The organism is Candidatus Thiodiazotropha sp. AKAK2 (genome assembly GCF_058244685.1).
This window is the reverse complement of the sequence record NZ_JBSYOP010000029.1, coordinates 57,672-115,342: the sequence shown is the minus strand read 5'-3', so window position 1 is coordinate 115,342 and position 57,671 is coordinate 57,672. Positions and strand designations below refer to the sequence as shown.

Annotated in this window: 49 protein-coding genes (2 of these 49 cut by a window edge); 17 read left to right on the top strand and 32 right to left on the bottom strand. The window is 53.6% G+C overall.

Annotated features, from left to right (window positions below; all coding sequences use genetic code 11):
- The 3 genes from AC4IE8_RS12990 to bufA1 form a co-directional block, all read left to right on the top strand.
- Positions 1-463 carry the 3' portion of a DUF8082 domain-containing protein gene (locus tag AC4IE8_RS12990; protein ID WP_068991320.1) on the top strand. It extends 149 nt beyond the left edge of the window, so the window shows 463 of its 612 coding nt (coding positions 150-612); its start codon lies beyond the left edge, outside the window; the stop codon is at positions 461-463.
- Positions 464-695: 232 nt separating this feature from the next.
- Positions 696-1,028, top strand: coding sequence for a hypothetical protein (locus tag AC4IE8_RS12985; RefSeq protein WP_068991319.1), 333 nt, complete (start codon positions 696-698; stop codon positions 1,026-1,028).
- An 81-nt stretch (positions 1,029-1,109) separates the two neighbouring features.
- Entirely contained in the window at positions 1,110-1,280 is a 171-nt protein-coding gene (gene bufA1, locus AC4IE8_RS12980; RefSeq protein WP_490791194.1) for a BufA1 family periplasmic bufferin-type metallophore, read from the top strand.
- Between the two features lie 78 nt (positions 1,281-1,358).
- Here bufA1 and AC4IE8_RS12975 read toward each other — a convergent pair whose 3' ends face one another.
- Complete coding sequence (locus AC4IE8_RS12975; protein ID WP_068991315.1) at positions 1,359-1,976, bottom strand: TetR/AcrR family transcriptional regulator; 618 nt, start codon at positions 1,974-1,976, stop codon at positions 1,359-1,361.
- Positions 1,977-2,220: 244 nt separating this feature from the next.
- Here AC4IE8_RS12975 and AC4IE8_RS12970 point away from each other — a divergent pair, with 244 nt between their 5' ends.
- Positions 2,221-3,315 (top strand): class I SAM-dependent methyltransferase, encoded by a 1,095-nt coding sequence (locus tag AC4IE8_RS12970; RefSeq protein WP_490791193.1) that lies wholly within the window; start codon positions 2,221-2,223, stop codon positions 3,313-3,315.
- 23 nt (positions 3,316-3,338) lie between these two features.
- On the opposite strand, the gene dnaE is transcribed toward AC4IE8_RS12970, so the two are convergent.
- Positions 3,339-6,914, bottom strand: coding sequence for a DNA polymerase III subunit alpha (gene dnaE, locus AC4IE8_RS12965; protein WP_083226050.1), 3,576 nt, complete (start codon positions 6,912-6,914; stop codon positions 3,339-3,341).
- Positions 6,915-7,180: 266 nt separating this feature from the next.
- Positions 7,181-8,800: a sensor domain-containing diguanylate cyclase gene (locus AC4IE8_RS12960; RefSeq protein WP_068991306.1), complete on the bottom strand. Its 1,620-nt coding sequence runs from the start codon at positions 8,798-8,800 to the stop codon at positions 7,181-7,183.
- Between the two features lie 491 nt (positions 8,801-9,291).
- On the opposite strand from AC4IE8_RS12960, the gene AC4IE8_RS12955 reads away from it, so the two are divergent.
- Together AC4IE8_RS12955 and AC4IE8_RS12950 are read left to right on the top strand one after the other, a co-directional pair.
- Positions 9,292-9,735 carry a hypothetical protein gene (locus tag AC4IE8_RS12955; RefSeq protein ID WP_068991302.1) on the top strand — a complete coding sequence of 148 codons (444 nt, stop codon included), beginning with the start codon at positions 9,292-9,294 and terminating at the stop codon, positions 9,733-9,735.
- Between the two features lies 1 nt (position 9,736).
- A complete protein-coding gene (locus tag AC4IE8_RS12950) occupies positions 9,737-10,270 on the top strand; it encodes a hypothetical protein (protein WP_068991298.1) in 534 nt (177 codons plus the stop codon).
- Between the two features lie 82 nt (positions 10,271-10,352).
- On the opposite strand, the gene AC4IE8_RS12945 is transcribed toward AC4IE8_RS12950, so the two are convergent.
- The 17 genes from AC4IE8_RS12945 to rpsB form a co-directional block, all read right to left on the bottom strand.
- The gene (locus AC4IE8_RS12945) at positions 10,353-11,972 is read right to left on the bottom strand and encodes a glutamate synthase-related protein (RefSeq protein ID WP_068991295.1); all 1,620 of its coding nucleotides are present in this window, start codon (positions 11,970-11,972) and stop codon (positions 10,353-10,355) included.
- 499 nt (positions 11,973-12,471) lie between these two features.
- Positions 12,472-13,062, bottom strand: a complete 591-nt coding sequence (gene rnhB, locus AC4IE8_RS12940) for a ribonuclease HII (protein ID WP_068991292.1) — start codon at positions 13,060-13,062, stop codon at positions 12,472-12,474.
- A 32-nt stretch (positions 13,063-13,094) separates the two neighbouring features.
- Positions 13,095-14,669, bottom strand: a complete 1,575-nt coding sequence (locus tag AC4IE8_RS12935; protein ID WP_490791192.1) for an acyl-CoA ligase (AMP-forming), exosortase A system-associated — start codon at positions 14,667-14,669, stop codon at positions 13,095-13,097.
- 150 nt (positions 14,670-14,819) lie between these two features.
- Positions 14,820-15,989: a lipid-A-disaccharide synthase gene (gene lpxB, locus AC4IE8_RS12930; RefSeq protein ID WP_490791191.1), complete on the bottom strand. Its 1,170-nt coding sequence runs from the start codon at positions 15,987-15,989 to the stop codon at positions 14,820-14,822.
- Positions 15,990-16,022: 33 nt separating this feature from the next.
- Complete coding sequence (gene lpxA / locus AC4IE8_RS12925) at positions 16,023-16,817, bottom strand: acyl-ACP--UDP-N-acetylglucosamine O-acyltransferase (RefSeq protein ID WP_490791190.1); 795 nt, start codon at positions 16,815-16,817, stop codon at positions 16,023-16,025.
- The gene (gene fabZ, locus AC4IE8_RS12920) at positions 16,790-17,230 is read right to left on the bottom strand and encodes a 3-hydroxyacyl-ACP dehydratase FabZ (protein WP_068991819.1); all 441 of its coding nucleotides are present in this window, start codon (positions 17,228-17,230) and stop codon (positions 16,790-16,792) included. The genes lpxA and fabZ overlap by 28 nt, the downstream gene beginning before the upstream one ends.
- A gap of 34 nt (positions 17,231-17,264) precedes the next feature.
- Positions 17,265-18,302, bottom strand: coding sequence for a UDP-3-O-(3-hydroxymyristoyl)glucosamine N-acyltransferase (gene lpxD, locus AC4IE8_RS12915; RefSeq protein ID WP_068991274.1), 1,038 nt, complete (start codon positions 18,300-18,302; stop codon positions 17,265-17,267).
- A 15-nt stretch (positions 18,303-18,317) separates the two neighbouring features.
- Complete coding sequence (locus tag AC4IE8_RS12910; protein WP_083226048.1) at positions 18,318-18,833, bottom strand: OmpH family outer membrane protein; 516 nt, start codon at positions 18,831-18,833, stop codon at positions 18,318-18,320.
- A gap of 21 nt (positions 18,834-18,854) precedes the next feature.
- The gene (bamA, locus tag AC4IE8_RS12905; RefSeq protein WP_068991271.1) at positions 18,855-21,146 is read right to left on the bottom strand and encodes an outer membrane protein assembly factor BamA; all 2,292 of its coding nucleotides are present in this window, start codon (positions 21,144-21,146) and stop codon (positions 18,855-18,857) included.
- 147 nt (positions 21,147-21,293) lie between these two features.
- On the bottom strand, positions 21,294-22,664 hold the full coding sequence (gene rseP, locus AC4IE8_RS12900) for a sigma E protease regulator RseP (RefSeq protein WP_490791189.1): 1,371 nt from the start codon (positions 22,662-22,664) through the stop codon (positions 21,294-21,296).
- Between the two features lie 9 nt (positions 22,665-22,673).
- Complete coding sequence (gene ispC, locus AC4IE8_RS12895) at positions 22,674-23,870, bottom strand: 1-deoxy-D-xylulose-5-phosphate reductoisomerase (RefSeq protein WP_068991265.1); 1,197 nt, start codon at positions 23,868-23,870, stop codon at positions 22,674-22,676.
- The gene (locus AC4IE8_RS12890) at positions 23,870-24,688 is read right to left on the bottom strand and encodes a phosphatidate cytidylyltransferase (RefSeq protein ID WP_068991262.1); all 819 of its coding nucleotides are present in this window, start codon (positions 24,686-24,688) and stop codon (positions 23,870-23,872) included. The genes ispC and AC4IE8_RS12890 overlap by 1 nt, the downstream gene beginning before the upstream one ends.
- Before the next feature lie 10 nt (positions 24,689-24,698).
- Positions 24,699-25,460 carry an undecaprenyl pyrophosphate synthase gene (uppS, locus tag AC4IE8_RS12885; RefSeq protein WP_068991809.1) on the bottom strand — a complete coding sequence of 254 codons (762 nt, stop codon included), beginning with the start codon at positions 25,458-25,460 and terminating at the stop codon, positions 24,699-24,701.
- Positions 25,461-25,500: 40 nt separating this feature from the next.
- Complete coding sequence (frr, locus tag AC4IE8_RS12880; protein ID WP_068991258.1) at positions 25,501-26,058, bottom strand: ribosome recycling factor; 558 nt, start codon at positions 26,056-26,058, stop codon at positions 25,501-25,503.
- Positions 26,059-26,060: 2 nt separating this feature from the next.
- Positions 26,061-26,783, bottom strand: coding sequence for a UMP kinase (gene pyrH, locus AC4IE8_RS12875; protein WP_068991806.1), 723 nt, complete (start codon positions 26,781-26,783; stop codon positions 26,061-26,063).
- A 121-nt stretch (positions 26,784-26,904) separates the two neighbouring features.
- On the bottom strand, positions 26,905-27,792 hold the full coding sequence (gene tsf / locus AC4IE8_RS12870; RefSeq protein ID WP_068991255.1) for a translation elongation factor Ts: 888 nt from the start codon (positions 27,790-27,792) through the stop codon (positions 26,905-26,907).
- A gap of 90 nt (positions 27,793-27,882) precedes the next feature.
- Positions 27,883-28,617 carry a 30S ribosomal protein S2 gene (gene rpsB, locus AC4IE8_RS12865; protein WP_490791221.1) on the bottom strand — a complete coding sequence of 245 codons (735 nt, stop codon included), beginning with the start codon at positions 28,615-28,617 and terminating at the stop codon, positions 27,883-27,885.
- A 474-nt stretch (positions 28,618-29,091) separates the two neighbouring features.
- Here rpsB and map point away from each other — a divergent pair, with 474 nt between their 5' ends.
- From map to cysZ, 4 genes are all read left to right on the top strand, one after another.
- Positions 29,092-29,868, top strand: a complete 777-nt coding sequence (gene map / locus AC4IE8_RS12860; RefSeq protein WP_068991248.1) for a type I methionyl aminopeptidase — start codon at positions 29,092-29,094, stop codon at positions 29,866-29,868.
- Positions 29,869-30,076: 208 nt separating this feature from the next.
- On the top strand, positions 30,077-32,731 hold the full coding sequence (gene glnD, locus AC4IE8_RS12855) for a [protein-PII] uridylyltransferase (protein WP_490791188.1): 2,655 nt from the start codon (positions 30,077-30,079) through the stop codon (positions 32,729-32,731).
- 232 nt (positions 32,732-32,963) lie between these two features.
- Positions 32,964-33,338 carry a hypothetical protein gene (locus AC4IE8_RS12850; RefSeq protein ID WP_490791187.1) on the top strand — a complete coding sequence of 125 codons (375 nt, stop codon included), beginning with the start codon at positions 32,964-32,966 and terminating at the stop codon, positions 33,336-33,338.
- Between the two features lie 479 nt (positions 33,339-33,817).
- Positions 33,818-34,561 carry a sulfate transporter CysZ gene (gene cysZ / locus AC4IE8_RS12845; protein WP_490791186.1) on the top strand — a complete coding sequence of 248 codons (744 nt, stop codon included), beginning with the start codon at positions 33,818-33,820 and terminating at the stop codon, positions 34,559-34,561.
- Positions 34,562-34,592: 31 nt separating this feature from the next.
- Here the strand turns inward: cysZ and AC4IE8_RS12840 are convergent, their stop codons facing one another.
- Both AC4IE8_RS12840 and AC4IE8_RS12835 read right to left on the bottom strand, forming a co-directional pair.
- The gene (locus tag AC4IE8_RS12840) at positions 34,593-35,750 is read right to left on the bottom strand and encodes a pyridoxal phosphate-dependent aminotransferase (protein WP_490791185.1); all 1,158 of its coding nucleotides are present in this window, start codon (positions 35,748-35,750) and stop codon (positions 34,593-34,595) included.
- Complete coding sequence (locus tag AC4IE8_RS12835; protein WP_490791184.1) at positions 35,747-36,520, bottom strand: HAD family hydrolase; 774 nt, start codon at positions 36,518-36,520, stop codon at positions 35,747-35,749. Before AC4IE8_RS12835 ends, AC4IE8_RS12840 begins: the two co-directional genes overlap by 4 nt.
- A gap of 480 nt (positions 36,521-37,000) precedes the next feature.
- On the opposite strand from AC4IE8_RS12835, the gene dksA reads away from it, so the two are divergent.
- Positions 37,001-37,441, top strand: a complete 441-nt coding sequence (gene dksA / locus AC4IE8_RS12830) for an RNA polymerase-binding protein DksA (protein WP_068991230.1) — start codon at positions 37,001-37,003, stop codon at positions 37,439-37,441.
- 68 nt (positions 37,442-37,509) lie between these two features.
- Positions 37,510-38,403, top strand: a complete 894-nt coding sequence (gene gluQRS / locus AC4IE8_RS12825) for a tRNA glutamyl-Q(34) synthetase GluQRS (RefSeq protein WP_490791183.1) — start codon at positions 37,510-37,512, stop codon at positions 38,401-38,403.
- A gap of 128 nt (positions 38,404-38,531) precedes the next feature.
- On the opposite strand, the gene yjgA is transcribed toward gluQRS, so the two are convergent.
- Both yjgA and recJ read right to left on the bottom strand, forming a co-directional pair.
- The gene (gene yjgA, locus AC4IE8_RS12820) at positions 38,532-39,035 is read right to left on the bottom strand and encodes a ribosome biogenesis factor YjgA (protein WP_490791220.1); all 504 of its coding nucleotides are present in this window, start codon (positions 39,033-39,035) and stop codon (positions 38,532-38,534) included.
- Positions 39,017-40,750 (bottom strand): single-stranded-DNA-specific exonuclease RecJ, encoded by a 1,734-nt coding sequence (gene recJ / locus AC4IE8_RS12815; protein ID WP_068991223.1) that lies wholly within the window; start codon positions 40,748-40,750, stop codon positions 39,017-39,019. Before recJ ends, yjgA begins: the two co-directional genes overlap by 19 nt.
- A gap of 318 nt (positions 40,751-41,068) precedes the next feature.
- Here recJ and AC4IE8_RS12810 point away from each other — a divergent pair, with 318 nt between their 5' ends.
- Positions 41,069-42,811, top strand: coding sequence for a BatD family protein (locus AC4IE8_RS12810; RefSeq protein ID WP_490791182.1), 1,743 nt, complete (start codon positions 41,069-41,071; stop codon positions 42,809-42,811).
- Positions 42,812-42,863: 52 nt separating this feature from the next.
- Here AC4IE8_RS12810 and AC4IE8_RS12805 read toward each other — a convergent pair whose 3' ends face one another.
- Positions 42,864-43,196 (bottom strand): SET domain-containing protein, encoded by a 333-nt coding sequence (locus AC4IE8_RS12805; protein WP_068991220.1) that lies wholly within the window; start codon positions 43,194-43,196, stop codon positions 42,864-42,866.
- The gene (locus tag AC4IE8_RS12800) at positions 43,183-43,428 is read right to left on the bottom strand and encodes a hypothetical protein (RefSeq protein ID WP_068991217.1); all 246 of its coding nucleotides are present in this window, start codon (positions 43,426-43,428) and stop codon (positions 43,183-43,185) included. Before AC4IE8_RS12800 ends, AC4IE8_RS12805 begins: the two co-directional genes overlap by 14 nt.
- Positions 43,429-43,571: 143 nt before the next feature.
- Here AC4IE8_RS12800 and AC4IE8_RS12795 point away from each other — a divergent pair, with 143 nt between their 5' ends.
- Positions 43,572-44,201: a thiol:disulfide interchange protein DsbA/DsbL gene (locus tag AC4IE8_RS12795; RefSeq protein WP_083226043.1), complete on the top strand. Its 630-nt coding sequence runs from the start codon at positions 43,572-43,574 to the stop codon at positions 44,199-44,201.
- A 159-nt stretch (positions 44,202-44,360) separates the two neighbouring features.
- Here AC4IE8_RS12795 and AC4IE8_RS12790 read toward each other — a convergent pair whose 3' ends face one another.
- The 3 genes from AC4IE8_RS12790 to AC4IE8_RS12780 all read right to left on the bottom strand — a co-directional run bounded on the left by AC4IE8_RS12790 (position 44,361) and on the right by AC4IE8_RS12780 (position 49,505).
- The gene (locus AC4IE8_RS12790) at positions 44,361-46,958 is read right to left on the bottom strand and encodes an autotransporter family protein (RefSeq protein WP_490791181.1); all 2,598 of its coding nucleotides are present in this window, start codon (positions 46,956-46,958) and stop codon (positions 44,361-44,363) included.
- 360 nt (positions 46,959-47,318) lie between these two features.
- Positions 47,319-48,764, bottom strand: coding sequence for a protein adenylyltransferase SelO (locus tag AC4IE8_RS12785; protein WP_490791180.1), 1,446 nt, complete (start codon positions 48,762-48,764; stop codon positions 47,319-47,321).
- A 75-nt stretch (positions 48,765-48,839) separates the two neighbouring features.
- Positions 48,840-49,505 carry a glutathione S-transferase family protein gene (locus tag AC4IE8_RS12780; RefSeq protein ID WP_490791179.1) on the bottom strand — a complete coding sequence of 222 codons (666 nt, stop codon included), beginning with the start codon at positions 49,503-49,505 and terminating at the stop codon, positions 48,840-48,842.
- A 658-nt stretch (positions 49,506-50,163) separates the two neighbouring features.
- On the opposite strand from AC4IE8_RS12780, the gene AC4IE8_RS12775 reads away from it, so the two are divergent.
- Entirely contained in the window at positions 50,164-51,999 is a 1,836-nt protein-coding gene (locus AC4IE8_RS12775; protein WP_490791178.1) for a cyclic-di-GMP receptor FimW-related protein, read from the top strand.
- Between the two features lie 10 nt (positions 52,000-52,009).
- Here the strand turns inward: AC4IE8_RS12775 and AC4IE8_RS12770 are convergent, their stop codons facing one another.
- Together AC4IE8_RS12770 and AC4IE8_RS12765 are read right to left on the bottom strand one after the other, a co-directional pair.
- On the bottom strand, positions 52,010-52,444 hold the full coding sequence (locus AC4IE8_RS12770; protein WP_068991201.1) for a tetratricopeptide repeat protein: 435 nt from the start codon (positions 52,442-52,444) through the stop codon (positions 52,010-52,012).
- Positions 52,445-52,478: 34 nt separating this feature from the next.
- Positions 52,479-52,940: a PaaI family thioesterase gene (locus AC4IE8_RS12765; RefSeq protein WP_068991198.1), complete on the bottom strand. Its 462-nt coding sequence runs from the start codon at positions 52,938-52,940 to the stop codon at positions 52,479-52,481.
- A 196-nt stretch (positions 52,941-53,136) separates the two neighbouring features.
- Between AC4IE8_RS12765 and glcF the strand changes: the two genes are divergently transcribed.
- On the top strand, positions 53,137-54,399 hold the full coding sequence (gene glcF / locus AC4IE8_RS12760) for a glycolate oxidase subunit GlcF (RefSeq protein WP_068991195.1): 1,263 nt from the start codon (positions 53,137-53,139) through the stop codon (positions 54,397-54,399).
- A gap of 387 nt (positions 54,400-54,786) precedes the next feature.
- Positions 54,787-56,757, top strand: a complete 1,971-nt coding sequence (locus AC4IE8_RS12755) for a transglycosylase SLT domain-containing protein (protein ID WP_068991192.1) — start codon at positions 54,787-54,789, stop codon at positions 56,755-56,757.
- Here AC4IE8_RS12755 and AC4IE8_RS12750 read toward each other — a convergent pair.
- Positions 56,746-57,671, bottom strand: partial view of a nucleotidyl cyclase domain-containing protein gene (locus AC4IE8_RS12750; protein WP_068991189.1) — the end only. Its footprint extends 1,489 nt past the window's final position; 926 of the gene's 2,415 nt are visible here — the last part of the coding sequence; its start codon lies beyond the right edge, outside the window; it ends in the stop codon at positions 56,746-56,748. The genes AC4IE8_RS12755 and AC4IE8_RS12750 overlap by 12 nt on opposite strands.

Genomic DNA, 57,671 nt, shown 5'->3' with positions numbered 1-57,671 from the left:
AGCCTTTGGTGAACATCGGGGCGCAGAGGCCATTGAGGCGATTCGTTTGATCGACAGTGGCAGGATGAGTTTCAACCCTTCACTTAAACTGACCATAGGCAAACAGACGCTACCAACCACACCCGAAATACTGAAACTGATCAATACACGGAGCCACGAAAGGAAAAGCCGGCCTAAAGGCACCAATCACAAGTCAACAAACTCAAAACCCATAAACAATCAATCTAGCTTGGGCAGAGTATTCAATAAAAATGAAGTATGTGAGATTGTTGTCAAAGAATCGACCGAGTTCGTCGGCCCGATAGCCAGAATTGTCTGTGATGAATATATGAAATCCCAACCCACACAAATCAGCCTCAATAGTGTGCATAAGCTAATTGATAACATGGTGCTGGATATCGACGACGAAGCGAAAGGCAATCTGTTTAAGGGCCGCGTCAACGCACTATTGCAACTGGATTGATTGCACAATCCCCTCCCCTGACAAATCGGGAAGCCACCTCTCCTGTTGATACTCCCTCTGACCTTCCCAATGGCGCTTACTGATCAATACGGCTATTGATGCAGATGCGCATACTTCACACATTCAAATGGCAATAGTTACTCATCTTAATAAACAGCCAGGTGTAATCTATCGGTCACCCATGTAGTTCTTGCTAACGGTTTTTCGCTTCTTAAGCTCCGGGGGAGTCAAAATGAAAGCTAGCTACATAACCTTTATCCCCATCGTGATCAGTCTGATCACAGTCTCAAACTGCCAGGCTGTCTCTGCTGAATTCGATCCCGATGACTGGCAGATGCGGCGACTCATGTCACCTTCTGAGAGTGAAGTTCGAGCGGAGTCTGCAGGACAGGTAATGATCTACGATGGATTGACGGACAAACAGATCTCCTCTGCACTGGATCGGCATTTCAATCGAATTGATGCAATGATGTTCACCAGTGTGATCATCACCGACAGTGCGGGCTTACCGAAACAGGACCCGCTGACTGGCGAGATTCTCATCGAACAGGATGGATGTGACTGAATCAGTCTGGCCTTACAGAGAGCCTGGTACTCCAGCAATAGCGTCAAACAAGGTGCGAAGTGTGACGTTTGGTTGTTCCGATTGAATACCAAGTGGCACTTTTCACACCCCTCGAGTAACTCACGTTTGCAGACAGGGTCGGGTACCAGCTGTGCCAGCTCCTCCACTACCAATGCGCAGCGCAATGTCTGGATGCTGGTGTTGAGGGGAACTTGTGAAAAGATCGTCGGTGGCAGCCTGGCGGAAACATAATCCATGGATGTTATCCCGCTGGATGGACTGCGGTTATACCGACGCTATCCATGATGGCAACCAATCTCTCTCGTCAGACTACGCGTCTGCCCGATAGAGTAGCTCCAGGTAATTTCTACACTGAATCAGCTGCTCGGATGCAAGCTTAGGTTCATTCATCACTTTTGACAGCACAAAAGCACCTTCAAAAGTGGTCAGCAAATGATCGGCAACCTGAGTATGCGTGACCGGTAGCTGGGGTGTGTAAAGCTCATTGACCGCATCAAGTTTATGGCTTAACTGGTCCCGCCAGAAGTGCATCATCTCCTCGATTCTGCCCATCACACCTTTTGAGATGGCGCCGCTCTGATAACAGTAGGCCGCATACAGGCAACCGGGAAACGGATCCTCAAGCTGCTCCGTCATTTCGATAAACAGGCCGATGAAGATCAGTAGCTGCTGCAGTGGATCCCGGGCCAACTGTTCAGCCTTTGCCATATAGTCATGAAAGTGGTGCTGATCCTGATCGGCATAACGTTCGATCAGGGCCGCCGCCAGATCATGCTTGGTTTTAAAATGGTAGAAAAAGGTCCCTTTGGTCACCCCGGCCTCATCGATGACTTTATCTACCGAGGTACCGGTGAGTCCAACATTGAGCACCATCTGTTGGGCTACATCCATAATCTTGTTGCGGGTAATCGTACCGTCACGGGGCATAGTTGGCTCCAAGTCTAAACGCGTTTCCCGGTTTTTATCTGTTGATTTTATACCACAGGTCAGAAACCCGGCCCAATTGTAGCTCAAGCGGCAGGCCACCCATCAATCAAATCATATTATTTCTTTTATATTCATTGGTTTACAGTCATATAAATTAATTTCCATAGCTGTATTGTCTGCTTAAAATCCTTTCACCTAGGCTAGGGTTACCGCACACAGAATTCAAACCACCGGAGGAATCAAAATGTGTAATGCCTGTATACCCATGCCCACCCAGGGCAAAAGCGTCGAGGCCTTTGCCGACCAAATGATGGATATGCTGAATCAGGGCGCGCTCTCCCTGATGGTCTCGATCGGTCATCGTACCGGCCTGTTCGATGCCTTGGCAGAACTCCCGGCGACCACGCTGTCCCAACTCGTCAATCATACCGGCCTCAATCAACGCTATGTCAAAGAGTGGCTTGCCGCCATGGTATCGGGAGGCATCCTGGATTACGATCCACAACAGCAGCACTACAGCCTGCCTGACAGTCATGCCGCCCTGCTGACCCGCTCTGCCTCTCCCGACAATATGGCGGTATTCGCCCAGTATATCGGCTTGATGGGCCAGGTTGAGGATAAAGTGATCGACTGTTTTCGCCTTGGCGGCGGAGTTGGCTATGAACACTACCCACGCTTTCATGAAGTGATGGCGGACGACAGTGGCCAGACGGTATTGGCGGCCCTGGACGAACATATCCTGCCGCTGATCGAACCACTGATCCCATCACTCGAATCGGGTATCCGGGTTCTGGACATCGGGTGTGGCCGTGGCCGGGCGCTTTGCCATCTCGCCGCCCGCTTTCCCAACAGCCGGTTTGTCGGTTATGAGCTCTCAGAAGAGGCGCTCGACTATGCCCGTGATGTCGCCAGGCAGATGGGGCTGGACAACCTCCGATTCGAACAACGTGATCTGAGCGGATTTGAAAAGCGAGCGGAAACGGATGAGTTCGACCTGGTAACCGCCTTCGATGCCATTCACGATCAGACCACACCGCAAAGCGTTCTCAACGGCATACATAAAACCTTGAAGTCAGGTGGCACCTTTCTGATGCAGGACATCAGGGCTTCGAGTCATCTGGAGAAAAATATCGATCATCCCATCGGCCCCTTGCTCTATACCCTCTCCACCATGCACTGCATGACCGTCTCCCTGGCCAATGGCGGGGCAGGTCTGGGCACCATGTGGGGCGAAGAGCAGGCGTTGGAGATGTTGAGCATTGCCGGTTTTGATTCGGTCGCCGTGCATCAGCTCGATCACGATATCCAGAACAACTTCTATATCATGCGCAAAGGCTGAGCTGTCAACAGCCTTGAATCTGCTCAGCCACCGCTGGCCGGTCTTTGTCGATTGGCGGCCGGTGGCTGTTCTTTGGCAAAGGCGGCCTGACCCGCGGAGTTCCGATAACCCACACTGACCGAGCCAACCCCGAAGAGTTGCTCCAGGCGCTTCAGCAGTTCATCCGTGGGATTGACCCGCCAATCCTTGCCCAATTGGATATCGCCGCAGGCCTGTGCATTCCGATAGTGGAGTCTCACCCCGGTGGTCCCGCCAAGATAGGGGGAGAGTGTCTGCTGCAGGTTTTCACACAGCTGCCCCGGTTCCAGTTGATCGGTTCGCATGTGAACATTCAGCAGCCGCGCGTAGTGTGATCTGGCCTGCTCTATGGTCAACAGATTATCGGCACGGATACTCAACCCGCCACGAAACTCGTCGTAGTTGAGCAACCCTGAAACCACCAGAATCTTGTCCGCCGATATCAGATCCCGATGCTGCTCATAGTTCTCATTGAACAGGGTGCACTCGATGCGTCCGCTGCGATCATCCAGCAGCAGGGTGCCCATACGGCCACGCTGGGTCTGACGATGGGTAGCGGTAACCACCAGACCGCTGACAACCACCGGAACCCCCCGGCGACGCTGTCCTCCGGCCGGCGCACCGTCGAGACTCAGATCACCGATACGGCTACTGCAGATAGAGTCCAGCTCTATCAGATAGCGATCGATTGGATGGCCGGTAAGATAGAGCCCCAGGGTCTCCTTCTCACCCTGCAGACGCTGCTCCTCCTCCCACTCATCCACATCCTTGGGGATCACCTGGGTATGACTCGCCTCCGCCGGTTGCGGCTCTCCCATGCCGAACAGATCGTTCTGTCCGACCGCTTCCATGGCGTGGTGTTGCTCCGCCAGTTTCAACGCCAGGGGCAGTTGCAACATCAGGGTTGCCCGGTTGGCACCAAGACCATCCAGGGCACCGGCACGGATCAGTGACTCCAACACCCGTCGGTTGACCTTGCGCAGATCGATGCGCCGGCAGAACTCAAAGATATCTTCGAATACCCCGTGACTCTCCCGCTCCTGGATCACCGATTCGATGGCCGATTCACCAACCCCTTTGATCGCACCCAGACCGTAAACCACGGTCTGATCATCGATTGCGGTAAACTTGTAGTGGGAGAGATTGACCTGGGGTGCTTCCACCTTCAGTTTCATGCGCCGGCACTCTTCGATCAGCGGCACCACCTTATCGGTATTGTCCATATCCGCCGAACAGACCGCCGCCATAAAGGCAGCCGGATAGTGGGCTTTCAGCCACATGGTCTGATAAGAGACCAGAGCATAGGCCGCCGAGTGGGATTTGTTGAAACCGTATCCGGCGAACTTCTCCATCAAATCGAAGATGTAGGTGGCTGTCTTCTCCTCAACACCCCGCTCCACCGCGCCTTTGCGAAAGATCTCTCCCTGCTTGGCCATCTCCTCGGGTTTCTTTTTACCCATCGCCCGACGCAAAAGATCGGCGCCACCCAGCGAGTAGCCGGCCAGCACCTGGGCGATCTGCATCACCTGCTCCTGGTAGAGGATAACGCCATAGGTGGGCTTCAGGATCGGTTCCAGATCCGGATGGGGGTAGGCGACTTCAGCACGGCCATGTTTTCGATTGATGAAATCATCCACCATGCCCGACTGCAACGGCCCGGGTCGGAACAGGGCAACCAGTGCGGTAATATCGTCGAAGCAGTCGGGTTGCAGCTTCTTGATCAACTCCTTCATGCCGCGGGATTCAAGCTGGAATACCGCTGTGGTCTGAGCGCTTTTCAGCAACTTGAAAGAGCCTTCGTCATCCATGGCGATGGCATTGATATCCAGAGGTTCAAGGTTCTGCTTGAGGCGATCTGCGTTGACCGCCTTCAGCGCCCAATCGACAATCGTCAAGGTACGCAGACCGAGAAAGTCGAATTTGACCAGCCCCACCTTCTCCACATCGTCTTTATCGAACTGGGTCACCAGCCCCTCGCCGGTGGCCTCGCAGTAGAGGGGAGTGAAATCGGTGAGCAGGCCTGGCGAGATCACCACACCACCTGCATGTTTGCCCGCATTGCGCGCACAACCCTCCAGCTTTTTCGCCATATCGATGAGTTCACCCACCTCCTCATCGGTCTGGTAGGACTGTTTGAGATCGTCACTCTCAGTCAGTGCCTTATCCAGGGTCATGCCGATCTCGAAGGGGATCATCTTAGCCACCCGGTCGGTAAAACCGTAGGGATGACCAAGCACACGTCCCACATCCCGCACCACGGCCTTGGCCGCCATGGAGCCGTACGTGATGATCTGAGAAACCGAGTCCCGCCCGTAGCGATGCGCCACATAGTCGATTACCTGGTCTCGCTTATCCATGCAGAAATCCACATCAAAGTCAGGCATCGAGACACGCTCAGGATTCAGAAATCGCTCAAACAGCAGCTCATGCTCGATTGGGTCGAGATCGGTGATCTTGAGTGCGTAGGCAACCAGGGAGCCGGCGCCTGAACCACGCCCGGGACCGACAGGAATATCGTTGTCCTTAGCCCACTGGATGAAGTCGGCAACGATCAGAAAGTAGCCCGGAAAACCCATCGAGTTGATAACATCGAGTTCCACCTGCAGACGTTCGTCATAGACCTTGCGCTGTTCGGCAAACTCAGCTGCCCCGGCATCAAAGATATGATTCAAGCGCCAATCGAGACCTTTGCGCGACTCCGCTTCGAGAAACTCATCGATGGTCATGCCTTCAGGAATCGGGAAATCGGGCAGAAAGTTCTTCCCCAGAGTCAGCTCAATGGTACAGCGCTTGGCGATCTCCACGCTGTTTAGCAGCGCCTCGGGAATATCGGAAAATAGCGCCTCCATCTCCTCCGGGCTGCGCAGATACTGCTGATCACTATAGTTTTTCGGCCGCCTCGGATCGTCGATGGTACGGCCTTCATGAATGCAGACCCGCACTTCATGGGCATCGAAGTCACTCTGCTGGAGAAAGTGGGTGTCATTGGTGGCCACCACCGGCACCCCGAATTCAGTTGCCAACGCCACACTCTGATGCAGGCAGCGCTCCTCATCCGCACGCCCGGTCCGATGCAGTTCGAGATAGTAGCGGTCACCAAACAGCTCAAGCCAACCCTTCAGCAGCTGCTGCGCCTGCGTGGCGTTCTCCGCCAGCAGTGCCCGCCCCACATCGCCGTACCGACCGGCGGAGAGAGCGATCAGGCCCTCCGTATTGCCTTCCAGCCACTCCCGCTCCATCAGTGGCCGACCCAGATGCTGGCCTTCCCGGTAGCTACGGGATACCAGTCGGGTCAAATTCTTGTAACCCGCCTGATTCTGCACCAGCAGCACCAGTCGGAAAGGGGTGTTCACATCATCCGGGTTGCGGATCCAGGCATCCACACCGGCGATCGGCTTGACTCCGGCGGCCAGGGCCGCCTGGTAGAAACGCACCAGGGCAAACAGATTGGATTGATCGGTCAGGGCCACGGCAGGCATCCCCTGCTCCGCCACTTGCTTGACCAGCGGCTTGACCCTCACCAGGCCGTCAACCAGCGAATACTCTGAATGGACCCGAAGATGTACAAAATTAACTGTCATGTCACCCCAGTGACCTGTTGATGTGAGGGAGTTGTAGTGATCAGCCTTTTCCGAACCCCACTACTCAACCGAAAATCAGCTTCAACCTTTGCTACCTGCAAGCCCGGCTATTCTAACCCGATTCGAGCTCAAAAGATGAGTCTGCATGATCGAATGGGAAGTTGATTACGCAGGCCGATGTGCCATTTCGCCGTACCCATTCGACCACCATCTCAAGGTGATAATATATTGATTTTTCTAGATAAACCAGCCAGACACATGAAAAATCATGGCAAGGACACGACCTGATTCTTACCCTTTTGTTTCGCATTGTAGAGTGCGCTGTCGGCATTTTGAATCAGCTCATTGAGATTCTGCTGACCATCCCACATAGCGGCACCGACACTGGCAGTGACTTGCTGACCATCGAGCTCATCCAAAGCCAGATCGGCAATGTGTTGGACCAAACGCTGAGCAATACCCACAGCATCTTGCAAGGCTGTTTCGGGCAGGGCGATTATAAACTCCTCACCACCGTAGCGCCCTGCAAGATCACTTTGGCGTACCAGTTGCTGAATGATCGCTGCGACCTGCTGAAGAACCGCATCGCCCGCCAGGTGTCCGAAACGGTCATTGATAGCCTTGAAATTGTCCAGATCGCACATCAACAAACTAAGCCGGGCAGTCGAGCGTCTCGTTCGGCTCATCTCCTGTAGAAGTCGTTCATTGAAGTAGCGGTGGTTGTAGAGGGCGGTCAAGCTATCACGCTCTGAGCGGTGTTTATAGAACTCTTTCAGTCGATGGATCTCATCCGTCTGCTGATCGATGAGTGAATGGACCCGTCTGGATCCATACACGATCACCAGATAGAGAAGCATCTCGATCACGGCAAAACCGACGACCGCATAGACCAGGTTGAGCTTCAATTGGTGCTTGTTTGCCAGAACAGCCTCGCTGACATCCATCAGCATAACCACCATACCGACCTGCTGAGTTTCACCAGCGGCTTGAGAGCGGTAGTCATGCAATGGAAAGTGTGTGATGCCATAAAAGCGGTCACCGTGACTGAGTGTAAAAGTGCGTAATTCATGTTTATAGGGCTCCAGCACTTCGCAATTACCCAGCACCTCGGAGACAATAGGGTTTGAAATGGCCTCAATGTAACAGGACGACTCGCTCGACAGTTTGACGATCTGCTTTCTGATCGATTCCGGCCACATGGCCATGTGGACTTTTTCCTGATTCAGCAGCACCATCATCTCAACACCGGTTTGTTGATTGATCTTATCGAGTACGGTTTGATACGAGGAACCGACTTCGAGCACCCCGATCAACTCAGGAGCGTCCGACCCTGCCGTTGACCAGACCGGTGTCACCCCGCGCAAGCCGGCATATATCCGGCCGATCTCGAAACCGACCTTGGCCTGTTTGTGCTTGAAGCTGTCGACAATGATATGGCGAACATCATCCATTCGGTCACCGAATTTTTTCGGCTTGTGTACTCGAAGAAAACTGAGCGATCCGGGACCAAGATGAAAATGGAGCTGTCTGGCGCCGTACTCCTCCATCAGTGGCGACCAGCTGGGTATCAGCGACCGATAGAGCCTCTCCCTGACATCTGCCGCCAGCGCCCGACCGGCACCGCCACCCTCCTGAGCAACCGCCTGTTTACCGGCAAGAAACAGCTGCTGAACATTTTGCTGACTGGCGATATAGGTTGAGATCTGCAACATGTTCTCATAAACAAGCTCCAGCGTGAGCTGATACGCATGCTTGAGATTCCTGCCGTTACTATCCAGGGTCAGATTCAAGGCGTGCCGGCTGGCATAGTAGTTGATTCCGACAAAGATCAGATCGCTGAGCAGTATCAGTAATGTCAGGACGAGGAATATTTTTCTACTGTTCAATTAACCCATCCAAATGATCAACCACCCCAATCAGCCTCGCCTATACAAAGCTTTAAAATCTGGGGGGATACTTCTACATTCAAGTGAGAACGTTGCCAGAATAGATTGCCGGCAGTGTAAATACCAGTGCCATCAACTTTTTAGCTGACTGAAATCAACTCATAAGATCAGGCTTCAACCTACTTTTTCAGCAAACTCTTTATGCACGGGTTCACTCAATTTTCTACCACAGCGCAACATCATGAAGAGACTCGATATCGTATTTGCAATTTCTATTTCTCAACTGGATAACCATACCTCAGTTTAGCGATAAACCGAGCAATTCCTATGCAGGCCTAACCTCAAATTGACATTGAATTAAAATACTATCTTTCCAGTTAGCACGGGATTTATCTCGAATTGACTGATCGACATCAAACCCCCTCTCTGGATATGTCCTTTGTTAGGGGTTAATCTTCACACTTCACTTCTCTGGCAGAAAGGGAATTCACATGAAATACAGCCTAACAACGATAGTCATTGCCGCTTTTACACTTCTCACCGGATGCTCTGTAGTCAGCCATATTACAAAGCTTGTCCCGAACCGGGACCAGTCCGCCATCCAGAGCTTCTATGTCATCCACCAACCTCAGGATAAGCGAAATATCGATGCCGAAATCAGTGAACTGTTACGGGAGAAAGGCTATCAGGCCACTCACGGTCCAGCAGCAAAAATAGCCTCTGATTCGGATATTCTGGTTACCTATGAAGATCGCTGGTTTTGGGATCTGTCCAATTATCTGATTCAACTCAATGTTGAATTTCGTGACGCTAAAAGTCGTTACCCGATAGTCGCCGGAGAGACAATTCGTACCTCTCTCGCCCGCAAGTCCACCAAAGAGATGGCATCGGAAACCATCGACGCCATGCTATTGAAAATTGAAAAGGGTGAATAAAATGAATGGAATCAACCAATCCAGAGTTCTGATACTGGTAATAATCTTTCTCCTCATTACAGGATGCGCGCAGACCAAGCAGTTGACATCAGAGGGAATTACACCGGAAGGCACTACAGTTGGCAGACATTTCAACGACACCCTCTCGGTTTCAGTTTCCGGTGGCCGGGAAAAGGACCCTCTTGGCATCAATGAAGTACCCAATGAGACTCTGCTGAATGCTGTCAAGGATACCATCGTACAAACCAAGCTTTTCAAGCAGGTGGTTGATAAGAATCCTGATTACAAACTGGAACTGTTCATTGTCAAAGTCGGGCAACCTGTTGCCGGTAAAGATATGACTGTTAATGTTGAGATAGCCTGGGCGCTGAAAAATGGCAGCTCTGACGAGGTAGTCTGGAAGAGATCGATTGTCACTTCTGCTGTGAAGACCCGAGATGATGAAAGCATGGCGGTAAACCGAATCATGCTGGCTACCGAAGCAGCCACAAAGCTGAACATTGAACAAGGAATTGAAGCGCTATCCAATATTTAACAGACGATAGCAGACACTCCGGCAGCTGATTGAAAAGTATTGTCTACTGCCGGAGTTTTCCGCATTGCTTGACATCAAGGGCTCAGCCTGAATAGACGCCGGCATAAGCTATACCGGCGAGATGAGCCAGCTCCCGATCAAAGGTGGTCAGATCATCCAGAGCGAATCCGTTCAGGTGATCATGGCCGCAGGCCCGCGCCATCACCTGCATCAATTCGGTTGAGGCACGGAAGAAGTTATTCAGCTGTTCGGCCCCCTTCTCGATCTTCAGGCGCTTTCTCAATTCCGCTTTCTGGGTGGCGATACCCACCGGGCAGTTATTGGTGTGGCAGGCACGCATGCCCAGGCAACCGATCGCCTGCAGGGCCGAGTTGGAAAGAGCAATCGCATCAGCGCCCAGTGCCAGTGCTTTGATAAAGTCTGCCGGTAGTCTGAGGCCACCGGTAATGATCAGTGACACATCATCCCTGCCCTTTCTGTCCAGATAGCGACGCGCTCTGGCCAGTGCGGGAATCGTCGGCACCGAGATATTGTCACGGAAGATTAGTGGCGCAGCACCGGTGCCGCCACCCCGACCATCCAGGATGATGTAGTCGACCCCAATCTCCAGTGCGGCCTCGATATCCCTTTCGATATGCTGCGCGGAGAGCTTGACGCCAATCGGGATACCGCCGGTCTGCTGGCGAACCTCGGCCGCAAAACGCCGGTAATCCTCAACATACTGCCAATCAGGGAATCTTGCTGGAGAGACGGCCGACTTTCCCTCCTCCAGCCCTCTGACTTCGGCAATACGGCCTTTGACCTTGCTACCCGGCAGATGCCCACCTGTCCCGGTCTTCGCCCCCTGCCCACACTTGAAATGAAATGCCTGGCACTGCTTCACCTTCTCCATTGAATAGCCGAAACGGGCTGATGCCAGCTCATAGAGATAGCGACTGTTTGAAGCCTGCTCATCGGGCAGCATGCCCCCCTCTCCGGAACAGATACCGGTACCCGCCAGCTCCGCACCCTTGGCCAGAGCGACCTTGGCCTCTTCAGAGAGCGCACCAAAACTCATATCGGAGACGAACAGGGGACGATCCAGATGGAGCGGTCTTTCGGCCTTGGGACCAATCACCACCTCGGTTCCCACCGGATGGTCGTCAAGCAGTGGCAGCCGATGTAACTGGGCCGTCAATAACTGGATCTGCTCCCACTTCGGCAGCTGATCCCGGGGCACACCCATGGCACTGACCCGCCCGTGATGTCCCACCTTCGACAGACCATGCTCAGCCAGATGCTGGATATATTTATAGTGAGGCTCCTCAGGGCCGCCATGCAGATCCTTGTAGAGCCCCTGATAGCGCTCACGATGATAGGGTTGAGGATTGTGTTGTGCCCAAGCCCTGATCTCATCCTCATCCACCCAGACCTGCCCTGCTTCAACCCAAGCTTGAAACCGATTGAGTTTCTCAGCCGGATTATAGGAACTCACCCCGGTTTTATAGCCGTAATCCCAATCGTGCAGGCCGCAGATCAGATCCTCACCCTCGATACGGCCATCCGCCATCAATGCGCCACGATGCGCACATCGCCCATACAACACAGAGACCTGATCCCCCTCCTGCCAGCGGATAACAACCAGGTCCACATCAGCGACCAATGCATAAGTAGGGTTAAGCGGTTCGAGTTCGTCCCAAGCAAAAATGGCAATTTTGTTCATTGTTGTTCCTGAAGTTATTCGCTTGCCTTGAGCATCAACTTTGGACAACAGCAGTCAAATCAATCAGGCAAACATTTTTTATGGATACAGATAGGAGAAAAGCCTAGCCCAGGAGAGCCAATTCATCCAACCAGGGCCTGTTAACACGAATCCAATCGGCCCGATCAAGACAGATCACTCAAGGCTATGCAGGACGAATAATGGGCTGAGACGCGTACTTTTCTAATCGAGAGAGTTAAGCCGCGAATCGACGCCAATTACCACAAACAGTCACCAATAAAAGATCGGGGTGATGTTCGGTGATTCTGACGCGGGCCGAAATTGTGCATCAACTAAAATCTCAGCCGGTCCGATAGTCAGTGGATATCAACCAATCACACCCACATCTGTTCATCGGCACTATTTGCGTTCATCAGCTGAAAAAAAGCCAAGTACGATTTGCAGTTATTGGCGTCCAATGGCGGATAGGAACCCAAAGATCCAGGCAAGCGAATTTGCCTCAATCCAGTAGTCGCTTCACCGGTCCGAAAGATCGGCGATGGATGGGAGAGACCCCCAGATCCTCCAATCCCTGAAGGTGTTGCTTGGTGGGATAACCCTTATGCTTGGCCAACCCATAACCGGGATACTGTAGATCCAGCTCAACCATCTCTCTATCCCTGGCAACCTTGGCTATGATCGATGCCGCGCTGATCACCTCAACACGACTGTCACCACCGATCACCGCTTCGGCACTGCAACTCAATTGAGGCAGATGCTTACCATCCACCAATGCATGACCGGGGGCATCCGCCAACCCTTCAACCGCCCGCTTCATCGCCAACAGACTGGCTTGTAGAATATTGATACGATCGATCTCTTCCACCTCCGCACGTCCGAGTGACCAGCTGTAGGCCCTTTCACGGATGATCAGATCGAGAGACTCACGCCGCTTTTCACTCAACTTCTTTGAATCGGCAAGCCCTTCAATCGGCAGTTCAGGGTGAAGTATGACGGCAGCCGCCACGACCGGACCGGCCAAAGGACCCCGGCCGACTTCATCGACTCCAGCAATAAGCTGGGCAATAGGCAATTTCTTTTTATCATTCATAAGAGCGGGAGTTTCAAATAGGATTCTGCTGGTTACTGATCGACGATTTCGTCCATTAACTGCTGCGCCATCAACTTTCTGTCCAGTTTTCCATGGGGATTGGTTGGCATTGTGCTACGAAATATGATCCGGCTGGGAATCATATAACTGGTCAACTGTTTTTTACAGAGATTGATCAACGACTCTTCGGTAACCCCTTGATCAAGCTTGGGTGAAACAATCAGCACAATCGATTGGCCCAGCACTGGATGGGGCATCCCCAGGGCCACCACTTCGTTCAACAATCCCGTAGCCTGAAAAATTGATTCAATTTCATTTGGACTGACCCGATAACCCGAGGTTTTTATCTGATCATCGGCTCGTCTGATGAAATAGAGATAGCCTTCACTGTCCCGCTTCACGATGTCACCGGACCAGACAGCATTCGATTGATCCGAGCTGTCGGGAATCGGACGAAACCGCTGCCGGGTGGCCTGATCGTCTTTCCAGTAACCCTGGGCCACCAATGGACCCAGATGTACCAGCTCACCAGGTTGATCGATTTCACAGGGCTTGCCGTCATCTTGCAATACCCTCACTTCGGCATTGGGAATCGCCCGCCCCATGGAGGTTGGGCGACGATCAAGCTGGTCCGGCGGCAGATAGGTTGAGCGAAAGGCTTCGGTCAAACCATACATCAGATAGATATCCGTATTCGGCAGATTACGTCGCAACTGCTCTGTCGTCTCCACCGGCACCACACCACCGGAGCTGGTGATATACCTGAGGTGCTCTGCGACTTCTGCAGGCCACTGCAGCTCAACCAGCGCATTCCAGAGTGGTGGCACTGCGGCAAGGCCGGTGATGCGCTCTTTAACCAGGGTATTGATCACCTCCATCGGCAACAGATAGTTGATCAATACCGCCGTGGCGCCCACCAGAAACGCGGTTGTCAGCTGGCTCATCCCATAGTCGAAACTGAGTGGCAGGACGACCAGAATCCGGTCAGAGGGACGATTATCCAGATACTCCGCCACACTCTTCGCACCGATCACCATGTTACGGTGGCTCAGCATGACGCCTTTGGGTCTGCCGGTACTGCCGGATGTATAGAGCAAAGCGGCGAGATCGGTGTCATTGATTTGCGGCAGACCTTGCGGCTGATCCAGATGCATAAAGCCATCCCATGAGAAGAGATGCTGCACGCCTGCCGTAGCCTCACTGATATCACAATCGTCAATCACCACCAGATTGTTCAGATCCACAGCTTCATCGAGATCATCAACCAAAGCACGATATTTACCGCAGGTTGTGATCAACAGCTTGGCATCGCAATCTTTCAGGATATGCAACACCTGATGGGGCTTGAGTACCGGATTGATCGGTACGAATACCGCCGCGGCGGCCAGCGTGCCAAAGATGGCAATCACATTCTCAAGACATTTCGGCAGATAGATGGCGACACAATCCGAGGGTTCGATACCGATTGTCTGCAGTGAACCGGCAAACAGCCGAATCTGACGCTCCAGCTGCGCGTAGTTGAGCAGCGAGGACTTATACTGCAGCGCTGGCTGTTCCGGCCTGTCGATGGCAGACTCAAATATCAGCTCGTGTAGTAGTGTAGCCATTGCTTGAAATGTGACTCCTTCTATCGACTTTCTGCCAGGTACGATCGAAAACCAATAAAGGCCAATTTATCGGTTAATGTTTCAGCTGCTTCTACAGACCCTAACTAATCTGGCGGCGACCTCACTAACTACCGGATTGGGCCTGCCTCGTCACGTTTTCGGGCCAATCAAATCGAGAACCAGATCCGCCGCCCTTTGTGCCGCATTCTGCCGCAGATGCTGGTGAATCTGTTGATAAGTCTTCGCAATTTCTTCACGCTGCTGCGGATCATCCAACAGATCGATGATCGCCTGCCCCATCAACTCTGCCTGACAGGCCTCTTGTAGAAACTCCGGCGCCAGCATCTTCTCTGACAGCAGATTGGCAATCGCCACATAGGGTGTCTTAAGCAGCTTGAATCGACGGATCAACCAGGCTGTAAGTGGTGACAATCTGTAGGCGACAACCATCGGTTTCTTCAGTAACAAGGTCTCTAGCGTAGCGGTTCCTGAAGCGGTCAAAACCAGATCTGCGGCGCCGATCGCCAGCCTGGGTTCACCGTCAAGCAGTTTCACATCCACACTCGGTGACTGCTTTGCCAAGGCAGCCTGAAACGCCTGCTTGATTGTCTCATTGACCATCGGTGCGACAAACTGCAGTTCAGGTTTTAGCCGCTTCAACCAACAGGCCGTTTCTGCAAATGGTTCAGCCAACCGACTCACTTCACTCATCCGACTGCCGGGGAGCAGTGCAACCACCGGCAACTCGGGCGCCAATCCCAGTTTACTTCTGAGCTCAATCGGATCTGTCGGCCGCAGCGGAATCTGATCTGCAAGCGGATGGCCAACATAAGCGGCCGGCACCTGATGCTGCTGCAAAAAATCAACCTCAAAATCGAAGATACACAACATTAAGTCGACCGCTTGGCGCAATTTTTTAACCCGTCCCTGCCGCCAGGCCCAAACAGTGGGGCTCACCCAGTGGGCGGTTTTGATGCCCGACTGCTTGAGTCGGGTCTCCAGCGCCAGGTTGAAATCCGGTGCATCCACGCCGAGTACCAGGTCCGGGGGATCATTGAGAAAGTGGCTGATCAGTTGCCGGCGGGTTTTCAATAAACCGGGCAGATGACCAAGCACCTCAAACAGCCCCATCACCGGATCCATGCTGGCCAGGGAACGGCAACCGGCTGCCTCCATCAGTGGACCGGTCATACCTTCAAAGACCACCTCTGGCGAGCGCTCCTGCAAAGCCTGGATCAAGGCAGCAGCCAACTGATCACCGGAGACCTCATTCGCGATGATGCCGACTCTTATTGCTTTTGGCTGGTTTGCGGATTGCATCAGAGGGTGCTCTGAAGGCATTCGACAGAATGTCTATCGCAGAATGCCTCTTCCACTATGGGAGAGGAAATCGACAAGAATCTTCAGTTCAGGAGTCTCCGTGGCCAGACTTTCGATCTCCTCACGTGCTGCTTCCAGACGCTGTCCTGAGTGATAGATAATTTTGTAAGCCCGCTTGATCTGCCGGATGGCATCCTTACTGAAACCTCGCCGGCTCAACCCCTCACGATTAATGCCGTGGGGCTTGGTCGGCTGCCCAGCTGCCATCATGTAGGGGGGTAGATCCATATTGATCGCAGATCCCATTCCGGAAAAGCTGTGGGCGCCGATACGACAGAATTGATGAACCTTGGAAAAGCCTCCCAGAATGGCATGGTCGTCAATCATCACATGGCCACCCAGTGAGGCCGCATTGGCCAAAATCACATGATCACCCAAGACACAGTCATGGGCTACATGGATATAGGCCATCAGCAGATTATCGTTGCCGATGCGGGTGACGCCTTGATCCTGAACCGTGCCACGATGCAGGGTGGCAAACTCCCGAATCACATTCCGATCGCCGATCTCCAGAGAAGTCGGTTCTCCCGCATATTTCTTATCCTGGGGATCTTCACCGACTGAGGCAAACTGGTAGATGCGATTGTCCCTGCCGATGCGGGTCGGCCCATTGACAACCACATGGGGCCCGATCACCGTACCAGCGCCGATGCTCACGTCAGGACCGATGATCGAGAAGGGTCCGACGGTGACCCCCTCATCCAATTCCGCCTGTGGATCTATAACTGCGCGTGAGTCGATCAGTTGCCTATCTCCCGGGCAGTACACATGATCTCTGCTGTGGCCACAGTACGGCCATCCACAGTCGCTGAGCAGGTAAAGAAACCGATGCCCCGCTTGAGTTTGTTCTGCTGCACATCGATGATCAGCTGATCGCCTGGCTCTACCTGCTGCTTGAAACGTGCTTTATCGATACCGACAAACAGATAGATGGTGGTCTCATTCACTGTTTCCGGATTGGATTCCATCGCCAACAGGCCTGTCGCCTGGGCCATCGCTTCTACGATCAGGACACCGGGCATGACCGGTTGAATCGGAAAATGTCCATTGAAAAAGGGTTCGTTGTAGGTGACATTCTTCAGCGCCCGCAAGCGGGTATTTTTTTCATACTCGGTAACCCGATCGATCAGCAGAAAGGGGTAACGGTGCGGCAGTAGACTCAGCACCTTGTTGATGTCCATCGCTATCAAACTACCCTCCCATGACTCAAACGTTTCATTTGAATGACTCTCCAGTGAGAGATTTCACTGTTTTTTTCAATAATTTCAGATCCTTAGCCATATTATCAAGGCGTCTGAGCCTGGCAATCAGCTTTCGCCAAGCACTATTTTCCATCGCGGGAAGATTACCGCTGTAATAGCCTGCCTCGGGAAATGAACGAGAAACCAGGGCCGCACCTGAAATGTGTACATTATCACCGATCGTGATATGCCCTACCAGACCGGTTTGACCACCGATAGTACAGTTCCGACCGATCTTCGTCGAGCCGGCAACACCCGCACAACCCGCCATCGCGGTGTGCTCGCCCACCTCCACGTTGTGTGCGATCTGTATCAGATTATCGAGCTTAACACCATCATGCAGGATCGTATCCTCCAGAGCACCCCGGTCAACCGTGGTATTGGCACCAATCTCCACATCATCCCCGAGCCAGACCCTTCCCAGCTGAGGCACTTTGACCCATCGACCCTGATCGTTGGCCAGACCGAAACCGTCGGCGCCCAATACACTACCCGGGTGTAGCAGACAGCGGGCGCCGACTCGAGTCCGATGGCATAGGGTAACTCGCGCCACCAACCTTGTCTGCTCGCCGATTTCACAATCCGATTCGATCACTGAGCCTGGGCCGATAACCACATCGGCACCAATCCTGACTCGCTCACCGATGACGCTGCAGGGGCCGATCGAGGCGCTTTTGTCGATTTCAGCCGATGCAGCAATCACCGCAGAATCGGCAATACCCGGGGCGGCTTCCGCAACAGGAAAAAGCAGGCTGGCAGCCCGTGCATAGGCCAGATAGGGGTTGTCGGTGACCAGTGCGGCCACGCTACAGTCGCTTGCGGCCTCCTGCGACAGAATGACTGCTGAAGCACCGGTCTCCGCAAGGTAGCACCGATACGCGCTGTTACTGAGAAAGCTCAGCTGCCCCTCTGTGGCACGCTGCAGCGTACCGACCCCTTGAATGGCGATCTCCGGGTCTCCGCGCAGCTCAGCACCTACCGCCTCAGCTAGTTCTCCGAGTCGAATGGACAAGTGTAAAAATCCGAGTTATTCAGCTTTTCGTTCACGCAGTTTTTCCAACACCTTGTCAGATATGTCGATCTTTTTGCTGAAATAGACCACCCCATCTGAGACGATCAGGTCGATTTTTTCGCTCTTACCCACCTCCTGAATGACCTCACGAACCTGCTGACGCAGCTTCTTGAACTCCTCATTCTGACGCAGGTTCAGATCCTCACGAAACTCTGTCTGGGCATTTTTCAGTTTGCGACTGCGACTGAGGATATCACGCTCAAGACGCTTGACTTCGGACTCACTCATCACCGAACCGTCCCGCTGCAGTTTCTCCTCCAGCTGCTTGAGCTGCTTCTGTGAGGCCAGCAAGTCTTTCTCACGCCGGGAAAACTCTGTCTGCAGGCGCTCCCTCGCAGTTTTGTATTGCGGTGATTCTTCAAATACCTTGGTGGCATTGACAAAAGCAATGCGATACTCCTCAGCGTAGGCACTACCGGCAGCAAAAATCGCCAAGCTCAAAGTGATTAGTAAAAAACGTATTGAGTTCACCCATCGACTCCCTAATTAATTTTAGAATCCGCTACCAATTCGGAATTGAAGCGATTTAGTCTTGTCACCCTCTTCCTCCTTCAGCGGATATCCCAAACTGAACGAGAGTGCACCTACCGGAGAAAACCAGGATAACATCAGACCCGTAGAAGCCCTAAATCCATCCCACTTGATCTCCTCGTCATTCGCCAGATCGAAGACATTGCCCACATCGGCAAACAATCCGGCTCGTACTGTATCTTTGAAGTCGTCACCAAAGATCGGGAACAGTAACTCGATCTGTCCCACGATTCTAGCATTTGCGCCTATCGCATCGTCTTCTGAATCTTTCGGACCCAGGGTATTCTCTTCGAAACCCCTGACCGAACCTATGCCACCGGCGTAGAAATTTCGATAGAAAGGCAACTCTTCGTTATTTCCGTAACCGTCACCATAACCCAACTCACCATTCAGTTTTAAGGTCAGGTTGTTGGTTAAGGGGAAATACTGGGCATTCCGATAGCTGACGCGGTAATACTGAAGATCACTGCCCGGTGTGTTCAATTCCGTGGTAAAGACCTGACGACCACCTTTGTTCGGAAAGATTGCCCGATCCCGGGTGTCCCGGATCCAGCTACCCACCAACTCAAAATCGGAGAATTTCGTTCCATATTTCTCTTCGAAGTCCTGAATTTCATCCGAGGCCGAGTCGGCGATGAAAAATTTCGTATTTTCATAGGCCAGACTGAATCTCAGGCGGTCGTACTCGGATACCGGCACACCGAAATTGACCCCCAGACGCCCTACATCGGTGGAGTAGCTGGAGATATTCAGCTCTGAAAAGTCGGTCTCCCGATAGCTCAATTCATAACCCTGACTGACCCCATCGATGGTGTAGTAGGGATCGGTATAGACAATCGTCACCTTCTTGGTCGCATCACTGGTGTCAAAACCGGCGCTGACCCGGTTACCGGTGCCCAGAAAGTTGTTCTGGCTGATACTGGCATTGAACAACACGCCCTGGGTCTCCGAGTAGCCGACACCGGCGCTCAAACTGCCCGAAGCGGCTTCTGTGACGCTCAGATTGACATCCACCAGATCCGTGGTGCCGGGTACCGCCGGGGTCTCCATATTGACGTCATTGAAGAAGCCAAGCCGTTGCAGACGCTCTCGGGAGAGCCGGGTCTTCTCCCCGGAGAACCAGGCGGATTCCATCTGCCGCATCTCCCGGCGCAAGACCTCATCGCGGGTTGTGGAGTTTCCGGAGATATTGATATAGCGGACGTAGACCCGTTTACCCGGATCCACGAAATAGGTAATCGCCACCTTGCGGTTCTCTCTGTCGATATCCGGAATACTGTTGACGTTGGCGAAGGCATAACCCGCATCGGAGTACTTTTTGTTCAACCGCTCTGCACTGGCGGTGACCCGCTTACGCGAGAACACCCCACCCCGGCGCAAGTGAATCAGCGGAAACAGCTCCTCTTCCGGCAGCTCAAGATCACCGGCCAGTTTGATATCGCTGAGGGTGAATACATCCCCCTCATCGAGAGCGATGGTAATGTAGATATCCTTCTTGTCCGGGGTAATCGATACCTGAGTCGATTCGATTTTAAAATCGATATAGCCCCGGTCCAGGTAGAACGAGCGCAGGGTCTCAAGGTCACCGGCAAGGGCCTGTTTGGAGTATTTGTCCCGGCTGGAGAAGATCGCGTACCAGGCAGGCACTCCCAGCTCGAATTCATCCAGCAGATCATCATCTTCATAGGCTGAATTGCCGATAATGTTGATGTTTTTAATCCGCGCCGTCAGTCCTTCTGAGATCTCGATATCGATCCCCACCCGGTTACGCTCAAGCGGGGTCACCTCGGATTTGATCTTGACGCCGTATTTACCACGGGAGAAATATTGCCGGTTCAGCTCCTGTTCGACCTGTTCCAGCAGAGCACGCTTGAAGACCCGACCCTCGGCCAGCCCAACATCCTTCAGCCCGGCCATCAACCGTTCCGTATCGAGATCCTTGTTACCGGTAATGTCGATCTCAGCAATCGCCGGCCGCTCATGCACGAAGACGATCAGCACATCCCCTTCACGCTCCAGTCGAATTTCCTGGAAAAAGCCGGTTTTGTGGAGGGCACGAATGATCTTCGCGGTGTTCCCCTTATTCACTTCATCACCGGTTTTCACCGGCAGATAGTTAAAGACCGTTCCCGCTGAGATGCGCTGAAGCCCCTCGACACGGATGTCCTGGACGACAAAAGCGGCGGCCAATTGCGGAAACAGGGCACCGGCAGACAGCAGTAGAGTGATAAAAATCCGCAAGAAAAATGGCATTATGGTTTGAAACAACAGAGTTTATTCATTATTCGGCTGCCTGTTGGCAGAAATCTCCGACAAGTCAGCAATGTCACAAAGGGCGTAAGTATAAGTTATCTTACAGCTTCAGGATACAGAGCTATCCCCTTGAACGGATACGAATGGCTACCCCAGAAAACGGTTCAGGTCGACATAAAAAGCAAGACTCATGACACCGAGCAGAATCAACAGGCCGATTTTCTGTCCCTGCTCCATAAACCGATCGGACAGGGGCTTACCCTGAATCGCCTCGATCAGGAAATAAAAGAGATGACCGCCGTCCAACACAGGGATGGGCAAAAGGTTCAACACCCCCAGACTGATACTCACGACAGCGAGAAACTTAATAAAATAGACCAGGCCAAAACTCGCTGATTTACCAGCAGAATCAGCAATCGATATAGGGCCGCTGAGGTTTTTGACCGAGACCTCGCCGATGATCATTTTGCCGAGCATTCTCAGCATCAGCACCGACAGATCCCAGCTCTTGCTGACCGCCTGCCCAACCGATTCCAACGGTCCGTAGCGCACAATCGCCCGATAGTCGTCCCACAGTTCACTCGGTATCTGTTCAACCCCGGCACCGATCCGTCCGTAAGGCTCGCCCTGATCGGGATTAACCGTTTTCGGCGTCACCTCGATGATCAGCGACTCTCTCTCCCGACTGACCTCGATCAACATCATCTGACCTGGCCGCTCCCGAACATAGCTGACCCATTCGACCCAATCGGTAACCGGTTGATCATCAACCCGAATGATCCGGTCTCCCACCTTCATGCCAGCCTTGTCAGCCGCTTCACCAGCCACAATCTCACTTATCACCGGTGGAATCTCTGGTCGGTCAGGGGTCAATCCCAGATTAGTCAGCAATTGCCCCTCTTCCGCCATTGTCGCAAGATCCTGGCTTGGCAGCAGCAGTTGACGCTCACCCTGCTGAGGATTGGACACTCCGATCTGCAGGATATCCTTATCCAATGCCTGAGAGAGCATCGCATAGACCACATTCTCCCAGGTGGGGGTGGCTTTACCGGCAATCGAAGTAATCCGGTCACCAACCACAAATCCGCTCTGCTGCGCCAGGGACCCCTCCTCCACCTTACCGACCAGCGGTTTGAGGCCGGTATCACCGGTCACGAAAATCAGCCAGAAGGCAAAGATTGCAAACAGGAAGTTGAATAGGGGACCGGCAACCACAATCGCGCTGCGCACCGGCAGCGACTGGCGGTTGAACGCCTGATTCTGCATCGCCTCGGGGACTGGCGCCTCCCGTTCATCGAGCATTTTCACATAGCCACCGAGTGGAATGGCCGCAACGACGTACTCTGTACCATCCACCTGACTGGTCTTTTTCCACAGCGGCTTGCCGAAGCCGATGGAGAAACGCAACACCTTGACGCCCAGTTTACGCGCCACCCAGAAGTGGCCGAACTCATGCACAGCGATCAGGATTGCCAGTGCAACTAGAAACGAGATGATGGTGAAGAGTAGTGAATTCATTATGTCTAATCAGCTGATACCGCAGCTTGAGACCCTTTTCTGCACGACTTGTTCCGCCATATTTCGCGCCTTCTGGTCCGCTTCCAGCAGGCTCTGCAGATCCGTGACCTGCTCCACCGGCTGCTGTTGCATGGTCTCCTCGACCACTTCGGCGATTCCGGTAAAACCGAGACGTTGATTGAGAAACGCATCCACCGCCACCTCATTGGCCGCATTCAGCACCGCACTGGCGGTACCGCCACTCTGGATTGCCTGATAGGCCAGGCCCAGGCAGGGAAATCGCTGAGGATCCGGTGGCTCAAAATCGAGACGGCCGATCTGAAAAAGATCCAGGCTTTCAACCCCGGACTGAATCCGCTTCGGCCAAGCCAGTGCATGGGCAATCGGTGTCCGCATATCCGGCTGTCCCAGCTGGGCGAGCACCGAGCCATCCTCATACTCAACCATGGAGTGGATGACACTCTGGGGATGCAACACCACCTCGATCTTATCCGCCCCGGCCTGAAACAGCCAGTGCGCCTCGATCACCTCCAGCCCTTTGTTCATCATGGTTGCCGAGTCGACTGAGATCTTCCTGCCCATCTCCCAGTTTGGATGAGCACAGGCCTGATCTGGAGTGACATCATGCAGTGCTTCCACCGGGGTTTCACGAAACGGCCCACCGGATGCGGTCAGCAGAATACGCTTCACTCCGGACTGCGCCAGATTACCCTGGTAGTCCTCCGGCATGCACTGGAACACAGCATTGTGTTCACTGTCGATGGGCAGCACCAGTGCATTGTGAGCCTTCACTTCCTGCATGAACAGGTCACCGGCCACCACCAACGCCTCTTTATTCGCCAGCAGCAGACGTTTGCCGGCCCGCACAGCCGCAAGCGCCGGCAACAATCCGGCCGCACCGACGATTGCCGCCATCACATAGTGGGCCTGCGGCATGGCTGCCGCAATCTCCAGGCCGCGCAACCCGGAGAGCACTTCTATCGGCAGTCCGCGCTGATTCAGCCCTTTCGCCAACTGGTCGGCACAGTGAGGATCGCCCATCACCGCAATCTTCGGCTGAAACCTTTCACACTGGCTCAGCAGCCCCTCCACATCCCGATTGGCGGTCAAGGCGACAACCTGGTACTCATCCGGATGTCTGGCCACCACATCCAGGGTGCTGATGCCGATCGAGCCAGTCGATCCCAGAATCGTCAAACCTATCATCACGCTTCCCCCAACAGGGTCAGGCCGAAGAGAAATACTGGAGCCGCGGCCGTCAGACTATCGATACGATCCAACATACCACCATGTCCGGGTAGCAGGGTACCACTATCCTTCATTCCCCGTTGTCGCTTCAACAGACTCTCGAACAGGTCTCCGACCACCGAGGAGAGCATGGTAACCAGACAGAGAAGCAAGATCAGTATCGATTTCAGAACAGAACTCTCCAGCCACCAGATTAGAACGACTCCACACAACAGGGCGCTGCCCATGGCCCCATAGACGCCCTCCCTGGTCTTGCCCGGGCTCACCTGGGGCGCCAGCTTATGGCTCCCCCAGCGATGCCCAGCAAAGTAGGCTCCCACATCCGCACTCCAGATCAGCATCAGAACAAACAACATCAAACCGGGGCCGAAGCCGGGTATCTGATGCAGGGTGATCAGCGCAAGCCAGGGAGGAAGCAGCACAACGATTCCCTCCAGGCCTTTCAACAGCGAATGATCGGAGGGGGTCTGATCCGCCCGATAACGCATGATCCGCACCAGCACAAAACACCACCAAACAACCGCAAAACCGGTGATGACAGGAATCCATGATGGGGGCATCAAAAAGTAGCTGCAACCTAACAGTAGCAGCATCAGCAGCGTATAGAGCAGTTGTTGGGGCAGATTGGTAAAACCACTCAGTCTGGCCCATTCCCGACTACCCACCAATACCACGACGGCGAGAAGCAGGGCCACATAAGTGGTTGGCAGCAGCAGAACTGAAGAGATGACCAGAGGGGCCAGAATCAGGGCTGTGATCACACGCTGCTTCAGCATAGCGGACGGCTCAAGAGGCTTCAGCAGTCTGTCCCTGAACCTGCTCTCCGGTACGACCGAAACGACGTTGTCGGCCTGAATAATCCTGAATTGCCGCATCCAGGGCCTGGTCATCGAAGTCCGGCCAGAGCAGATCAGTGAAGTAGAGTTCGGTATAGGCACACTGCCACAACAGGAAATTGCTGATCCGTTTTTCACCGCCGGTGCGAATGAACAGATCGGGTTCCGGAACCCCGGCAAATGAGAGGTGCTGTGCCAGCGCCTGCTCATCGATCTGTTCGGCGGAGAGCTCTCCTGATGCGACCGATTGCGCCAGGCATCTGGCAGCCTGGGTAACATCCCAGCGACCACCGTAGTTGGCAGCCACCTGCAACAGCAGGCCTTGGTTGGATGCGGTCTGCTGCTCTGCTTCGGCGATCTGCTGCTGCAGCTTTTTGGAGAATGCGCTGCGATCGCCAATCACTTTGAGTTTGACCTGATTACGGTCGAGACGTTTGATCTCTTTCCTCAAGGAGCGGATGAAAAGATCCATGATCAGATTGACCTCTTTGGCGGGCCGCCGCCAGTTCTCGCTACTGAAGGCAAACAGGGTCAGAACCGGTATCTGGCGCACCACACAGGCTTCAACCACCCGACGCACGGCATCGACACCTGCCGGATGACCAGCGTAACGCGGTAGGCCACGCTTTTGCGCCCAGCGGCCATTGCCATCCATGATAATCGCTAAATGCCGAGGCAGTTCTGCGACGACAGTTTCGGGGTCCTTTGTCATGCCGCTTGTCATAGAGGTTTCATTGGGATCTTCAGGAGGATCAAATCTCCATCAAGTCCTTCTCTTTCTCCTCCAGCAACGCATCAACCTGCTTAATGTGTTTGTCTGTCAGATTCTGGATCAGTTCCTGCCCACGGTGTTCATCATCCTCTGAAATCATCTTCTCTTTAACCAGATCCTTGAGATCATGGTTGGCATCGCGCCGGATATTGCGCACCGCAACTTTAGCCTGCTCAGCCTCCTGGCGGACGACTCGAATCAGATCCTTGCGCCGCTCTTCGGTTAATGGAGGCATTGGCACCCGTAAAACCGAACCGGCACTCATCGGGTTGAGCCCCAGATCGGACGTCATGATCGCCTTCTCCACAACCGAAACCATGTTCTTTTCCCAGGGCACCACAGTCAGCGTGCGAGCATCCTCGACATTGATGTTCGCCACCTGGCTGATCGGTACATCCGATCCATAGTAATCGACCCGGATATGATCCAACAGACTGGGATGGGCGCGGCCGGTACGCACCTTGGCCAGTTCATGCACCAGGGACTCTACACTCTTACCCATACGGGTTGACGCATCACTCTTAATATCATCAATCATAGTCAGTCGCCTTTTTCCACCAGGGAGCCAATTGCCTCTCCACGCATCAAACGCATGAGAGCACCCGGGTCGTTGATATTCATGATCCGCAGGGGCATGCCATTATCCCGGCACAGAACGATTGCCGTGGCATCCATGACCTGAAGGTTTTCCGCCAAAGCGCGATCGTAGGTCAAACGGGGATAGAAGGTTGCCTGGGGATCTTTCATCGGGTCGGCTGAATAGACACCATTCACCTTGGTCGCCTTGATCAGCAGATCCGCTTTAATCTCCACCGCTCTCAGGCTGGCAGCGGAGTCAGTGGTAAAGTAGGGATTGCCGGTACCTGCCGCGAGAATGGCAACCCGACCCTGTTCCAAGCTACGCCTGGCATCTCTCGCGGTAAAGGATTCGCAAACATCGGGCATGGCAAGCGCCGAGTAGACATCGGCTTCCACGCCCAGGCGGGAGAGCATATCCTGCATCGCCAGTGAATTCATTACGGTGGCCAACATACCCATCTGATCGCCCCGTACCCGGTCAAAGCCACCCTGAGCCAGACCTGCACCACGAAAGATGTTACCGCCACCGATCACAACCCCCATCTGAATGCCGGCATCGATCAGATCCCTGATCTCCTCAGCAACCCGCTGAAGCACGCCAGGATCAATACCGAAGTCCCCCTCTCCCATCAGGGCCTCACCACTCAGTTTCAGCAAGATGCGTTGGCAAATTAGCGCACTCATATCATCCCTTTCCTGGGGTCTGTTATTAATGGTGACCAGCCATCGCAGTGGCTGGCTGTGGAAAGGCATCGGTTTGCGATGGATGCCTTCCCACTAGGCCCATGGGCTTGGCGCAGAAAACTCAAGACATCTTGGCTTGAGCCATGACCTCTTCAGCAAAGTTTTCCTGCTTCTTTTCGATACCTTCACCGACTTCAAAGCGTTTGTAATCCACAATCTGTGCATTTTTGCTTTTCAGCAGCTTTTCCACACTGGTATCCGGATCCTTGACGAAGGCCTGACCCATCAAGGTGTTCTCTGCGAGATACTTGCGCATCCGGCCTTCGACCATTTTGGTAATGATCTCATCCGGCTTGCCGCTCTCTTTGGCCTGAGCGGTGACGATCTCACGCTCTTTGTCCATCATATCCTGTGGCATCTGCTCCGCAGAGAGACAGATCGGATTGGTTGCCGCAATATGCATCGCCAGATCGCGTCCCAGCTCATCATCGCCGCCGTCGAGCTCAAGCACCACACCGATACGAACGCCGTGACGATAGCTGACCAGCTTACCGGATGAGGCATTGAAACGGACGAAACGGCGTACATTCATGTTTTCGCCGAGTTTTGAGACCAATGCCTCACGGGCCTGATTGACTGTGGTCTCTTCGCCTTCATGCAGCGGTTGCTCCATCAGTGCGGCGACATCGTCTGCACCACCGGCCAGAACACGCTCTGCAACGGCCTTTGCGAAGGAGGTGAAATTGTCGTCCTTGCCGACAAAATCCGTTTCACAGTTGACCTCAACCATTGCACCCTGGGTACTGTCATCGTTGAAGCTCAACACGATGATACCCTCAGCTGCGATACGGCCCGCTTTTTTGGCCGCCTTCGCCTGACCGGATTTGCGCATCTGCTCGATGGCTGCATCCACGTCGCCATTGGACTCAACCAATGCCTTTTTACACTCCATCATCCCTGCGCCGGTACGATCACGCAGCTCTTTCACCAGAGAGGCTGTAATTGCCATAATACGCCTACCTATAATATTTAAGTACTAAAACTGTCTTACAAGAAATGCTGACCGGACTCCGGGGAGTCCGGCCACTTTGCCGATGGATCAGGCCTGATCAGGCGCTACCTCGACAAACTCCTCGTTACTATTCGCTGCTACATTGTTTGCGGCGCTGGCGCGACCTTCCAGAATTGCGGCCGAAGCACCCTGCACATAGAGCTGGACTGCGCGAATCGCATCATCGTTACCCGGAATCACGTAATCGATATCATCCGGATCGTTGTTGGTATCCACCACGCCGATCACTGGAATACCCAGTTTGCGGGCTTCAGCCACAGCATTCTTCTCGTGGCCAACATCGATGATATAGAGAGCATCGGGCAGACCGTTCATGTTCTTGATACCGCCGAGGCTGCGCTCCAGCTTCTCCAGCTCGCGGCTCAATCCGAGCGCCTCTTTCTTGTTGAAACGCTGCTCAACACTACCGTCTTCGAACATCGCCTCAAGCTCTTTGAGTCGCTTGATGGACTGTTTGATGGTCTTGAAATTGGTTAGCATGCCACCCAACCAACGATGGTTGACGAAAGGCATACCACAACGCTCCGCCTCTTCGCGTACCACGGACTGTGCCGCACGCTTGGTGCCGACAAACAGAACTTTGCCGCCGTTGGCGGAGAGGGAACCGATGAAATTCATCGCATCCTTGAAAAGGGGCATCGTCTTTTCCAGATTGACGATGTGGATCTTATTGCGATGTCCAAAGATGTAAGAACCCATTTTCGGGTTCCAGTAACGGGTCTGATGACCAAAATGTACGCCTGCCTCAAGCATCTGGCGCATTGATACTTCACTCATGAGTGACTCCTGATATGTATCGGGTTAAACCTCCACATATCCCATAATCCAACCTTATGATACTGATTAATAAGCAAAACTTAGTAATACTCAGTATCTTCCAAGGCACCCAGGACCATGTGACGATATGTGTGTGTTTTCTACCCGCGAGAATAACCCTAGGGCCTCCGCGGACTTGGGATGCTGAAGCGTTTGCGATTCAGCGGGGCGTTTTATACCATAACCGGCTTGTTGCGACAATCTTGCCGCACCCGCCATTCCCTTTTAACCTGAATCCGAGGGTTGATGGCGAGTTCAGAGTGTAAGCTATTGATTCCCCAGTGGAATCAAACAATCTTAGCTCCACCCATAGGTTAAGCGGGCATTTTTTGAACCGCTGGGGAAGCAATAGCTTGCGCTATGTGCCGTCATGAACCCTCGGATTCAGGTTTAACTTCCCGGACTTTCAAGCGATTTCACATGGGCGTCACAATAAAAACAGCGCAAGAAATAGAAAAGATGAGACAGGCCGGCAAACTTGCGGCTGACGTACTGGAGATGATTGCTCCTCATGTACAGCCTGGCGTGACAACCCTGGAGCTGGACCGCATCTGCCACGACTACATCGTCGACCAGCAGCAGGCCATTCCGGCACCGCTGAACTACCGAGGCTTTCCAAAGTCGATCTGCACCTCGGTCAATCAGGTTGTCTGTCACGGAATTCCCAACGAAAAACGTCTGAAAAAGGGCGATATCGTGAACATCGATATCACCGTGATCAAGGATGGTTACCATGGCGACACCAGCAAGATGTTCACCGTCGGCCAACCCTCAATTCTTGCCAAGCGACTGATCGATGTCACCCAGGATGCCTTGTGGCTGGGGATCAATAAGGTAGAGCCTGGCTGCCGGCTCGGCGATATCGGTCATGCGATCCAGACCTTTGTCGAGAATCACCACTATAGTGTGGTCAGAGAGTATTGCGGCCATGGTATCGGCAAGGATTTCCATGAGGATCCCCAGGTGTTGCACTACGGCCAATCCGGCACCGGCATGGTTCTGCAGCCCGGCATGTGCTTCACCATTGAGCCGATGGTCAATGCCGGCAAACAACAGGTCAAATTAAAGCAGGACGGCTGGACCGTGATCACCCGGGATCGCAGCCTTTCAGCGCAATTCGAACACACCATCCTGGTTACCGAGAGCGGTTTTGAAGTGCTGACTCTGCGCGAGGAAGAGCGGGAAAGCCGCTGCTGACCGGGAGTAAATACCCTGCAGAGCCTGTCTTAATCAAGGTCCTGAAATCCACCGCAGTGAGTTAACCGCGAATTAACGCCAATCACCGCAAAATGCCGCGAATAATTATCCCATCGTGGCCTCGATTTGCGCAGATTCACGATAATCAGCGTTGATTGGCGGTTAATTCTCTTACAGCCTGAGCCTCACTGCCTTTATACTGAGTAATATGATTGATTATGCCGCCCTGAGAGAGGCGTTCACCCACGACGTCTCCCCAATCCAACCCTGTAAAGACTATCTGAAACGCTACGTTGAGGATGTCAATGAACGCTTTACCACTGGACAGACACCCACCAGTGAGCTGGTTGCCGAGCGGGCCGATCTGATCGATGAGATTCTGAAACAGGCCTGGAAGCGTTTTTTTTCCGACCAGGCGGCGGCCTCCCTGGTTGCAGTCGGGGGCTATGGCCGGGGGGAACTCCACCCTGCCTCGGACATCGACATCATGATTCTGCTGGAGCATGAGAGTCAGTTTGAATCCTATGAGGACCAGCTGCAGCAGTTTCTGACACTGCTCTGGGATATCGGCCTGGAAATCGGACAGAGCGTTAGAACCATCGATGATGCGGAACGTGAGTCCAAGCAGGACATCACCGTCATCACCAACCTGATCGAAGCACGTCTGCTGACCGGCTCCGTAGCACTTTACGAGAATATGCGGCTGGCAATCGCTCCCGACAGGATGTGGAACAGCGATGAGTTTTTTGAGGCGAAATGGAATGAGCAGCGTACACGCCACACCAAGCAGGGCTGCAGCCTGAGTAATCTCGAACCCAATCTTAAAGAGAGCCCCGGTGGTTTGCGGGATATACAGATGATCGGCTGGGTCGCGAAACGCCATTTCCAGATCCATGACCTATACGACCTGGTCAAACATGAGTTTCTTACCGAAGCCGAGTACCAGACCCTGATCGAGGGACAGAACCACCTCTGGCGGGTTCGCTTTGCTCTGCACCTGCTGACCGGACGTTGTGACGACCGGCTGCTGTTCGATCATCAGCGTACCCTCGCCAGTTATCTTGGTTATGACGCCGATCACGCCAACCTGGCTGTCGAGTGCTTCATGCGAGACTACTACCGCACGGTAATGGAGCTCAGTCGTCTCAACGAAATGCTGCTGCAGCACTTTCAGGAGAGCATTCTGTTGAAAGACGAGCTCGGTGAACCGGTCGAGCTCAATCAGCGCTTCCAGCAGCGCAGTCAATTCCTGGAAGTCACCGACGAAAGCGTCTTCAGGCGCAACCCTAACGCACTGCTGGAAATGTTTCTGGTGATGCAGGAACACCCGGACCTGATCGGGGTCAGAGCCAGCACCATACGCCTGATCAGAAACCATACCTATCTGATCGATGAGGCGTTTCGCCAGGATATCCGGGCGCAGAGCCTATTCATGGAGATTCTGCGTCAGCCAGTAGGGCTCACCAGAGTATTACGACGAATGAATATCTACGGGGTTCTGGCGGCCTATATCCCGATGTTCGAAAATATCGTCGGGCGCATGCAATACGATCTGTTCCACGTCTATACCGTCGACGAACACACCCTGATGGTGGTTCGCAATATCCGCCGATTGAGTGTCGACCAATTTGCAGATGAATATCCCTTCTGTACCCAGCTGGCCAAAACCCTGCCCAAGGAAGAACTGATCTATCTGGCCGCCCTGTTCCACGACATTGCCAAAGGCCGTGGTGGCAACCACTCAGAGCTGGGAGCCGTAGACGCCTACGATTTCTGTCGCCTCCACCACCTGAGTGAATATGACAGCCAATTGGTCAGTTGGCTGGTGCGCAACCATCTGGTGATGTCGATGACGGCACAACGCAAAGATATCACCGACCCGAAGGTGGTTCAGGAGTTTGCCGCACTGGTCGGCGACCTGAACCGACTGACCTATCTCTACCTGCTCACCTTCGCTGACAGCCGCGCCACCAATCCGGATGCCTGGAACTCCTGGAAAGATTCGCTGCTCAGGGATCTGTTCAATGCCACCCGACGGGCACTGATTCGCGGTCTGGAGAACCCCCTCGCCCAGGAGGAACTGATTCAGGAAAAACAGCAGGCCGCACTGCATCAGTTGAAAAACCAGCAGGTTGATGAAACGGCGGTGCGTCAGCTCTGGTCCACCTTTACCCATGAGTATTTCCTCACCCATTCACCGAATGCCATCCAGCGGCACAGCAAATCCATCCTGCAGGCCCCTGCGGACGCCTTTCCGCTGATTCAGATGCGTCAGACCCAGAAGCGGGGAGGAACCGAGGTGCTCTATTACGGTATCGACAGGGACAACCTGTTCGCCGTGACGACCACCCTCCTCGACCAGCTAACCCTCTCGATCGTCAATGCCCGGGTAATGAGTACCTCAAACGGCTTCTCACTCAACTCCTATCTGGTTCTCGAACAGGATGGCTCACCGGTTGAATTTGGTCTACGTAGCGAGGAGATCGTCAACACGCTGCGAGAGGGGATATGCCAGGATGGTGACCAGCCACTCAGCGTAAGCCGGAGAATTCCCAGACAGAACAAACACTTCGATAACTCGACAGCAATCTATTTCACCCAGGAACCCACCCTGGAACGCACCATCATGCGGCTGGTCACCCTGGACCGACCCGGCTTACTCTCTGATGTAGGGCAAGCCTTTGCAGAATGCAATATCCGCTTGCAGCACGCGAAGATCACCACCCTGGGTGCCCGAGTAGAGGATATCTTTTTCATTACAGATCGACAGAACAAGCCTCTATGGTCCGATTCCACGCTCGATTGCCTGAAAAGCGCCGTCATGAACCGTATGCCGGAAGCCACTGAACAGGCGGAAAACTGAAGCAGATCACACCGGTTCCATAGGCTCTGGAACTATCATGGACGAGGGCCTTGCTGAATCCAATTGACCGAGCGGGCCATGCGGTCGATGTTGAACGTTGCTTTGTATCATTTCAGTGGGCGCACCGTAAAACCTGCTTCCGCTAAAATGAGCACATAACCGTGCTAAAGCCACTTTGTGATGTAACATCTCAACAACGGATTCTGGCAACACAGAACAGCGGTAGGAAACCATGAAAAAATCAGCACTCTACACACTAGCGGTATTCGCCTCTGGGCTTACTGCCTGTGGAGATGGTGGTGGGGAGGATGACAATACCTCTGTTGATCCATCGGATAATCAGGTACAGCAGTTGATCTGGGTTGCCCCATCCACCAGAACGGACGGCAGCTTCCTGGACCTCAGCGAGCTTGCTGGATATAAAATCTATAGTGGCCCATCGTCAAACAATCTGGAGTTGATTGCCGATATCAAGGATGGCCTCACAACCGCTTACTATCTCTCCAGCATGAGGCCCGGCCGTTACTTTTTCGGAATTGCGGCCTACGATACCGATGGCCGGAATGGCCCGATCTCTGAACGTATCGAGAAAACCATTACAGAATAAAAAACCTGATCAGATAATCCGTTTTTCTTGAATCACTCAAGCATCGGTAGAGTGGGCAGTAGCTTTCATCGATGATGAAATCGTTATCGGGACTGACGGGGACGGCACTGTGGTAGCAACTACCTACGATATCAACATAGCTGAACTCTCCACCTGGTGTGTTCGTGTCCTGCTGGACATAAAAGCCATTCAACTCATCACCCTGTGCGGTGAGTTTGAGTCTATTGTGAATTGAATCAATCTTTTGAGAATGCTTCGATCGATTGTCTTAAAGAAGCCTCTACTGCATTTCAGACTGTTTTATTATCCAATCTGAGGCACACTCTCCGAATTGTAAAAAAGTGTATGGCACTCCTCGAATCGCTGCCAAAGATTTTTCTGATCGTTAGAATCAGTGTACTCTCCGAGCAAATCAGAATCAGTTATTGGCTCTCCCTTATCCACATTTCATCCAGATCAAGCAATCCAGGTATTCATAGATGAAGAGCAATCCAATCTCCGGTGTCGGCTATCTGTTAGAAGGTTTAAAGTTACTTTTCAAACCGGGAATCAGGCCCTTTGTTTTGATCCCGTTACTCATCAATATTCTGGTATTCAGTCTGCTGGTCTGGGTAGGTGTCGATCAATTCGAGCAATTGATGGATCGTTTTCTGCCCGATGATGAGAGCTGGCTGGCCTGGCTTCGCTGGCTGTTGTGGCCACTTTTCGCGATCGCCATCATTCTGGTTGTTTTCTATACATTCACTGTCATTGCCAATCTGATTGCATCACCGTTCAACGGCCTGTTGGCTGAGAAGGTGGAACTCTATCTCGGCGGTAAACTTGGCGATCAACCCGCTGGTGCAAAACAGATCATGAAAGAGGTATTACCCTCACTACTCTCTGAATTACGCAAACTCTTCTATTTTCTGCTTCGCGCCATACCCCTGTTGTTACTGTTTCTGATTCCTGTGATCAACCTGGCAGCCCCCTTTCTCTGGATACTCTTCAGCGCCTGGTTTCTTGCCCTGGAATATGGCGACTACCCGATGGCCAATCACAAGCTGCCTTTCAAGGAACAACATCAACGCTTAAAGCGGGCACGGATGACCTCGCTGGCGTTTGGCGGCGGCCTGACCGCGATGATGATGGTACCCCTGCTGAACTTTCTGGCCATGCCGGCCGGGGTGGCCGGCGCCACGGTATTCTGGCATCAGCAATTACAAAAGATGCCGAAGTTGTAGCCTGCGCCTGTGAACAGGCCCTAGTGGGCCACTAGGCAAGAAAACGGGCGATCCGTTGCACCCCTTCCTGCAGCTGATCCATTGCAGTGGTATAGGCAAATCTCAAATAGGATTCAGGCCGGTTGAAACCGAAATCGAGACCCGGGGTGACGGCAACGCCTGCCTCATTGAGCAGCTGTTGGGCCAGCTTTTGACTGTCACTGGCGTGCTCTCCACAGCCGGCATAGAGATAGAATGCACCTTGGGGGGTCACCGGCAGAGAGAAACCCAGCTCCCGCAGTGCCGGCAGCAGAAAATCCCGCCGCTGCTGGAAGGCCAGGCGTCGCTGCTCCAGAATCGAAATCACCTCTGGAGAAAAGGCACTCAAGGCGGCCATCTGCGACAGGGTTGGTGCAGAGAGAAACATGTTTTGCGCCAAACGATCGAGTGGATCGATCATCTCCTCGGGGGCAACCATCCAACCCAATCGCCAGCCGGTCATGGAGAAATATTTTGAAAAACTGCTGATCACGCAGATCTCGGAACTGATATCCAGGGCGGTATTTGCTTCAACACCGTAGGTCAGGCCCAGATAGATCTCGTCAACGATCAGTACACCACCCAATTCGGTCACCTTGTCATACAGCTGTCGCAGCTCGGCTTCAGCCAGCAATGTACCGGTGGGATTGGAGGGAGAGGCGATCAGAACCGCTTTGGTGTCATCCCGCCAGGCCTGCTCCACCAAGTCGGCGGTCAATTGGTAGGCGCTCTCCTCCCCGACCGGCACCCCCACGGGTATCCCATCGACCATCGAAACAAAATGGCGATTGCAGGGGTATCCGGGATCGGCCATAAGAACCGATTCCCCCGGATTGATCAGCACATTCATCAACAACTGCAACGCACCGGATGAGCCGGGTGTCACGATCACCTGATGCGGGTCCACATCGACCCGATATTTGCTTTTATAGTAGGCGGCAATCTTCTGACGCAACTGCGGCAAGCCGGTAGCCGGGGTATAGTGAACATTGCCGCCGCTGAGGGCCCTCTGCGCTGCCGCAACCACCGGTTCCGGGGTTGGATAGTCGGGTTCACCGATCTCCATATGGATGATCGAACGGCCCTGAGCCTCCAGCTGACGCGCTTTTGCCAGCAGATCCATCACGTGAAATGGCGCGATTTGCGCCATGCGCCTGGCGATCTCGGTCATTTCACACCAAGTCCATGGAGTGCTCGCAGCATCTCGATATTGGTGTAACTGAAATCACCGACACTGCCGTTCAGGCGCTGGAAAGGCTGATCAGGTTCACCCAGCTGGTCGATGATCAGGCTGGCGCCGGTAAAATCATCCTCCACGGTATAGCCATTGGTCGTCACCAGAATGGTATCAATCGAGGCGCGACTCGCCGACTGAACCCCATTATGGGAATCCTCGAATGCCATACAGACCTGTGGCTTCAACTTCATCTGCTGCATGGCCCAGATATAGATATCCGGCGCCGGTTTTTTCGCTGGTACGATATCGCCTGCCGCAATCACTTCAAACCAGGATTCCGCGTGCGGATCCAGACTGTGCTGCAGCAGCGCACTGACATTTGCCGGTGTGGTGGTGGTGGCGATTGCCAGGCGCATACCCTGCTCTCTCGCCTCCTGCAGTAACCTTTTGACACCGTTTCGCACAGGAATCATGCCCTCCGCAAGCATCCTGGTGTAGTGCTCGGTTTTTGCGGCGTGCAGCCCGGCTATGAACTGATCCAGCTCCGCCGGACCTTGAAAAGCGGTATTGTAGTTTGCCAGATAGTGGCGGATACGCTCCTTGCCGCCGGTTACCGCAAGCAGTTTTCCATACAGCTCCACAGACCACTCCCAATCCAGTCCGGCCTCTTTGAATGCCAGATTGAACGCGACCCTATGACCATCTCTCTCGGTGTCGGCAAGGGTGCCGTCCACATCAAATATCAATGCCTCTAATTCAGCCATTTTCACACCTTCATCATGTACAACCCGGGATGATTACCCCGATGGCGGAATAGTGTAACAACAAAACCGGAGTTGCTCGCACATGATCAAGTGGGGTAATTGATGCTGCGATTTCCCCGCTAAGTGTCAGGGTTTAGCATTTTTCTCGATTACCTCCCGGATATTCCGCCGAATGTACCGAAGTAATCCGGTCATTCAGCGGCTCAATCCATCGATAACAAATGACGCAAATGCCTGCTCTAGATCAACAACGAAGCATCTACAGGGAATGTTATTCCTGCTCTACCTTTATTTTTTCTGAATTTTGGCCAACCTTATTGATGGAAGAGAGAACTTCGCAATTGGCTGTTAATCGCCTTACACGGATGAGCGCCCTGTGCACCAACTCAGTGCCCGATTCTTGATTCTGGTTTAACCATGTATTGTGTCGTTCTCCCCTTTCTGGTATAGATATGCGCCTTCACGTAAGAGGTACCATGAATGGCCCAGAAGAAAGCCACAGCTAAAGGAGCTGGATCCTTCGGCATCGATCCCTATGAACCCGCTAAGGGTGAAGAGTATATGAGTGAGGGGCAGGAGAACCATTTCCGCTCCATACTTGCTGCTTGGAAAGCCAATCTGATGCAGGAGGTCGACCGTACGGTTCACCATATGCAGGATGAGGCTGCCAATTTCCCTGACCCGAATGACCGCGCCACCCAGGAGTCTGAATTCAGTCTTGAGCTGCGTACAAGGGATCGGGAGAGGAAACTGATCAAGAAAATCGATGAAGCCTTGGAGCAGATCGATAACAAAGAGTATGGCTATTGCGAGTCCTGCGGCATCGAGATCGGCATCCGCCGGCTGGAGGCCAGGCCGACTGCCACCCTCTGCATAGACTGTAAGACGTTAGATGAGATTCGTGAAAAACAGATGGGCTGACGCTGATCAGGTTTTTTCCAGTAAAAAAACCGGCGCAAGCCGGTTTTTTGCGTTATGGATAGGGGACGATGAGCCGTAGCACCTATCGGGGACGCTTTGCGCCATCACCGACGGGAAAACTCCATTTCGGCTCCCTGGTCGCTGCCGTTGGCAGCTTTCTCGATGCCCGCCATCACAAAGGTGAGTGGCTGGTGAGAATTGAAGACCTGGATCGTACCCGGGAAATCCCCGGGTCCGCAGCGGAGATCCTCTCCAGCCTCGAGGCTTTCGCTCTGCACTGGGATGGCGAGGTGATCTATCAGAGCCGGCGCACGGCAAGCTATGCCGAAGTGGTTGAACAATTGCTTGCCGCTGACCTGGCCTATCCCTGCAGCTGCTCCCGTAAAGAGATTCATGAACGTGCTCGGATCGGCCCGGAAGGCCCGATCTACCCGGGAACCTGTCGATCCGAAAAAAAACCGGGCATTGCCACAAACAGCATCCGGCTGGTGACCGAGGATCGGGAAATCCTGGTAGAAGACAGATTGCAGGGGAAGTTTCGGCAGAATCCTGGAACAGAGATCGGCGATTTCGTGATCAGACGGGTGGATGGCTATCACGCCTACCAGCTGGCCGTGGTGGTGGATGATGCCTGGCAGAAAATCACCGATGTGGTGCGTGGCGCCGACCTGCTCAGCTCAACCCCCAGGCAGTGCTACCTGCAACAGCTGCTCGGCTTGGAGCAACCCAACTATCTACACCTGCCGCTGGCAGTCGATCAAAGTGGGCGTAAACTGAGTAAACAGGATCGGGACAGGCCGGTGGAGCCGAAAGATCCCCTGAGCTCCCTGCTCAGTGTCCTTGCCTTCCTGCAACAGCCACTGCCTCCGGAGCAGCCGGAGAGCCCAGAAGCACTCTGGCAATGGGCGATTCCAAGATGGCGGACCGAGTCTCTAAGGAGCGCGAGCTCAAGCGGGCTCTGACTCCTTATGCCGGCAAGTGGCTCAACTGGTTTGACTGACGGCACCGCCAATAGGACATTGCGGTTCCTGCAGTGGCCGGATCACCTGGTACTGACCAACTGAATAGGAGAGATTCCATGACAGGGACACTATAGCCCGGACACTTCTCGCAGATACTTGAACAATTTGCGGAAGGCCTGAGGGGAACCACCCTTCTCCTGCTCCCGCTTGGCCGCTTGAATCAGCTGTCGAAGATGTTGACGGTCGGCATTTTGATACTCCGCCAGAAAAGCACCGAACGCTTCGCTGTCCCCCTCGATCAGGCGATCCCGCCAACGCTCGAGATTGTGAAACTTTGCAACCGATGCCTGATGTTTATTGTCCAGCTCATCCACCACCTGGTGGATCGCATCCAGATCTTCCTGTTGCAACAGTTTACCCAGGCGCCGGTAGTGCCTGCGCAGGGCATTCAGCGATTTGATCCGTTTTGCCTCCGCCAGGGCGGCCAACATGGTTTCACTCAGTGGCATTCTACCCAGCTGGGTCGCTGACAGACCGGTCAACCGCTCACCCAGTTTCTGCAGGGCGAGCATTTCACGTTTGATCTCGCTTTTGCTCGGCCCCTCGTCCTGCTCTAGTTCGTCGTCTCGAATGTCGATGCTATCTTCTCCACAATCAATTGCGCGCTCTTCTGACCACGAAATTCGTTCACATCCAGTCGGTAGGCCAGCAACACCTGCCCGGCAGGATCAGACAGCGGTGGCTGATTGAAGGCAATGGCATCGATCAGCCACTCACCACTGTCATCCCCCAGCACCAGCTTCAGATGGTGCTCGGCAACCACTCTCTGCTGCTTCACCGCAAACCGCCCCTCAAACATCGGCTCAGGAAATCCCTGCCCCCAGGGACCACCGGCGCGGATCTGTTCCGCCAGACTGAGATTCATCTCCTCCTGGCTGAGAACACCGTCGGTCAGTATAACCCCCTCGAGCAACTGGGGATCCAGCTGCTGTTCAAGCGTTTGCTCAAAGGCGTGTTTAAAATCGTCAAACCTTTCCGCAGAGAGACTCAAACCAGCGGCCATCGCATGGCCACCAAAGCGTTTGATCAGACCGGGATTGACGCTGTCGATGCGCTCAAGTAAGTCGCGTATGTGCAGCCCGGCAATGGAGCGGGCCGAACCCTTGATTATCCCGGAGCCGGCATCTGCAAAAGCGATTACCGGGCGATGATACTGCTCCTTGATCCTCGATGCGAGAATCCCGATCACCCCCTGATGCCAGCTCTTTTCGTAGAGACACAAACCCTGGGCCAGGACACCGTCGGCAGATGGCAGCTGCTGCTGCAACAGGCTCTCTGCCTGCTGCTTCATCTGTTGCTCGATCGCCCGTCTGGCATGGTTGAGCCGGTCCAGTTCGGCCGCGATGGCGGTGGCCGAATCAATACCTTCACTCAACAGACACTCGATACCCAACCCCATATCGTCGAGACGACCGGCGGCATTCAGCCTGGGACCCACGGCGAATCCCATGTCTGAAGCGACCACACGCTGATAGTTGCGCTTGGCCACGGCCAACAGCGCCAGAATTCCGGGCCTGCAGCGTCCGGCGCGAATCCGTTTCAAGCCTTGCGAAACCAGTATCCGGTTATTTCGGTCCAGCGGCACTAGGTCGCTGATGGTGCCCAATGCGACCAGATCGAGCCAATCTGCCGGTTGCGGGTGTTTCAGCCCCTGCTGCTGAAACCAGTCATTGGTTTTAAGCAGATTGTAGAGCGCAATCATCACGTAGAAGATCACCCCAACACCGGCCAGATAGGGGCTGGGAAAATCGTCATCCGTCTGGTTCGGATTGACGATCACGGCGGCCTCAGGCAGCTGTTGCCCCGGCAGATGGTGGTCGGTGATCAAAACCGGAATGTCCAGAGAGTTGGCCCGCTCAACCCCACTGAGACTGGAAATGCCGTTATCCACAGTCACAATCAGACCTGGACTGCGTGGTGAGGCCAGGTCGACAATTTCCGGACTCAGGCCATAGCCGAACTCGAACCGGTTGGGCACCAGATAGGAGACCTTATCACTACCGAATGCCTGCAGAGCGAGCACCGAGAGTGCGGTACTGGTCGCCCCATCTGCATCATAATCGCCGATAATGACAATGGGCTCTCCAGCACGGATGGTCTCGAACAGTAGCTCAGCTGCGGCTTCCACCCCTTTCAGCCGGGACACTGGACAGAGTTGTGACAGGGCCAGGTCGAGCTCTTCCTGCCGGGTCAAACCCCTGGCATGGTAGATCCGCTGCAGCACCGGGTGGATCTCTGCTGAAAACCGGTGAGGCTCTGACGGTTGATTTCTTGCTTGGATTTTCACTGAGTTATTATTCTGCCTGGCACGATATTTCCGTTTCAGAGTCGTTCTGTGCGATACCTAACGGCCTAAGGATATCAGAGTAAAAACTCTGTAAAATCCATTGGAAACTTATGTTTGCCACCCCCATCTAAAGGGGTGACCTTGAACCTGTCACGAATGCACGATTATAGGGCAAGCGAGCCTGAGTTGTGCCTGTGCAGGTCTTTAAGCAACACTCACAGTCACCCCGCTGCAACCCGGTAGTGCTGAAACAGAGGGTTTCCACAGCATACCAGCCAGCAGCCGGGTAGGATGGAAAACCGCAATACAACCAGGACTATGCCAGAGTTTTTAACAATCAACACCGCTCATCTTGCCCGCCTGATGGTGTTTCTGCTGTGCCTTCCGGCAGGCTTACTTCAAGCCCAGGTGCAGAGCCGGCTCTCCCACCAGGTAACCGGCCTGGATCAGCCGGTACGGCTGACCATAGAGATCGATGGCGGAGAGGATCTCTCTCCCAATCTCACCCCCCTAGAGCAGGATTTTGAAATTCTCAGCCGCTCCACCCAGCAGAGCATCTCGGTAATCAATGGGGAGATGACGTCAAAGCGTTCCCTCAACCTCACCCTGCTGCCGTTACGCAGCGGCAGTTTGACCATCCCGGCAATCGAGGTTGGTGACCAAACCACACAGCCACTGCCGCTGCAGGTGGAGCAAAAGTCCCAGGAGGAGGCACAGGCAACCAGGCAGGCACTGATCGAACTGAGCCTGAACAAGGATTCCGCCTATCTCGAAGAACAGATCCTGCTGACCCTCAAGCTCTACCAGGCCAAGGGAGTCCGGGGTGAGTCCCTGGATCCGCCTGTACCCTCCCTGGACAACACCCAGATCAGCCTGATCCATGAGGATCGCTACAGCAGCCGCAAGGATGGGGTGGACTACCGGGTGGTGGAGCGAGTCTACGCCCTGTTCGCACGCCAAACCGGCACGCTGACACTGAATGGGGTCAAATTTCGAGGCCGATCAGGTGGCAGCCGGGATCCCTTCAGTTCCTTTTTCAGCAATGGCTTTCCTTCACATCAACAGTCCGGGCGTATCATTCGAGCTGAATCCGACCCGGTCTCTCTGGAGATACTGCCAATTCCACAAGGATTTACCGGCGAACGCTGGCTACCGGCTGAAAATCTGCAGATTGTGGAGAATGGTATCGACGACGAGATGGCGCTGGCCGGCAATCCGATCACCCGGCGTGTGATGATTATCGCCAACGGAGTGATGTCGAACCATCTGCCAAGCATTGAACAGAGCATGCCAAGCGGACTCAAGCTCTACCCGGAGAGCCCACATCTGAATGACAAGCCGAATCGCTCCGGTATCAGTAGTTCACTGCAGCAGAGCCTGACCCTGATCGCCACGGATCCGGGTACTTACACCCTGCCCCCGATCGAGATTCCCTGGTGGAATACCGAGACCCGCCAGCAGGAGATTGCCAGATTGCCCGCCAAGGAGATCAGCTTTATGCCGAATCCGTCCGGGATGGCTAATCAGGCTCAGCATTCGGCCGCAGCACAACCCAGTGAACAGAGTCTGAGCGTAGAAAAAACAATCAGCGCCAGCCCGGAGTCTGCTGACGATTTCCCCTGGTTGGCCACCCTGTTCGGATTGGCCTGGCTGATAACAATCAGCGCCTGGTGGTTCAGCAGTCGACAGAAGCAACCCACCAAGCCGATGGCAATCAAAGAGCCCAACCAGCAGAGATCGAATCAGCCAGAGCTGGAAAACGTCCTGCAGCAGCTGACCGACGCCTATCAGGCCAAGGATGGGCAAGCGGCGAGAGATGCCTGGCTCCACTGGGCCCTGCTCAGCTGGCCCGACAACCCGCCCAACAACCTCAGCAGACTGGCCAGACGCTGCCATCCGGATCTGGCAAAGGCAGTAAATGCTCTGGAGAGGGCCATCTACAGCCCTAATTCTGAAATCAGCTGGTCGGATTATGAGATTCTGAAGCTGATCGAGGCAAAGGACGCCAGCCAATCCGCTGATAAAGCCGAACAGAATCTACTGATACCCTTGAATCCCTGACAGCTGGTGGCTGACCTCGGGCCTGTCGCCGAACCGAAGACGAGAGGGGAGCCTACTCCTCTTCCCAGCCTCCATAATCGAAGGTGATCTCTTCGTTGGCTTTGATGTCCTTCAGTGCGAACAGATCGAAGCCATCAAATTCAGCATTACCCTGATCATGATGGTTGAGATAGCGAAGCAGATTTCTACCGCTACGGCCGACCGGTTGCTTGTCATCTTCAAACACCCAAAGCACATAGGTGCCGTCCCGCTTCGCTTGCGGGCCCTCATAGGTTCCTATGTAGTCCCCTTTGGCAATGGATACCTTGGCAAACAGTCCATTACCGTGTATCCGGGAGGGAGCTTTATAGACGATATTACCGAGTCTTATTTTACTGTTTGCCATCTTTGATACCGCTTCGCTGATTATCTTTGGGAGAGCCGATCGGGCAACTCTCTCCATATACCGCCATGATGGCGCGCAATTCTTTCAAGACTTTCTTTCTTGAAAGGTCGTCTAGAACCTTCAATTCGGGTAATATAACGCCCTGTTCCAACAACTTAATGTCATCACGGACTGATCTGCAACCCTTCTGGCAGAGTATCTCGATATAGTGATCTATCTGATTATTTCCCATGAATCACAACTCGCATAGGATATTTCAAGTTGATTTGCGTCAATTCGCCATACCGTACCGGGAACCATACTGCTATTCAAATTTCTAACAGGTTTCAATAGGATTTGATCCTATCAACATTACAACAAACTGAAGGACAGATTATGCCCTTGATCAACCGACTGACACTACTTTTTCTTATTGTTACCAGCCAAACACTGTACGCCGCCGAATGGGGCGAGGGATATGATCCGGTGGATCCGCCGGTGGCCACTTCCGTTGCGGATGGCAAGGTGGAGGTTCTCGAGTTCTTCTGGTACGGATGCCCTCACTGCTACCACATGGAACCCGATCTGGAGAGCTGGCTGAAAGCGAAGCCGGAAAATGTGGAGTTTGTCCGCGTGCCTGCACCACTGAACAGTCGCTGGACCGCCCACGCACAGTTCTTTTACACCGCCGAAATCCTCGGTTTGACTGAAAAACTGCATACCCCCCTGTTTCAAGCCATCCACGACAAGAAACGCAAAATTTACGACAAGAACGCCCTGATCGACTTTGCGGCGGAACAGGGTGTGGACAAACAGAAGTTCACGGAAGCCTGGAACTCCTTCGGTGTCTACGTAAAGGTTCAGAATGCGAAGAAGCTGGGGCAGCGCTACCAACTGGATGGAGTACCTGCAATCGCGGTCAATGGTAAATATCTGACCAGCGGTAGCCGGGCCGGCTCCTACAGCAAAATGTTCGAAATCGTCAGCCAGCTGGTTGCCGGTGAGAACACAAAACCGGCCCAGTAGGCCGTATCAGAGTTACCGGGTTGATCGCAGCTGATCAAACCCGAGCTTTAGCGACACGCTCCCGACAGGCAGAGAGCATCCGCTCTCTGCCTTTGATCCCCAAACCTCAACTGAATAACAACGACAGGATGGGCCAACCCAACACGGCCGCATCCTGCATCAGAAGTGGTAGGACACACCAACATTGATCACCGGCCAGTAGCGGATGTCATCCAGATCCTCACTGTTGATCCGGTTCTCCTCAACCGCCAGCTCCGACTCCAGTTGGGCTTTCAGCGCCGGGTTGGCATCAGCCAGGGCACTGTCCGCTTCGAGTGAAATCGTCGGGTTGTCGGTAAACAGAATGCCGAAATCGACACTGAAGCTGAACTTGGAGCCCGGCTTTACCGCATTCCCCCAACCGATACCAAGATAGGGGGCCAGATTGCGGCTGTAATCCACCTCTGCCTCCAGGGTGCCCACCTGGTCCGGAGTGAAAGTGGTGCTGCCAATCTCCACGGGCTCGGTGGGTTGAGCGGATGCTGTGATATTGGACTGCAGGGCATAGAGTCCGCCGCTTACTCTGAACCCGCCATTCATCGGGTGCCAATCCAGCAGTGCTCCCCAAGTGAAGACATCCAAGTCTATGTCATACTCGATATCATCGAGCTTCTCTTCCGTGTCATAGGGCATGGTTGCCAGCAGAGTTCGAAAGTTGAGACTCTCTCCGCGCACAGGCAGAGTCAGCGCCAGGCCGGGACCGGTGGTACCGATGAACAGACCCGCCGCAACATGCTGATCCTCACCGGCCTGCACCAGATGGATATCCTCTGCCGGACCGCCAAACGGCATGCGCGCGCCGAGCTGCCAGGTATCCAGGTCCAGATCATCCCTGGCCAGCATGGTGCTGTACCGGACAAAACCTGTGATGCCGTTTTTGAATTGACCGGTGAGTGAGATGCCCGCATTGACATAGCTGTCATCCGGATCCTCATTGGTCAATGTAAAGCTACCCGCTTCCGGTACCAATGCAAATTCCGCTTCGATCTCCGGTGCTTCATTCTTGAAATCCTTGACTAACTCAAGTTCGAACTGCGGCACCAGCACACCAAAGCTGAAGCTGAGTGCGTTACTGGCCCGAACACCGAGCCGACCGGACAGAACATCGGTGGAGGTCTTGTAGATGTTCATATCCAATCCGGCATCGTTGCGCTCCCGGTAAGCATCGATTTCACTATTGCGATACTCTAGCGCGGTATAGCCGTCGATCGTCCAGGCTTGCACGTTGTAGCTGTATCCGGTACCAACCACGGCACTGAAGATATCCGCATCCGTTTCACCCTCGGCCTGGGAGGCAACACCCCCGATATCGATTGAGCGACTGGTATCGATGGATGACTCACCATAACCGAGCAACCAATCCACATACCAATCTTTGGCCGGATAGTAGTTACCGTAGATCGAGAGGTTCCAGCCATTCACATCGACACCGGTATCGCCACCATTTTCACTGGTCTCAGAACGGCTGTAGCCGAGTGCCGTACCCATCACCAGATCGTTGTTGAAGCGGTAGTCGAGACCGGCCAACAACTCCTGATTATCGATTTCGAAGGAGTTCTCCCGGTTGCGCGACTCTCCATCACCGATATTGATCGTTCCGGTAATAAACCCACCCAGACGCTCATTGGCCATGCCATCACCAGCACTTCCGCCCTGTTGCATGCCGGTCAGCAGGCGTCCAAAATTGAGCTGCTGGTCATTGAGGATGGCCTGCAACCCGGCCAGGCTGACACCAGGTACACCACTACGAATCTCCTGCAGACGTCCAGCCACATTCTTGATCTGGTTTGCAGCCACCCCTTTCATCGAGTTCGCCTGGGCGCCCACCTGCCTTAACAGCACCTCTTCCAGTGCACTGTCAAGCTCTGAACCGCTCAATGACGAGAGGGTGCTACAGGTGGTAGCCAAGGCTGCATCGGTCTGTGATCCGCCAGCGGCCGAGTTGGCGTCACAGGCCACCTGCATCACCCTGGCAAGACTGCTCTGTGCCTCATCCGCACCAGCATTGGCAATGGGATCCAGGCTCGGATCGAGGCTTATAGTGACACTGGCCGGTGCACTTACCTCACCACTGTCAGCCACCAGGCGATAGTCGAAACTGACTGAGGTCGGATCACTGATATCCGCTGGAGGCGTATAGAGATAGAGACCGGTAACATCGGTTGTGGAAAGTGTACCTTGACTGGGCTGGGAGAGAATCTCAACACGGAACCCGATACCCGGATGGATGTCGTTCTCCTGGGGAAAAAGATTGATTGCGCCGCCACTGCTGACATAGTGATCGTTGACGGTCTCCAGGGATGAGGTGGAGGAGACGATATTCAAGGTCACCAGGGTGTCATCGCTGGTGCCTCTGATGTCGCTGACACGATAGGTGAAGGTCACAGTGCCGGAGAATCCTGCATTGGGAAACACATTGATCGAGAAGTTGTCATCCGGATCGATCTGCACGGAACCTGCAGCGGAGTTGGAGAGCGTGCTGATCGAGACGATTTCAATCGCATTGATCGCTTCCAGGGTGGAGATCTCCAGACGATCATTCACCGTTACCACGATGGTTTCCGAGCGATCATTGGCATCGATGGTGTAGATGTCCGGCACCCCGGTAGCCGCTTCAAGGCCACTTGAAAAAAGCGTGGCCCCGATCGATACGGCGGCGACGGTAAGCGATGTAAACCCCTGAGAAATGGCAAATGGTTTGTGGCTTTGTTTAATCATGAGCTACCCGTTTATTATTTTGCTGAAGGTCCCTGGGACGCAGCAACGGTAAGGTTGTTAAGGAAACCTCTCTCCAGACAAGAGGCTCTCATAGCGACCATTTTAGTCGACCACGGACGAGACTCCACCATTGAATGCCTAATATTGACCCGGTGACTATGTAGGTTGTGTTCAGGGCTTCAAGCCTGCCTTTGATCAAGGCGTGGCTCGCAGGTAATGGTTGTTCCATTGGCAACAGCCACAACACCGGGCAAAAGCAGGCTTGAAGCGCCAATCATTGTGAGCTTAAAAGAGACGCCAGCACACGCCGCCTGAACACAACCTACTCAGTCGCCGGTTTAATTAGTTACGTGGCCTCGCTCAGGTGCCGCAAAAGGTACGATAACCCAGATCTGCATCGGGCGTAGTCTGCTGATAGAGTGCTGTATTATCTGTCAGGGAGTAGGGTGATCGTAGAACTTCGAGGAACTGTTCCGCAGCACTGGCGTCACCCTGTTGCGTGGAAATCTGAATCACCTGTTCCATCTGCTGATTTCTGGGAATCACCAGAGGATTCATCTGCCGCATGATCGGTTGCGCCTGTTCAAGCTCCCCGTCAGCGCTCAAACGGGCCTGCCACTGCTGATACCAGTCTCCCAAATCCCTGCTCAGCTGCTGTGCCAGAGCTGGAGAAGTGAGACTGCGAGTCAATCGGTCAAAGCTCTCTGTGTAGTCCAGGCGCTTCTGTTGTAGGCGCTGCAACAGCTCCGATATCAGTTTTGCATCTGAGGGGGCTGCTTGGGTGATACCGATTTTGCGCGCCATCATCCGCAGATACCGATGATTAAAAAGATCACCAAACTCTTCCAGTTTGTGGCTGGCGATCTCTACCGCCCGCTTCTCCTCAGGATGGATCAATGGCAGCAGAGTCTCGGCGAAGCGGGCCATATTCCATTGGGTGATCGCAGCTTGGTTGCCAAATGCGTAGCGCCCGGCCCTGTCGATCGAGCTGAACACCGTATCCGGACTGTAAACCCCCATCATCGCACAGGGTCCGTAATCGATGGTTTCACCGGAAATGGTGGTGTTGTCGGTATTCATCACACCATGGATGAAACCAACCCGCAGCCACTCCACCACCAGATCGACCTGTCGCCTGATCACCTGCTCCAGGAGTAGCGCAAAACGCGCCTCTCCCTCGCTCTGCAGTTCCGGATAATGGCGCCCGATGGCAAAGTCAGAGAGCTGTTTCAGCGCCTGGTGATTCTTTTTTGCAGCAAAATATTCAAAACTGCCCACCCGCAGATGACTCGCTGCAATTCGGGTCAATACTGCACCCTGGTTGGGTGTCTCCCGATAGACTGTTTCACCGGTCGTGATTACTGCCAGACTGCGGGTGGTTGGAATGCCCATGGCATGCAGGGCCTCGCCCATGATGAACTCACGGATCGCCGGGCCTAATGCGTAACGTCCATCCCCGCTTCTGGAGTAGGGAGTCGGACCGGATCCCTTCAGTTGAATCTCTTTCAGTTCTCCGCAACAGTCGGTCAACTCACCCAACAGATGGGCTCTGCCATCACCCAGCTGAGCAACAAAGTGACCAAACTGATGGCCGGCATAGGCGAGTGCAATGGGATTGGCGCCGGGTAGCAGCCGGTTGCCGGAAAAAACCTGCGCCAGCGAAGACCCGTCGCTCTCCAGTATCCGCTCCAGTTGCAGCGTTTCAGCGAGGGGGCTGTTCCAAAGAAACAGTTTCGGCTCTCTCACCGGCTCGGGGGGAATGCTCTGATAGAAGGCCCCGCCCAACTCCGTGTAACTATTCGACAACACCATGACTCTAAACTAGCATAGCAAGGAACTGATTTATCCATGCAAGATCAATGGGTTATCTTGCACCAACCATTAATTATCAGAAGCATCCCCAACACAGAGCCAGCTGTTTTTCGACACCAGGAACGCCTTGTATCGATGCGCAAAATCCGTTACCACCGACTGCTGCACGGCGGGACGCTGCAACAGACGCTGTGACCAGCTGCGTACCGGATCCGGCATTTTTACATCAGCCTGCTGATTTAGTTCAGCCAGATGCTGGATGCGCATGAAAAGTGGTGCAATGGCTGCATCGACCAGCGAAAACTCATCCAGATTTGCAAACAATCCTTCATTCAAAGGCTCGGACAGGCGCGCAATATCCTCTTCAAGCAAATGCTTTTTCTCTAAAAACGTATCTTCGTCACTGGCGGTCGCCATGGCATGTTGCGCCATCAGCAGAGTCGATCCAAATTCGATCCAGGATCTATGCTGAGCTCTTCTGAGGGTGTCTGCCGGCTGGAAGCCGGGCGGAAATGACTCATCCAGAAAAGCCAGGATGACTGAGGACTCAAACAGGGTGGCGCCATCAACCAACAACAGTGGTACCTTTCCAGTCGGGGATAGCTTAAGAAACCACTCCGGTGGGTCGTTCAGGTCGATATAGTCAATCTCATGATCGATCTGTTTCTCCCGCAATAGAATCACGGAACGCTGTACAAATGGACAGATTGCAAAGCTGACCAGTTTCAGTTTCATATCACCCACCACATTAATTCATACCATCTGCGCTTCATCGTCTCTCCGGCACCCCTGCTGTCTTGCTCTATACCGCCAGATCTGCAGTTGACCAGTAATCTCCACGCAGGTAAACGATCGGCTACTTGCAGGTGGTACTCGTTGTTCATGAACAGACCGATTACCATTTCATGACATTAGACATAACCTTCTGATTAAACTGAGGAATTTAAGGCACTATTGCAATCCGTCAAAGCTCGGCTTATATTGATAGGATAGCAAGCGAGTTGACAGACATAAACTCTTTATTATCAACAGCTTGAGAAAAGTAATCAGGGAATATACAAGGCATGGAAAGGGCTATACCCAGAGTTTACAGGGTTATTTACAAACGTTTACAAAATCTGTATTTTTCCTATCTATTCAAGATACTGAATGACCTGCTCACGGATGACCTGGGGGCTCAGGTATCCCATCCCGCAGACCTATCCCGTCGGAGAGATCAGCTCGTCAATCCTCAGCAGGTTGTCAGTGGGGGTGTTGTTATCCATGGTCTCCGGTGTCTAACCTGAACAGTTATTACAGAATCGGATCATAGAGTCAGTTCTGTGTATTTGATGGAAAAAGTGACTAATCTAATTTTATATGAGTAACAGTCAATTTCGGTGGCAAAAGTAATATGGCAACCAGCAATCCGATCGGCTTGAGAATTCCGGAGCAATCCTCCCCGTCTGGCGTACCCTTTTATCTGAATGATAAACAGGTCGCAGCTTGGGCGAAGGAGCTGCCAATGGCCAATATCGGTGAAACGTCAAGACAGATCTTCCAATCCCTGCGTGCCTTCAACCGCACCAGTCTGGACGCCGCGCAGCGACTTCGTAGTATTGAGAATTTCCGCGAACCCTTATCCTATGTCGCCTCCAATCTGAACAAACACTATCTCGGCACCCGCTTTCCGCTCAGTGAGAAGTCACACAAGATAGCCAACCTGAATCGTGAGCTCCACAGTGGCATGGCAACCGCCTATAAGGCGGTCATCGTCAACCTGTTGACCCATGCACAAGAGGGTGTGGATCGGGCCCAACTGACTCTGGCTCTCCATCGATGCATCACTTATCTGTCAAAAGTGGTTCTGCTATCGGCCATTGTCTATGACCCCTGCCCCAAACGCACCTGGCAGGAACTCCATGTCTGCCACAGGCTGGCCAGCCGCTATGGTGTCGGTTCAGATCTCATCAGTGATCCCTACGAAGCATCGGAAAAACAGTCGACAATCGATCAGAACTACACCCGCTGTCTGCTATTCTCTCTGGCATCCCCTTACAAAATGCGTCAGGAAGAGAACTTACAGCTCTTCGATACATTGCTGAACTGGAGTCAATACACCAATCTTTACGGTTATGACGACGCCCCGGAAGAGAGCTCCATTACCATCCATCAGGATACCGACATGGCGCCCAGCCATGAGAGCAAAGCGACAAGCATCGCAACCAAATATCTGTTGATTCTTGAGGTTTCCAGGCTGTTGTCGCAAATGCGGGAGCACTTCACCGATGAGCCGGATTCGGAACCAACCCTATCCGGTATCAACGAGCTGGACAAAGGGGTTATCCGCCAGTTGATCATGCTCTGGTCGAAAGCACAGAAACGCGCCTTTGTCCGCACCAAGTTGAACTTTGAGCTGCGCATCGCCGTTGGCCTTCGCTCGGTGCATAAGCTGATCACACTGGGAGATATTCCGGACCCAACACCTGAATCCGAAGTTGAAGATGAGGCCACCTGGATCGATGCTCAATTCGCTCACGGCCAAGATATGCATGTGGAAGCCAGATTCTCACTGCAGCCAATGGATATCGCCTCCTACAATCCCCGTCGGGGTAATTTCGAGGAGTTTGGCCCTAACTCCACGGATATCAGCGAGACCACCAACGAGCCAAATATTGAAATCTGGCAGGATGACAAGGAGCAACAGGTGGACAAGGCGACCTGTCTGTTCACCACGATCAATGAGAGTGCCGGTGGCTATTGCCTCGACTGGCGCGGAAAAGAGATCCCCAAGATCCAGGTTGGCGAACTGATAGGCGTTCAATCTGCCATGTCTGCCGCCCAGTTCGGCGTTGGCATGGTACGCTGGATGCAAAATTCCGATGATGAATCGATGCAGGTCGGGGTGCAGATGATTGCACCTAACGCGATGGCGGTTACGGCCCAACTCTCAGACCAGAACATTGGCCAACAGGAGAAGTGTCTGCTTCTGCCGGAGGTTGGCACATCCGGCCAGCCCACCAGTCTGATCTGCCCTTCATACCCATTCAGTCTGGGTAAGACACTGCTGATCAATGATGGGGAAAATGCCCAGGAGATCAAACTCACCAGATTGCTGGAGTCGAGCGGCTCCATCTCTCAATACCAGTTTGTTCACCTGGATGAAAATGCCGCTTCGAAAATGAAAGAGGATCAGAACGATCTGGATGACGACTCAGATTATGAGAGCCTCTGGTCAACTCTGATCTAGGGCCTGCCGTTCAGAATCCGGCCAGCTTGTACCAGCGCTTGGCCTCTTCAGGATCTTTTTCCACTCCGCGCCCCTCTTCATAGAGCATCGCCAGAGTGGTTTGAGAACCGGCCAGCCCCTGCTCCGCCGCCTTCTTGAACCAGTCAACGGCTCTTTCCAGATTCTGCTCCACACACTCCCCTTCCAGATACATGAAACCCAGCCCATGCTGAGCCATGGCATGACCGGATTCGGCGGCCGCCTTCATGTACTTGTAGGCCATCAGCTCGTTGACAGCGATTCCCAGTCCACCCTGAGACATAATGGCCATGCGGTACTGGGCTTCGACACTACCCTGCTCGGCCAACGGCGAGAGCAGTACGGCGGCACGGGAGAAATTTTTACCTTCAAATGCTGCGATGGCACTGCTCAACTCAAAATCCATATCACTGTTTGAATCAGTCATGTTAACCTTCTCACTGTTTCAGTTTTCTCATACTCTACTGGCCCTGGCTAGCTGGTCGGATAGCCACCCTGTTGTTTACCCAGGCGACTAGCTCGCCATCCGTATCGTAGATACCAAACTCAAAAGCCGGCGTACTTCGATTTCTCTCAGCCAGCTCATGGGCAATTTGTTTCGACGTCCGATCCGGAAAATCAAAGCGTAACTCCAGATCACTCAGCCCGGGGCGGCGGAAATCCACACCCAACTCCTTGGTCCATACATCATAGTCCGGAAACCGATGATTGCAGGCCAAGGCCGGTACTGGATCAGCCAATGCGGCAATACTACCACCAAACATACTGCCACCAGGATTCCTGGTAGCGTGGTTCAGCGGTAGAAGCAGGCGTACTTGAGCCCAATCCTCACTGATCGACAATAGCTTCACCCCAAGGCTCTGAAAGGGGGGAAAGCGTTCCAAATCGTCGGCCAGTATCAGCTTGTTGTCACTGTCGGACATACCCTGCCTCAATCCCTGTGCCTGTTAGGGCCTGTTAACACGAATCCAATACGCCCTGTTGTGCCTGAAAAAGTTATACCACCGGCAAGCTCCACAACTCCCTTCGGGATCTTATGGAATATCTTGGTTTTCCATCGAAAACACATCACAATACTCGGACCTCATAAGGTGCTGAGTGAGTAACCCGCCGAAGATTATGCAGACTCAATTAACCTCCGACATTCTATCATCTGAACAGGGCCAGGAAGCGGAAACCATTCTGCGCAACTGTGTGCATTGTGGATTCTGCACCGCAACCTGTCCGACCTATCAGCTGCTCGGCAGTGAACTGGACAGCCCCCGTGGTCGAATCTATCAGGTGAAACAGTTGCTTGAGGGGGCCAGCCCCAGTGCTGCGGTACAGCGGCATCTCGATCGCTGCCTGTTGTGCCGCGCCTGTGAAACCACCTGTCCATCCGGGGTTGATTACAGTCGGCTGCTTGAAATCGGACGACAACACCTGCATCAGCGGCAATCCCGCACACTACCCGATAGATCCATTAGATGGCTACTGCGCAAAGTGATTCCTCGCAGCGATCTGTTTGCCACCCTGCTGAATCTAGGCAGACTGTTCAAACCTCTGATGCCATCAACCCTGAGCCGTCTGATTCCAAAAAAAGTGTCGATCGATGACAGCGATTGGCCGCCAGTGCGGCACCAGCGGAAAATGCTCATTCTGGATGGCTGTGTTCAACCAGCCCTGGCACCGAATATCAACCTGGCAACCGCCCAGGTACTGGACCGGCTCGGCATCTCACTGATCACCACCCCCAAAGCCGGCTGCTGCGGCGCTGTCGAACACCATCTGGATGATCATGAAGCGTCACGCCAGGCCGCCAGACGCAACATTGACCAGTGGTTGCCCTTGCTCCAGGATCAAGCCGAAGCCCTGGTCATCACGGCCAGCGGTTGTACTCAGATGGTGAAGGAGTACGACAGGTTACTGGCTGACGATGCGCAATATGCCGACAAGGCCAGGCAGCTTGTCAGCCGCTGCAAGGACATCGCTGAAATCATCCAACAGGAAGATATCGAATTCCTGAGTCAGCCGATGAGAAGCCTCCCAAAGATCGCCTTTCACGCCTCCTGTACCCTGCAGCATGGGCAGCAGATCAGCGGGGTGGTAGAGACGATTCTGAGCCGAATAGGCTATCAACTGACCCCGGTTGCTGAAGCCCATCTCTGCTGCGGTTCAGCAGGCACCTACTCGATCCTGCAACCGGAACTGTCAAATCAACTGGGTGAGCGTAAAACCGAGGCGCTGATGAAGGGGCAACCGGAACTGATCGCAACTGCCAATATCGGTTGCCTGAGCCATATCAGTAAAACCGCACCGGGCAGCACACCGGTTGTGCATTGGATCGAGCTGCTCTCTCCCAGCCGCTTACAAGCACCAACTGAAAAATCAGCAAGCCGGTAACCCGATTTTACAGTCTGGTTATCAGCCACAGCGAACAGGAATGGGATCCCCTGCTGCAACTCTGATCCTCTATTTTTGATTATTCCTTAACAATGTCTAATTACACCAATCGCAAACCGAGTTAAAGCTGATATGCGACCGGCCGATAAAACACTTATCACACATCGTTCCTGCCAGTTTCATCGCAGGACAAATTTTTTACAATTTAGGCATTAAAAGTCGTACTTTTTCAGCTTATACTCGCCTACAAATATTGTGTAAGCCTTTGCGTTGGGCCGATCCTGATTCAGGATTCATAAAAACAACAAAATACCGACGCAGTTAACTGGGGTGATCTGATATCAACAGAACATCCCGTTGGTTGAATACCTGCAACGGATGACCTAAATGACCATGACATCTGTGTTCGCCAAATCGCTCTTCATCGGATTGCTGATCAGTCTGCTGCCTATGACTACTCTGGCAGTCGAGGTGAATCTGAGTGAAGAAAAACTGGCGTTACAAAGGGAAAGCTTCCTGGCAGCTGAGAGAGCACTCTCAAAAGGCGATCTGACAACCTACCAGGCCTTAAGAGATGCGCTGATTGGCTACCCGCTCCTGGTCTATCTGGATTACCAGGAGACGGTGAAACATATCGACCAGCAATCGGTTCAAAGCATCAGCAACAGACTCTCTCGCCTCGAAGGGACACCACTGCAGAGCATGCTCAACAATCAGTGGCTCAGGTTTCTGTCGAAACACAATCTTTGGCAGACCTATCTGCAATTCTCCAAGCCCGGAGGCAGTGTCAGACAGCAGTGTCGCAGACTCCAGGCGATGCTAAAAACCGGACAGACTGAACAGGCCTACTCCGAGGTTCCCGGATTGTGGCTCAATGGCCGATCCCAGCCCAAGGTATGCGATCCGGTATTCAAAAGCTGGATCGATGCAGGTCACCTCACTGAACAGCAGGTTTGGCAACGATTCAATATGGCGATGTCCCAGCGCCAGACCAGGTTGGCCAACTATCTGAAACGCTACCTGAGTAAACCGGAGCAGCAGATCGCAGACCTCTGGCTCAAGCTCTATCGCCAACCCCGTAAAGTTGCGATGCTGTATGGCATCGATCACCCGATGAAGGACGAGATGGCCATCCAGGTCATCCGCAAACTGGCCTGGCGCGATGTGGAAGCAGCTTTCGGGGCATGGGAAAAACTCCAGCCCATGGGAATATTCTCAGACAAACAGCATCAAAAGGCGATCTATGCCTTGGCCGGTGGACTGGCGAGAGAGCCAGACAAGCAGCTTACTCAGCGTTTCAACCAACTCCTGCCGGAACAGCTGAAACTGGATAGCAGAGTTTCGGAGAAAGCACTACAGGCCGCACTCCAGATCAATGACTGGGTTTGGGTGCTGCAGCTCGTGGAATCCCTCTCTGCAACGGAAAAACAGCAGGCCCAATGGCAATACTGGCATGCCCGTGCACTGACCAAACTGGATCGGGAAAATGAGGCAAGAGCAATTCTCAAGCACCTTTCCCAGGAGCGCAGCTACTATGGCTTCATGGCGGCCAATCAATTGGGAGTACCGCCGAAACTGGAGCATATCGCGCTGCAGTCAGATCAGACGATCACAGCCGTGATGGCCCTAAACCCAGGCCTGCAAAGAGCCCGTGAACTGCATATCCTGAAACGCCCCATGTCGGCCCGCAGGGAGTGGAACCTGGCACTGAAGAAGGCCCCACCGGATGAGTTGAAGGCGGCGGCGCACCTGGCGCAAAAATGGAACTGGCCGTCCCAAAGTATCATCACCCTGGCGAAGCTGCGCCACTGGAATGATCTGGAGCTGCGCTTCCCCCTGGCACACCAGGAGACCATCACCGGGCAGGCTCGGGGACATGGTATCGATCGAGCCTGGGTCTATGCCATATTGCGTCAGGAGAGCGCATTTATCAGTGATGCAAGATCCTCAGCTGGCGCAAGGGGCCTGATGCAGCTGATGCCGAAAACCGCCAAGCAGGTCGCCAAGGAGCTGAAACATTCGCCGCTCAAACTTGACGATCTGTTTCGGCCGGAAGTGAATATCAGGCTGGGTACCGGGTATCTGAATAAGATCTACCGACAGTTGCAGGAGAATCCGGTATTGGCGACAGCGGCCTATAATGCAGGCCCACATCGGGTGAAAAGCTGGCTACCAGAGCAAACTCAGGCCACCGATATCTGGATTGAGACAATCCCTTTCCACGAGACCAGAGAGTATCTGAAGCGGGTACTGGCCTATACCGTGATCTATAACTACCGTCTCGGTGAGCAGTCCAAAGTGGTGCCTAAAAAGTGGCTGACCCCGATCGAGGCCAGAAACAGGACTTCAGGAGTCTGATTCAAGGCTGAGAGGAATAACCTCCTCTGTCTGCTGACCTTCCATCTGATTTGGTGCGCGTTTTGCGTTGAGGCGTTTTTTAACCTTACCAATCAGTTCTGGATCGGTCACCACTTCATAGAAGCTGGCGTCGGCTTGACCCACACTGGGCATATCATCCTCACGCTGCCAGGTCTTGATTACAGCCTCTCTGATAACCAGCCAGTGAGCACTGCCCCTGCGGTCGACAAATCGGCCTACATGGTAGGTATCCCCTTCGCCGGAACGACTATGTACTTTCATCTTGTGCAGTACCATTTCCGATCTGAGCTTTTTGAATGCAGGCGGAGCCAACTCAATTCCGTTGACATTGAAACGCAGTCGTCTGGCACCTTTTCTCTCAGTACCGGCATCATCGGAAAAGACCTCGACACGATGACGTTGGCTTTTGCGCCAACTGGTGTCATAACGTAACTCAGAGGAACAGGACGACAATCTATCTGCTTCGTTGATGGCCGGTGAAATCATGATTTTGCGCTGCTCATCATTCAGATAGGCCGGCGCCTCACTACTGAACGCGATGCCCAGACCCAACTCCAGCTTCGGCAGATTGTGTGCTTTGTTCTGATTGTTTTGCGCTTCCATGACCAGCAGTATCTTTCTCGCCAGACCGCAGGCATTGGCGACCGTCATCCCCTGAGTGGTCATAGCGCCCGTCTCTAAGACACTGAGGATCAGAGCATCCCCCTCAACAAACACCTTCTTGGCGCCAAAGCGATTCAGCAACTTGGTGATCGGTCCAAAAAAGTTCATACTGAAATGGGTGGCTGGATTGAGCCGTTTCTCTACCAGTTGGCTGGTGATTTCAGTAGAACCTCTGACATCCGCTTTAAGAATTGCATGCGCTTTAATCTTGCCTTCCTGTGCATCACCGT

Bases quoted from the DNA above. Each gene is read 5' to 3' on its own strand.
- AC4IE8_RS12805 (WP_068991220.1), bottom strand. From the start codon at position 43,196: ATGGCAAACAGTAAAATAAGACTCGGTAATATCGTCTATAAAGCTCCC.
- rseP (WP_490791189.1), bottom strand. From the start codon at position 22,664: ATGAATTCACTACTCTTCACCATCATCTCGTTTCTAGTTGCACTGGCA.
- dksA (WP_068991230.1), top strand. From the start codon at position 37,001: ATGGCCCAGAAGAAAGCCACAGCTAAAGGAGCTGGATCCTTCGGCATC.
- glcF (WP_068991195.1), top strand. From the start codon at position 53,137: ATGCAGACTCAATTAACCTCCGACATTCTATCATCTGAACAGGGCCAG.
- AC4IE8_RS12840 (WP_490791185.1), bottom strand. From the start codon at position 35,750: ATGACCGAGATCGCCAGGCGCATGGCGCAAATCGCGCCATTTCACGTG.
- AC4IE8_RS12780 (WP_490791179.1), bottom strand. From the start codon at position 49,505: ATGAAACTGAAACTGGTCAGCTTTGCAATCTGTCCATTTGTACAGCGT.
- AC4IE8_RS12765 (WP_068991198.1), bottom strand. From the start codon at position 52,940: ATGTCCGACAGTGACAACAAGCTGATACTGGCCGACGATTTGGAACGC.
- AC4IE8_RS12790 (WP_490791181.1), bottom strand. From the start codon at position 46,958: ATGATTAAACAAAGCCACAAACCATTTGCCATTTCTCAGGGGTTTACA.
- uppS (WP_068991809.1), bottom strand. From the start codon at position 25,460: ATGACAAAGGACCCCGAAACTGTCGTCGCAGAACTGCCTCGGCATTTA.
- AC4IE8_RS12955 (WP_068991302.1), top strand. From the start codon at position 9,292: ATGAAATACAGCCTAACAACGATAGTCATTGCCGCTTTTACACTTCTC.
- ispC (WP_068991265.1), bottom strand. From the start codon at position 23,870: ATGATAGGTTTGACGATTCTGGGATCGACTGGCTCGATCGGCATCAGC.
- AC4IE8_RS12810 (WP_490791182.1), top strand. From the start codon at position 41,069: ATGCCAGAGTTTTTAACAATCAACACCGCTCATCTTGCCCGCCTGATG.
- AC4IE8_RS12800 (WP_068991217.1), bottom strand. From the start codon at position 43,428: ATGGGAAATAATCAGATAGATCACTATATCGAGATACTCTGCCAGAAG.
- AC4IE8_RS12935 (WP_490791192.1), bottom strand. From the start codon at position 14,669: ATGGCTACACTACTACACGAGCTGATATTTGAGTCTGCCATCGACAGG.
- pyrH (WP_068991806.1), bottom strand. From the start codon at position 26,783: ATGAGTGCGCTAATTTGCCAACGCATCTTGCTGAAACTGAGTGGTGAG.
- AC4IE8_RS12950 (WP_068991298.1), top strand. From the start codon at position 9,737: ATGAATGGAATCAACCAATCCAGAGTTCTGATACTGGTAATAATCTTT.
- glnD (WP_490791188.1), top strand. From the start codon at position 30,077: ATGATTGATTATGCCGCCCTGAGAGAGGCGTTCACCCACGACGTCTCC.
- AC4IE8_RS12975 (WP_068991315.1), bottom strand. From the start codon at position 1,976: ATGCCCCGTGACGGTACGATTACCCGCAACAAGATTATGGATGTAGCC.
- AC4IE8_RS12770 (WP_068991201.1), bottom strand. From the start codon at position 52,444: ATGACTGATTCAAACAGTGATATGGATTTTGAGTTGAGCAGTGCCATC.
- map (WP_068991248.1), top strand. From the start codon at position 29,092: ATGGGCGTCACAATAAAAACAGCGCAAGAAATAGAAAAGATGAGACAG.
- rpsB (WP_490791221.1), bottom strand. From the start codon at position 28,617: ATGCGCCAGATGCTTGAGGCAGGCGTACATTTTGGTCATCAGACCCGT.
- AC4IE8_RS12890 (WP_068991262.1), bottom strand. From the start codon at position 24,688: ATGCTGAAGCAGCGTGTGATCACAGCCCTGATTCTGGCCCCTCTGGTC.
- AC4IE8_RS12945 (WP_068991295.1), bottom strand. From the start codon at position 11,972: ATGAACAAAATTGCCATTTTTGCTTGGGACGAACTCGAACCGCTTAAC.
- AC4IE8_RS12775 (WP_490791178.1), top strand. From the start codon at position 50,164: ATGGCAACCAGCAATCCGATCGGCTTGAGAATTCCGGAGCAATCCTCC.
- tsf (WP_068991255.1), bottom strand. From the start codon at position 27,792: ATGGCAATTACAGCCTCTCTGGTGAAAGAGCTGCGTGATCGTACCGGC.
- dnaE (WP_083226050.1), bottom strand. From the start codon at position 6,914: ATGACAGTTAATTTTGTACATCTTCGGGTCCATTCAGAGTATTCGCTG.
- AC4IE8_RS12835 (WP_490791184.1), bottom strand. From the start codon at position 36,520: ATGGCTGAATTAGAGGCATTGATATTTGATGTGGACGGCACCCTTGCC.
- AC4IE8_RS12985 (WP_068991319.1), top strand. From the start codon at position 696: ATGAAAGCTAGCTACATAACCTTTATCCCCATCGTGATCAGTCTGATC.
- fabZ (WP_068991819.1), bottom strand. From the start codon at position 17,230: ATGGACATCAACAAGGTGCTGAGTCTACTGCCGCACCGTTACCCCTTT.
- AC4IE8_RS12755 (WP_068991192.1), top strand. From the start codon at position 54,787: ATGACCATGACATCTGTGTTCGCCAAATCGCTCTTCATCGGATTGCTG.
- AC4IE8_RS12970 (WP_490791193.1), top strand. From the start codon at position 2,221: ATGTGTAATGCCTGTATACCCATGCCCACCCAGGGCAAAAGCGTCGAG.
- lpxB (WP_490791191.1), bottom strand. From the start codon at position 15,989: ATGCAATCCGCAAACCAGCCAAAAGCAATAAGAGTCGGCATCATCGCG.
- frr (WP_068991258.1), bottom strand. From the start codon at position 26,058: ATGATTGATGATATTAAGAGTGATGCGTCAACCCGTATGGGTAAGAGT.
- gluQRS (WP_490791183.1), top strand. From the start codon at position 37,510: ATGAGCCGTAGCACCTATCGGGGACGCTTTGCGCCATCACCGACGGGA.
- AC4IE8_RS12850 (WP_490791187.1), top strand. From the start codon at position 32,964: ATGAAAAAATCAGCACTCTACACACTAGCGGTATTCGCCTCTGGGCTT.
- rnhB (WP_068991292.1), bottom strand. From the start codon at position 13,062: ATGAATGATAAAAAGAAATTGCCTATTGCCCAGCTTATTGCTGGAGTC.
- AC4IE8_RS12795 (WP_083226043.1), top strand. From the start codon at position 43,572: ATGCCCTTGATCAACCGACTGACACTACTTTTTCTTATTGTTACCAGC.
- bamA (WP_068991271.1), bottom strand. From the start codon at position 21,146: ATGCCATTTTTCTTGCGGATTTTTATCACTCTACTGCTGTCTGCCGGT.
- cysZ (WP_490791186.1), top strand. From the start codon at position 33,818: ATGAAGAGCAATCCAATCTCCGGTGTCGGCTATCTGTTAGAAGGTTTA.